The organism is Bradyrhizobium sp. GW821-FHT13H06, from assembly GCF_058803975.1.
This window is the reverse complement of the sequence record NZ_JBXAPN010000004.1, coordinates 684,579-741,838: the sequence shown is the minus strand read 5'-3', so window position 1 is coordinate 741,838 and position 57,260 is coordinate 684,579. Positions and strand designations below refer to the sequence as shown.

Genomic DNA, 57,260 nt, shown 5'->3' with positions numbered 1-57,260 from the left:
GGCCGCCGGTCTTGGCCCGAACTCGGTCACCTTCAATCCCTGGGTCGAGATCAGCCCGGACAAGATCACGCTGATCGCCCAGCACGCCGACATCGGCCAGGGCGTCGGCTCGGTGCAGCCGATCATGATCGCCGAAGAGATGGACCTCGATCCCGGCCAGTTCGAAGTCCGCTTCGCCGGCCCCAGCCCGGCTTATTTCAACACCGGCTTCGCCGACGAGTTCGCGCCGTTCGTGGCCGCGGACCAAAGCCCGGCCGCGGAGGAAGCGCGCGCCAAGTCGCTCGAATGGCTGAGACAATCCGGCTTGCAGATGACCGGCGGGTCGAGCACGCTGCCGGACACCTATGACAAGCTGCGTGTTGCCGGCGCGGTCGCACGAGAAACGCTGAAGGCCGCCGCTGCCAAACGGTCGGGCGTCGCCGTGGCCGACCTGCACACTCAATCGGGCCATGTGATCCTGCCCAACGGGACCAAGATCGCCTACGTCGATCTCTCTGCGGACGCCGCAAAGATTCCGCCCGTGCTCGATGCCAAGCCGCGCAATCCCTCGACATGGCGGATGCTGGGCAAGCCGATGATGCGGCTCGACATCCGCGACAAGGTCATGGGAGAGCTGAAGTTCGGAATCGACCTGAAGATGGAGGGCATGCTGTATGCCTCCGTCAAGCTGAACCCCAGCAAGGGGCAGCCGCTGAAGTCATACGACGCCGGCAAGGCGCGGTCGATGCCGGGTGTCAGGAATATCCTCGAAATCAAGAATGGCGTCGCGGTGATCGCCACGAACAGCTGGTACGCGATGAAGGCGGTCGACGCCATCGCTTGCGAGTGGGCGCCCTCGGCCTATCCCGCCGAGCAGGCCGACCATTGGAAGGTGCTGGAATCCTCTTTCAAGCCGGAATTTCTGGGCAAGGAGTGGCGAAAGATCGGCGACATCGAAGCCGGCCTGAAGGCGGGCAAGCTCGTCGAAGCCGAATATCGCGCACCCTATGTGGCGCATCAGCCGCTCGAGCCGCTGAACGGGATCGGCCTCGTCACCGACAAGGGCATGGAGATCTGGGTTGGCCATCAGAGCCCGCGCTTCGTGCAATACGTCGCTGCGACCGCGATCGGTCTCAAGCCGGAACAGATCACCTTCCATAACCAGTGGACCGGCGGAAGTTTTGGCCACCGTCTCGAATACGAGAACGTCCGCGTTCTCGCCGAGATCGCCAACCAGATGAAGGGCACGCCGATCAAGCTCGTGTTCTCGCGCGAGGAGGATTTCCTTCAGGACATTCCGCGGCAGATTGCGATCGCGCGGCACCGCGGCAGCGTCGACAAGGGCAAGATCGTCGCCGCCGATCTGCAACTGGCCTCGACGACGCCGCTCAAGGGATTGCTCGAGCGTTCGGGCACGCCCTCGAAGGATCCCGACGGGCAATTGGCCGCCGGCCTGTGGAACGTCTACTACGACATCCCCAATTTCCGGGGCACCAGCTACGAGGCGCAGGGACTGTCGCCAAGCACCACGTGGCGGTCGGTCGGCGCCTCCACCTCGGGCTTCTTCACCGAAAGCTTTATCGATGAGCTGATCCACGCGGCCGGTCTGGATCCCATGAAGGCGCGGATTGCGATGTGCACCGTTCCGCACTACCGCAAATTGCTGGAGACGCTCGCGCAAATGTCGGATTGGAAGGGGCCGCTCGGCAACGGCCGCGGGCGCGGCGTCGCGTTCGTCGAATCCTTCGGGACGCCGGCAGCCGAGGTCGTCGAAGTCACGATGACCGACAGAGGCATCAGGATCGACAAGGTCTGGGTTGCCGTCGACGTCGGCAAGGTCGTGGATCCCGTCAATTTCGAGAACCAGGTGCAGGGCGGTGTCATCTGGGGACTCGGCCACGCCATCAACTGCGAACTCACTTACGCGAAGGGCGCGGTGCAGCAGACCAACTACAACCACCATGAAGCGATGCGGATCTATCAGTGCCCCGTCATCGAAGTGCGCGGGCTCGAGAACGATCCGAAGGTGAGGGGCATCGGAGAGCCGCCGGTTCCGCCGGCCGCGCCTGCGCTCGCCAATGCGATCTTCGCGGCCACCGGAAAGCGCATCCGCGAAATGCCCTTCAACAAGTTCATTGATTTCGTGTGAGGCGAGCCATGAGGAGATCTCTGATTGCGGTCGTCTTCGCGGCTTCAGCCGTCGCGGCGCTCACCGGGATCGTTGCGGCCAAGGACGAGGCCGCCAAGGACGTGCTGCCGCCCGGCAGCGTCAGCCGTGTCCAGGGATTGGAAGCCTGGAAGCGGATTGAGGCCGTCGTGACCCATCCACGTTGCGCCAACTGCCATGTCGATGCCAAGGCCATACCCATCTGGACGCCGGCCGGCGAAACCAAGCCGCGCCCGCATGGCATGAACATCCATGGCGGCGAGAGCCGCATCGGCGCGGAGGCGATCCCGTGCTCGACCTGTCACATGACCTCCACCCAGGCGAACGAGCCGGCACCGTCGCCGCCGCGCGCCGGTATCGACTGGCAACTCGCGCCGGTGGCGTTCATCTGGTTCGGCAAGAGCGGTGCCGAGATTTGCGCGCAGATGAAGGACCCGAAGCGCAATGGCGGCCGTGACGCCGCTGGCCTTGTTGAACATTTGCGGCACGATGCGTCCTTGAACGGCTTCATCCCGCGGGGCTGGGCGCCCGGTGCAGGCCGCTCGACGCCGCCGGGCACCTTCGAGGATCACGTCAAGGACATGGCCCTGTGGGGCGCCGCCGGACAGCCCTGTCCGAATTGACGACCGCGCGCCTTGACTGCGCGCGATAGTATCGGCCACACGACCCGCCGGCTCAGATCAACGTGCCCGCGTGCAAGCTCGCATTGGCAAGCAGCGACTGGATCACGACGTTGTCGCCGGGCCCTCCGTCCAGCACGTCGAGGCCGCCGCCGCCGATCAGCACATCGTCGCCGAGCCCGCCGAGCAGCGTGTCGTTGCCCGCGCTGCCGATGAGCACGTCGTCGCCGACGCCGCCATCGAACACGAGATGCGGCCCGCCCGGGCCGACGCCCGACGCCTCGATCACGTCGTCGCCGCCGAGGCCGTTGATGGTGATGGTGTCGTTGAAGTCGAAGTTCTCGATCACGACTTGGCTGGCCAGGCCGTCGATCACCAGCGCGCCGTTGCTGTTGAGCGACAACATGATGACGTCGTCCCCGCCGGTGCCGTTGATTGTGATGTTGTCGACCGCGCCGTCGCCGCCCGGGGTGCCGGGAACGCCGCCGAGGTCGATCTTGACCTCAGTCACGTCGGTGCCGCTCATGTCACCGACGGTGATCTTGTCGTCGCCGCCGCGGGCGTTGAACGCGATCGTCTCGACGCCGCCCGTGTCCATCGTGATGGAGGCGACGTCCCGCGTCAGCTCGGCACGGGCGCCGTTCGCGAAGATGTCGACGGTTTCGGCGATGTTGGCGCCGTTGAACAGCAGGGTGTCGCTTCCGGCCTGGCCCTCGATCGTGTCGTTGTCGTCGCCCGGATTCCAGACGAAGGTGTCGTTGCCTGCGCCCATCAGCGCGACGTCGTTGCCGTCGCCGCCGTTGATCAAATCGTCGCCCTGGCTGCCGCGGATGGTGTCGTTGCCGATGCCGCCGTTGATCGTCAGCTGCAGCACGCCGGCAGCGAGCCCGCTCGCGTCGATGGAGTCGTCGCCAGCGAGGCCATTGAGCGTGAGCTGATCGGTTCCGTCCATGGAGGTGAGGTGGGTCGCCGCATGCAGGCCGGACACCGTCACGCCGCCGGCATTGCCACTGACGCGGATCGTGTCGGCGCTCTGGGTGGCATCGACAAGGACGGTATCGACGACGCCGTCGGGCGTTCCGGCCGGACCGGCGAGGTCGATATTCACCCGCGTCACGTCGGTCCCGGTCAGATCGCCCACCGTGACATGGTCGGCGCCGCCCAACGCGTGGATATCGACGTGCTCGACCCCGTGCAGATCCATCGTGATGCCGGCGACGTCGCGCGTCAGCAGCGCGCGATCGCCGTTCGCCACAACGGCCATGGTTTCCGCAATGTTGGCCCCGAAGAACCGCAGCGTGTCGACGCCGGTGCCGCCCTCGACAATATCGCTGCCGTCGCCGGGATTCCATATGAAGATATCGTTGCCGGCGCCCAGCAGGGCGGTGTCGTTGCCCTGGTTGCCGTCGATGAGATCATTGCCGTCGCCGCCGATCAGCGTGTCGCTGCCGCCGCTGCCGAGGATCGTATCGTTGCCGGCGCCGCCGTCGATCGTCATGTGCACGATCCCGGCGGCAAGCGCTGCGGCCGAGATCGTGTCGTTGCCGCCGAGGCCTTCGATCACGAGCGCATCGTTCGCGCCTTCCGCATTGGTGATGGTGACGGCGGCCGGCAATCCCGCGATCGCAACCGACGTGCCCGAGCCGGATATCTGGATCGTATTGGCGGTGTTCGTGCCCACCAGCGTCACCGTATCGGCCGCACCGTCACCGGCGCCGGCTGATCCGAGATCGATATTGACTTGCTTGACGTCGGTTCCGGCCAGGTTGTTGACGACGATGTTGTCGCCGCCGCCCTGCGCATTGATGGTGACGGTCTCGATGCCATCGAGGTCCATCGTGATGTTGCCGACGTTGCGGGTCAGCAGCGTGTGTCCGCCATTGGCGGCGGACAAAGTGATGTCCTCGCCGATGTTCGAGCCGTTGAACAGCAGGGTGTCGGTTCCGGCCTGTCCGTCGACCTTGTCGCTGCCGTCGCCGGGGTCCCACTGGAAAGTGTCGTTGCCGGCGCCCAAGAGCGCGGTGTCGTTGCCCTGGTTGCCGTCAATGAAATCGTTGCCGTCGCCGCCCAAGAGGCGGTCCGCGCCATTGCCGCCGAGGATCGTGTCGTTGCCGTCGCCGCCGTCGATCGTCAGGGTGACGAGCGCGGCGAGATTGCCGGTGGCGGTTACGACGTCGTCGCCGTCCCCGGCGTCGACCACGAGGTTCTCGGTGCTGCCGATGTCCAGCGAGAACGGTGTCGGGTCGACCCTGTCGAAGCGCACGCGCGCCCCGTTGGCCGTGATGGCGAAGGTCTCGCTGCCGTTGCCGCCGTTCACCTCGGCGGTGTCGATGCCTTGGCCGCCTTCCATCAGGTCGCTGTCGTCACCGGGGTTCCAGATCATGCGGTCGTTGCCGGCTTCGCCGAACATCTGGTCGTTGCCGTCGCCGCCGACCAGCACATCATTGCCGGAACCGCCGAACAGCAGGTCGTTGCCGCCCTTGCCGAACAGAGTGTCGTTGCCGGACTGGCCGAACAGCATGTCGCCGCCCGATCCGCCGGTCAGCGTATCGTTGCCGGCGCCGCCGAACAGATTCGCCGCCGGCATCGCGCCGTTGCTCTCGTCGATCGTGATGATGTCGTTGCCGTCCTGGCCGAAGGCCTGGATCAATTTGGTGTTGGCGACCGTGGCTGGGCCGCCTTTGATCGCGACGGCGCCGCCGTTGACGACGATCGTCCCGGCCGCATTGCGGCCCAACGTGACCGCGTTGTTGTGACCGTTGCCGAGGACGGTGAGAATTCCGGCGGAAAAATTTGCTGTGACAGCCATGGGTGCTTCTCGCTTGACGTGATCGAAATGGGCCGTGCGGCTGGATCGTGACGCTTTGCGCGATGCCGGGACGAACGGCAGACGATCACCTCTGTAGGCCGGGACGCCGGTTCCGGCTTCGCTGAAGTCTTCGGACGGGCTCCTGTTTTGCTTGAGAGCCGCTTGATTTTCGGGAAGGCGAGGCGAAACGGCAGTTCACGCAGCCGTGTTCGCGGCAGCTCGGCCATGCCACCCACAACCTTTTGCGTTGCCCGACGGGCAAAACACGCAAGCGCTGGGTCGAGATCTCTTCGCGAAAATATTCGTATTTACAGAAATTCTGTTTTACCGTACAAGCCGACGCATCCCGCCCGCCACAAGGGGCGTTTCGCGATCGTCACGAAGCGCGGGCCGGGATGCGGTGGCCGCGACGGCGTCGGCGCGCAATGGCGATTGCAGGGCGGGGAAGCCCGTGAGCAGCGACAGGCGCGACACGACACGGCGCTGACAGCGTCTTCGAAGGGCCTCGACGGTGAGCGCACGCCAGCCGTGGAGGACCCAGCGAGGACGTGCGCGGACGGAGAAGTCGTGTGGTCCCGACGCCCGGGGTCTGTGCGTCAAGTCATGCGGTGATGTGGCGGCCGACCGGTGCGCGCATCGATCATGCGCACGGCGACGGGGGCAATAGTGCATCGCTCCCCGAGGAGAGCACGAAGGACACCGTGAAAACCATCGCGCAGGGAAGGCCGGGATGTCCCGGCGTCACCTGTCGTCCACCCCGTGCGCTTTTCTGAAGCACACGCGGGACTTCGGGTGCCAGCCGGCGCCCGGCCTTCCCTGCGCCCTTGCTTTCGAAGAGGGCGGAAGAAGCCAGCAAAGCTCGGGCGAAACGGCCGCGAGGATGAGCAGCCATGTCTATCGCCAAATAACGGTCGTGTGCCCCCGGATGCGGTGCAGCGCCCCCGGCGATGCGAAGCATCGTCCGGCGCGGGGCTCTGTAGCGCCGGGGGCCATGTGTCAGCGGAATGCGCAGCCTTCCGGGTCCCGGCTCTGCGCAGCAGCGTAAGCACGCTGCAGCGCGTCCGGGACACGAGAGACGCGCGCTAAGGCGATGTCATCTCCCCACACTCCGTCATTGCGAGGAGCTCTTGCGACGAAGCAATCCAGAGTCTAACCGCCGAGGGATTCTGGATTGCTTCGCTGCGCTCGCAATGACGGAGTCTGCTGAGACGTCGATGCCTATTACCGCGACCGCTGCCCCGCTACGCCTTCTCCTCCAGCGCGCGGCGCAGCCTTCGGATGATGACGCCGCGGGCGCGGTCGTCGGCGGCGGCTGCGACACGATCGTTGATGTCGAGCATGAGTTCGGACATCTCGTTGTGCCAGTCGAGACGGGTCACGGCCTCCGGCGCGAGCCGCCGGCGATGATCCACGTCGAGCACGCGCGGTTCGGGGGCGGCGAGCTCATAGATATCGTCCAGCATCGGCTGGTAGACCTTGGCCGCGGGAATGATGCGTTCGGCCACGCGCTCGGCGAGCCCTGCAATCGCCCCTTCCTCGCCGTGGACCAGGAACAGCCCGCGGGTGATCGGGCGGCGCGCCGCGATCCAGCTGGCCATGCCGGCCCCGTCGGCATGGCCAGAATATTCGTCGATCATGCGGATCCGGGCCGCGACCTTGATCTCCTCGCCCTGGATCCGCACGGCCCTGGTCCCGTTCTGGAGGAAGCGGCCGAGCGTGCCGTTGGCCTGGAAGCCGGCGAGAAGCACGGTCGCGCGCTCGTTCCAGAGCCAGCGCTTCAGATGATGGCGGATGCGGCCGGCGTCGCACATGCCGCTCGCGGCGATGATGATGTGGAATCCGGTGAGGCGCATGATCGCCTTGCTCTCGTCGGCGGTCTCGGTGAATTTGAGATGCGGCGAGTTGAGCAGGCGGGTGGCGTCGACGGATGGGTCGAGGCTCTCGGAATGCCGGCGGAACACTTCGGTCGCCCGGATCGCGAGCGGCGAGTCGAGGAAGATCGGTGCGGTCGGAATCCCGCCGTGCTCCATCAGGTCGACGAGATCGACGATCAGCTCCTGGGTGCGCTCGACCGCAAAGGCGGGAATCAGCAGCGCACCGCCGGCCGCCGCGGCGTCGCGTACCTCGGCGGCGAGGTGCTTGCGGCGGAGTGCGGGTGTCGTGGCCTCGCGTACCCGGTCACCATAGGTCGATTCCGAGATGACGTAATCGAAATCGGTCGGTGCTTCGGGATCGGGCTGGAGCAGCTTGGCCTCCGGTCCGACGTCGCCGGAGAGCAGCACGCGCAGCGGACGCGGCGAACCTTGCTCGGCGATTTCGAGCTCGATCGAGGCGGAGCCGAGCAGATGGCCGGCGTTCCAGTAGCGCGCGCGGACTCCAGGGATCACGTCGGCCCAGCGTTCATAGTCGACCGGGCGAAACGATTGCAGCGATGCGATCGCATCGGCCTGCGTGTAGATCGGCTGCACCTCCTTGCGCCCGCGCGAGGCGTTGCGCCGGTTGAGCTGGGTGACTTCCGATTCCTGGATGCTGCCGGCGTCGGGCAGCATGTAGGAGCAGAGATCGATCGTGCCGCGCGTCGCCAGGATCGGCCCCTCGAATCCCGCGCGCACGAGTTTCGGCAGCAATCCGCTGTGGTCGATGTGAGCATGCGTGAGCAGCACGGCATCGATATCGGCGGGGCGAAACGGAAAGGCGCCGTAGTTGAGCTCCTTCAGCGTCTTCTGGCCCTGGAACAGCCCGCAATCGACCAGGAAGCGGCCCGTCGCGGTCTGGAACAGATAGCTCGACCCGGTCACGGTGCGGGCGGCGCCGCAAAATCGAACGGTGATGCTCATGTCGTCGTCTCCGGAAGATGTGTCGTGGCCAGTTCGGACCGCAAGGCGTCCGCGAGAATCTCGTCGAGCGAGATCGCATTGGTCGGATGCGGCACGCTGTCGGTCGAGCGGATCGACCGTATGCCGGCCTCGGTAAATACGGCGGTCATCGCGGATGGAAACAGCGCGTGCGTCACGACCGCATCGACGACCGTCGCCCCCATCGCTCTCAGCGCCTTCGCTGCGGCCGTCAACGTCGTCCCGGACGAGACGATGTCGTCCACCATGAGCGCCGGTCGTCCCGAGAGCAGGGCAAGGTCGGCAAAGCTGACAGCGACGGAGCGATCGCCGTGCCGCGTCTTGCGCGCCACCGTATGCTGCAACCCCAAGCGGCTCGCGACATCGCTCACCCAGGGCTCGGACTCCATGTCGGGCCCGATCACGACGGTCGTAGGATCGATGCCGCCGGCCGCCAGCGCCTTCGCGATCGCCGGCATGGCGGACAGGTTCTCGGCTTCGATACCAGGAAACACCGACCTGATGTCGGGAGTGCGATGCAAATGCGCATCGACGGTGACGACGCGGTCCACGGTCGTTGCAAGCAGATTGCCCATGGCGCGCTGGCTGATGGCCTCGCCCACATGAAATGCAGCATCCTGCCGCATGTAGCAGAGATAGGGCGCGACCAGGACGAGCCGCTTCGCGCCGCCACGTCGCAGGGCCTCCGCAGCGAAGAGCAGGGTGACCAGCTTGTCGTTGGGTTGATCGAGCGGGGCATAGAGGATCGTGGTGTCGCTCGCCGGCGCGACTGCAACGCGCAGTTCTCCGTCCGGAAAGCGGTGCACGGCGATCTCTCCGCAGGCAAGCCCAAGCCGCGCGGCGAGCCGCTTCGCCGCATCGGCGCCGGACGGCAATGTCTGGAACGCGATCGTGCTCACGGCGCCGTCGTGCCCTGCAGGGCTTCGTGACCGTTGACGAGGTAACCGGTCTCTTCGGCGGCGGCATCGGCGACCAGATCATGCTCGGGATGGTCGAAAGTGTAGACGCGATAGAGTGGCTCGCCCTGCTCGACGCGATCGCCGATCTTCTTGAACAGGCGGATGCCGGCGCCTTTGTCGAGCGGCGCGCCGGCGGTGCGGGCGAGGCGGTTCAGGCGCAGGCAGTCGATGGCGGACACGATGCCGTCATGCATCGCCTTGACATCGAAGCTGAGCGGTCCCAGCTCGTTGCTGCATGTCGATGGACCCTGTGCGTCGATGATCTTCTGCATCTGCTTCAGCGCCGCGCCGCTGTCGAGCAGTTCGCGCGCCCGGGCATAGCCGGCGCCGCCGCGCAGCTTCGGGTCGTATTCCAGGAGATGGGCGGCGAGCCGGAGCGATTTCTCGCGCAGATCGCGCGGCGCGCCCGGCTCGTTGCCGAGCACCGCCATGACGTCGTTGGCTTCGAGCACGGGGCCGATGCCGTTGCCGATCGGCTGGCTTCCATCGGTCGTGATCACCTCGACCGAGCGGCCGAAGCGGTCGCCGACGAATTCGAACAGCTTGCGCAGCCGCATGGCCTCGACGCCGCCGCTGACCTTCGCGGTCGGCCCGACCGGAATGTCGATCAGCAGATGGGTCGAGCCTGCCGCGATCTTCTTGGACATGATGGAGGCGACCATCTGCTCGCGGGTATCGAGGCTCAGGGGGCGCTCGACCGAGATCAGGACGTCGTCGGCCGGCGACAGGTTCACGTGCCCGCCCCAGATCAGGCAGCCGTTGCAGGCCGAGACGATCGCCTTCATCTCCTCGACGCCGACATTCACCCGTGCCAGCACCTCCATCGTGTCGGCGGTGCCGGCGGGCGAGGTAATGGCGCGCGAGGAGGTCTTCGGGATCGGCAGGCCATGGGCGGCGACGATCGGCACCACGACCATCGATGTGCGATTGCCGGGGATGCCGCCGATGCAATGCTTGTCGACGACGATCGGGTTCGGCCAGACCAATTGCGTGCCGGCCTGCGCCATTGCCCCCGTGAGGGCGAGAAGCTCGTCGCTGGTGATGAAGCTCGCCGAACCGATCAGGAAGGCGGCGATCTCCATGTCGGAGTAGCGGTAATGCGCGAGGTCGCTGATGATCGCGCCGATCTCGGCCTGGCTCAAGGTCCGTCCGCGGATCTTCGCGCGCACCGCTTCCAGGCTCTCCGGAGGCGAGGCGGGCCTGACCGTGACCGGCGTGCCGACGGCTTCCGCAAAGCGCCGGAACGCAGGTTCGGAGAGGCCGATCTCGTCCGAAGCCACCAGCGTATCGTCGTCCGTGATCAGCAGCGTCGCCAGCAGAACCTTGTCGCCACGACGAAGCTCGACGCGGCTGAAGCCGCGGAAGATTTCCGCGCGCAGCGCCTTCGAGTGCCTGGAGACGACGACGACGTTTTCGCGGCCGGTATCGAGGCGGACGCGGCGGATCTTCAGTTGGGAGTGCGGGAGGTCTGGATGCATGGACAGGCCGGCAGCAGGGGAGTTGGGCCTCCATGCTTAACCGTCGCCGTTCTGGCGCTGTTGACCCAGATCATGGCCCGCGGGTCGGGGAGACATGGGGCGAGGGGCGTGGCGCGCCGTTACGCAGGCCAGGGCCGGCCGTTACTTCATCGCCGAGCTGATCGAGTTGAATTTGTTGTTGAGCAGCGCGCCGCCCGTGTTGTTCACGACGGTCACGATTGCCAGAGCGATTCCGGCAGCGATCAGGCAATACTCGATGGCGGTTGCGCCATTCTCATCGGCAAGAAAAGACCTCAGCAGACGCATTGCCAGCTCCTGTTCATCCGATCCAATGCATGGTCGCGTCCTAATCGGACTCGTAAATCGATCGAATATGTCTTTGTGCGTGCCGGAAGAATTGGGCTCGCGCGATCGCGACCCCGCTCATACGATGGCATTCATTAAATTAAGGTTCCGTCGATCCGTCCAAATGGTTTCAAATCGGCAGCCCCGGGGCTGCGCCGGCGCAGGGCCCCGTCAAGGCGTCATCGTGCGGCCGCTTAACCGATTGTTGAGCCTGTTCGTCAACGGACCGGCAAGGACATCTCCATCGCGCCTCATCCGCTCCGGCCGTCCCTATTCAGCGCCCGCAACATGGCGATGCGGGCGAACATCACCCATCCGCCGCCCGTCTCGGCCGCATTGATCAAAGTCTCGATGGCGGTCTGCCAGTGCGCCTCGTGCTGGGCGTCATCGGGCAGCTGCATGATGTAGTCCGCCGCATCCTGAAGCGTGAGCAGCTTGCGCTTGTTGCCCACGCGAACGGGATCGTCGAACGCCGTCGACCAGGGCATGTCAGGCCGGCCGATCGGCGGGGAGAGACATCACGGCGCGATCGCGGGGCGTGATGCTGCTAGCCGGCCTTCTTCGCCCGCGCCGGTGTCCGCACCGGCTTGTCGGCCTTCTTCGAAGCGTCCCTCGACGCTTCCCTGGTCGCTGTCTTCGCCGCGGTGTCCTTGCCGCCCTTGCCGGCGATCGGCAGCAGCATCTCGCGCTGGCCCTCGACGCGCCTCTTCGGCCTCTTGCCCTTGACGGTCTCCTTGGCGACCTTCGCCGCGGGAGCAGCGTCCTTCTCGTTCGCGATGCTCTTCTTCAGCGCGTCCATCAGATTGATGACGTTGCCGCCGGTCTTCGGTGCGGCCTTCGCGGTGATCGGCATGCCGCTGCGCTTCTTGTTGATGAGATCGATCAGGGCGGTCTCGTAATGGTCCTCGAACAGTTCTGGCTCGAACGCGCCGGACTTCTTCTCGACGATGTGTTTTGCGAGGTCGAGCATGTCCTTGGTGAGCTTCACGTCCTGGATGTCGTCGAAATATTCCTTTTCGCTGCGGACCTCGTAGGGGTAGCGCAGCAGCGTGCCCATCAGCCCGCTGTCGAGCGGCTCCAGCGCGATGATATGCTCGCGGTTGGTCAGCACCACGCGGCCGATCGCGACCTTGTCCATGCTGCGGATGGTCTCGCGGATCACCGCATAGGCATCGTGGCCGACCTTGCCGTCCGGCACGAGGTAGTAGGGGCGGATCAGATAGCGGTTGTCGATGTCGGCCTTGGGCACGAACTCGTCGATCTCGATCGTGTGGGTGGAGTCGAGCGCGATCTCGTCCAGCTCGTCCTTGGTGACCTCGATATAGGTGTCGGTGTCGACCTTGTAGCCCTTGACGATGTCCTCGGAGGTCACCTCGTCGCCGGTCTCGGCGTCGACCTTGAGGTATTTGATCCGGTGGCCGGTCTTGCGGTTGATCTGGTTGAACGCGACCTTCTCGGTATCCGAGGTGGCCGGATAGAGCGCGACCGGGCAGGTCACGAGCGACAAACGCAGAAAACCCTTCCAATTGGCGCGGGGGGCCATGGGCTACTCCAGACGCAACAGAGGACAAGCGCCAAGGATAACATCGCCCAGGTGCGAATCATAGCAACCGCCGGCGCGGAATCTTGCAACGGCGTTAACCGCCTGCGCCGTATTGCCGGACGGGCCCTCGGTCCGGAACATCGCCCGAGATCACGCGTTGCCCCGGGCACTTCATAACCGCGAGGAAGTCGCGGTCATCGCAAGCGACAGCCACAGATTGAGGTCACCATGGCAACCACGCGAGAGCAGAACCGCATCGTGGAAACTCCGACCGAGGCGCGCCAGGGCGAGCCCGGGCCCTCGGTGGCGGCGCTGCTTGCCATCTCGACCGGGCTTGCGATCCTGATCCTCGCCGTCGTCTGGTTCGTCTTCTTCCGGACCTGACCGCCGGATCCGGACGCCGGCTCCCCCCCCCCGGCTCGCCGCGCGACGCGGCACATTGCGCCCGCCATGCCCCGGTTCGTCCCGCGGCATGGCGGGCGCAGTCGCATTGGCTTGCAACAGGTTCTATATGACCAAAAAGTAACGTAGGCCGGTTCCCTGCGTTCATATTCAGTTCACGCCGGAATTGCTCATCTCTGGCAGTGTTCATGCAGCCTGTTCTTGCAGCCTTTGGAGAGAAGCGTGCGCCTGCTCGTTGTTGAGGACGACCCCGATCTCAATCGCCAGCTCACCAAGGCGCTGACCGACGCTGGCTATGTCGTCGATCGGGCCTTCGACGGGGAGGAGGGGCACTATCTCGGCGACAACGAGCCCTATGACGCCGTGGTGCTCGACATCGGCCTGCCGAAGAAGGACGGCATCTCGGTGCTGGAGGCCTGGCGCCGCAACGGCCGCACCATGCCGGTCCTGATCCTCACCGCGCGCGACCGCTGGAGCGACAAGGTGCAGGGCTTCGATGCCGGCGCCGACGACTATGTCGCCAAGCCGTTCCACCTGGAGGAGGTGCTGGCGCGCATCCGCGCCCTGCTGCGCCGCTCGACCGGCCACGCCCAGAGCGAGCTCAGCTGCGGTCCCGTCACGCTCGACACCAGGACCGGCCGGGTCAGCGTGTCAGGCAATCCGGTCAAGATGACCTCGCACGAATATCGGCTTCTGGCCTATCTGATGCACCATTCCGGGCGGGTGGTCTCGCGTACCGAGCTGGTCGAGCATCTCTACGACCAGGATTTTGACCGCGACTCCAACACCATCGAGGTCTTTGTCGGCCGTATTCGCAAGAAGCTCGACGTCGACATCATCCAGACCGTCCGCGGCCTCGGCTATCTCCTGACCCCGCCGCCTGCGCCGGGCGCTTGAGGCCCGGCCTTCGAGCGGTCCGGGCTTGACGGCCGCCCTGACACGGGCCTTGGTCGGACCATGACCTCCGACGACCTGACTTCCAGCCCCTGCCGGGACCGTTCCGATGGCCGCTAGCTCGCTTGCGAACCGACTGTTCTTGTCGGCGACCGCCTGGCTCGTGGTGATCCTGGCCATCACCGGCGTGGTGCTGTCGTCGGTGTACAAGAACGCCACCGAGCGCGCCTTCGATCGCCGGCTCAATCTTTATCTGCGCACCCTCATCGCCGAGGTCGCGACCCCCGACGAGCCGCCGGACCGCCAGTTCCAGTCGCTGGGCGAGCCCCTGTTCGAGCTGCCGCTGTCCGGATGGTATTGGCAGATCACGCGCACCGACACCGAAAAGCCGGAGGTGCGCTCCTCGCGCTCGCTCTGGGACAAGAAGCTGCCGAAGCTGGAAGACGAGGGCGCCGAGCTCACCGCCGCCGGTATCCGCCTCGCCTATGTCGACGGCCCGGAGGGGCAGAATCTGCGCATGGTGGAACGGCCGGTCGATCTCGGTGCCGACGGCAAATTTCTCGTCAGCGTCGCCGGCGACGACACCGAGATATTCGATGAAACGCGAAGCTTCGATTACTATCTCGGCGGCACCTTCACTGCGCTCGGCATCGTGCTGCTGCTGACGACCGTGTTCCAGGTCCGCTTCGGTCTCGCACCGCTCAAGCGTATCTCGGAGTCGATCGCCGATATCCGCTCCGGCCGGGCGGAACGGCTCGAGGGTGAATTCCCGGTCGAGATCGCGCCGCTGGCGCGCGAGACCAACGCGCTGATCGATGCCAATCGCGAGATCGTCGAGCGCGCGCGCACCCATGTCGGCAATCTCGCCCACGCGATCAAGACGCCGCTCTCGGTCATCGTCAACGAGGCCGGCGCCCACCTGGCCGATCCGTTCGCGGCCAAGGTGATGGAGCAGGCGGGTCTGATGCGCGACCAGGTCGCCCATCATCTCGAGCGTGCGCGCATTGCGGCGCGGGTCTCGGTGGTTGCGACCGTGACGGAGGTGGCGCCCGCCATCGAGGCGCTGCGGCGGACCATGGAGAAGATCCATCGCGATCGTGGCATCGTCGTCGAGGCCAGGGCTGATCCGTCGGCAAAATTTCGCGGCGAGCGGCAGGATCTGGAAGAGATGGTCGGCAATCTCGTCGACAATGCCTGCAAATGGGCGGCCTCGCGCGTCTTGATCGAGGTGCTGGTCGAGGCGCCGCGCCAGGCGGGTGCGGGTCCGCGCCTGCGGATCATTGTCGATGACGACGGCCGTGGCCTGTCGGAGGCGGAACGCGCGCAGGTCTCCAGGCGCGGCCAGCGGCTCGACGAGTCCAAGCCCGGATCGGGACTGGGCCTCTCCATCGTGGTCGATCTCGCCGCGCTCTATGGCGGCAGCCTTTCGCTCAGTGCCGCGCCGACCGGTGGCCTGCGCGCCGAATTGGTCCTTCCGGGACTCTAGTTCCTTGTTTTGACGTTGTTTTTCGTCTTCGTTGATCTCCGTCTGGTGGAAACCGCGGGCATTCGGACCCACTTCCTAAACGGCTTCTTAAGTGGGGCGTCCTATGATCGCGCCCGGACGCATCCCATGTCCGCCATTTTACCGTGCATTACCCGGGCGCATGAGCCAGACATCGATCGAGCGGCTGAGGGAATATCTCGCGCAGCTCCCGCCGCAGGCGCAGGCCCTGCTGATGCGAGAGTTCGAGCGCGCGCTGGAGCGCGGCCAGGATACGGCCGTCGCGACCCTGGTGCTCGAGCAGCTGCGCAACATCGTCCGCAAGACCGAAGCCGATGAAGCCGCGCCGCCGCGCACGGACGATCTGTCGCGATTGCTGTTCCAGGTGTTGGAACCGTTCCTGGTCGAGGCGGGCACGCCGATCCGGGTTGGCCAGATTCGCCGCTCCTCGCTCCAGCCGATCTGGCAGTGGCTCGGCCGTGACGGCGCACCGGACAAGGTGAACGAATTCGAGGCGCTGCTGTCGCGCTTGCCGGCCGACAATGCAGGGCAGGTCGATGCGCTGGCCTTGAGGCTCCAGGCGGTGGCCGCGGATGCCATCTTCGAGCTGACGGGACCGGGCGGAGGCGACAAGTCGCGCGCTTTGGCCCGTGTCGGTCCGCCGAACGTGATCGAGGATCTCTATTCGATTGGTGCGATACTCCAGGTCCGCGAGGCCATCGCCACCGTGAACGAGCGCCTGCCGCGCTTCCTGCGCACCTTCGGCGATCCCCAGATCGCCTCGGTGACGTCGGCGCTCAACATTCCCGCGCTTCAGACGCCGCAGATGCTGCCCTTCGCGCTCTCGATGGTCGTGCAGCGGATGACCGCCCCCTGGCAGATCATCCGCCTCGCCATCAAGATTGCCGCGTCCGACGACGAGATACGAGTCGCGGCAACCCCTTATGGCGTTGCCGTCACGATCGCGCTGCATGATTTGTCCTGCGTGGCCGCGATCCTTCGCATGGACATCAAGCGCGGCCATTTCGACAACGTCGCCGACAATCTCAAGACGCTGCATGACGGCGTGCGCGGCCTGCGCACCGAGCTCGACCTGCGCAACGATTCCGCCTGGGGCAAGCAGTTGACGTCGATCCGCGCCGACATCTCCAACGCGCTGCAGTCCGAGATCGACAGCGTTCCCGGCCGCGTTCGCCGCATCCTGCGCCAGCGCCCCGAGAAGGACATTCCGCCGGGCGCGCGGGTCGACAGCACAGAGGTAGAGGAAGCGGTGGCGCTGATCGACTTCGTCGCGACCTGCCGCAATTATGCGAGCGAGCTCGCGATCAACGAGGTGACGCTGCGCACCTATTCCGACCTCCAGCAATACGTGGAACGCTCGACCGAGCAGCTGGTGCAGTCGCTGCGCGCCGCCGATCACAAGGTCCGCACCTATCGACAGCAGCAGGTGCAGGCCGCGATCCGCTTCTGCCAGGTCCTGTTCGGCGACGATTACGCCTCGCTGATGAGCCGGGCCGCGGAGAACGCACTCACTGGCGAACGCAAATCGTCGCGCGCGGGCTGATCAAGCGCAAATTTCATCGTCGCAATTTCTGGTTGACCATATCGATGGCGCGCCGTACGGTCCCCGAGCAAGTCCGGGGAATTTCTATCTGTGGGCGCATGAAACCCGTTATCAGCTCGATCGAGATTGAGAACCGCGTCATCGTTGCCAAGTATCAAAGGCTGATGGTTGGCGCCAAGGTGGTGCTGGTCGAGAAGGCGAGCGATCGGCAGCTGCCGGAGACGACCACGACGGTTGCATCTCGGGTTCCGGTCGGAGCGGTGCGCATCAGATTGCCGGAGGCAATCAAGCCGGGAACATACTTCCTGAGGGCCTTCAACGGGCACGGCGAGGACGCGGCGCGAAGCGCGGACTTCGAGATCGGCTAAGCTGTTGGATTTTCAACTCTTCGGGACTGTATGGCGTGCAGCGCTTTGACAATTGTCAATTGCCGCATCGTCCGGCCGTGGTGTAAAGGCACCTATAGGACCTATAGGCGCGGTTCGTGCGCTGCCGGAAGCTTGCCAGATGACTCTATGGTTCGTGTTCGCGCTGATGACGGTCGCGGCGATTTTCGCCGTGCTCTGGCCGCTTGGCCGCAATAGCGGCGCGCAAGATCAGGGCAGCGAGGTCGCGGTCTACAAGGACCAGTTGGCCGAGGTCGAGCGTGACCTCGCCGCAGGACTGATTCCGGCGCCGGAGGCCGAGGCTGCGCGCGTCGAGATCAGCCGCAGGCTGCTCGCGGCGGCAGCCAGTGAGCCCGCAACGGCGCCGAAGTCGAACCTCAAATGGCGCCGTGCAGCGGCCGTGGTGGCGCTGGCCGGCCTGCCGCTCGTTGCCGTCGCCGTCTACATGCCGCTCGGCTCACCCAGGCTTCAGGACTTTCCCCTGGCGCAGCGGGAGCGCGGGCCCGGCATGGCGCAATCGCTCGAGAGCCTCGTCGTTCAGGTCGAGCAACATCTGGAAAAGAATCCGACCGACGGGCGGGGCTGGAACGTGCTCGCGCCGGTTCTGGAGCGGCTCGGCCGCTTCGATGATGCGGTGCGCGCCTATCGCAACTCGCTCACATACAATGGCGAGAGCGCGGAGCGCCGGTCCGATCTCGGCGAAGCGATGTCGGCCGCCGCCGGCGGCGTGGTGACCGCCGAGGCCAAGGCCGAATTCGAGCGAGCACATGCCTTGAACGCCGACGATCCCAAGGCAAATTACTTCCTGGGTCTTGCCGCCGAGCAGGACGGCCGCAAGGACGATGCGGCCACGATCTGGCGCGCGCTGCTCGCAAAGGCGCCCGCGGATGCGCCGTGGCGTGCTCTGGTGCAGTCCTCGCTCGCGCGAGTCGGCGGGGGCGGTACGATGCCCGCGCTGTCCGATGAGACGATTGCTGCTTCCAAGGATATGGACGAAGGCGGTCGCAACGCGATGGTACGCGGCATGGTCGATCGTCTGGCCACGCGGCTGAAGCAGAACGGTGACGATGTCGAGGGCTGGCTGCGCCTGGTGCGCGCCTATCTCGTTATGGGCGAGCGGGACAAGGCCATGGGGGCATCGGCCGATGCCCGGCAGGCGGTTGCCAGCGACGCCGAGCGGCTGCGTCAGCTCAACGACGGCCTGAGGACTCTCGGGCTCGGCGGATGATGATTTCGGGACGCGACGAGCGGAGAACGGATACGCCATGACGCGCAAGCAGCGACGTATGACCATCATCGGCGGCTCGCTCGCCGTGCTCGCGCTCGCGGCCGCGCTGGTGCTCAACGCACTTCGCGACTCCATCGTGTTCTTCTCGACGCCAACCATGGTCGCCGAGAAGCACGTCGAGCCCGGCAAGCGGTTTCGCCTCGGCGGGCTGGTGCAGCCCGGCTCGCTGCAGCGCGGCGACAATCTCGCGGTGACCTTCGAGGTCGCCGACGGCAACGCCAAGCTGCCGGTCGCCTACAAAGGCATCCTGCCCGACCTGTTCCGCGAAGGGCAGGGCGTGGTCGCCGAAGGCGCACTCGACGCCAACGGCGTGTTCAAGGCCGATACCGTCCTTGCCAAGCACGACGAGACTTACATGCCCAAGGAGGTCGCCGATGCCCTGAAGAAGCAGGGGCACTGGAAGGACGATTACGGCGGCAAGGCGTCCGAGGGCACCAAGCCTGCAGCCACGACCGCACAGGGCAACCCGCAAGGAGCGATGCGGTGATCGCAGAATCCGGACATTACGCGCTGGTGCTGGCGCTTGGGCTCGCGCTGATTCAGTCCATCGTGCCCCTGGTCGGCGCGCGCCTGCGCGATGCAGCCCTGATGAATGTCGCGCGCTCCACGGCGCTGGCGCAGCTCCTGTTCGTCGGTGTGTCGTTCGCAGCGCTCGTGATGCTGCACGTGAATTCGGATTTCTCCGTCGCCAACGTGTACGAGAACTCCCACTCGACGAAGCCTCTGCTCTACAAGATCACGGGCGTATGGGGGAACCATGAAGGCTCGATGCTGCTGTGGGTGTCGATCCTCGCGCTGTTCGGCGGATTGGTCGCGAGCTTCGGCAACAATCTGCCGCTGTCGCTGCGCGCGCACGTGCTGGCCGTGCAGGCCTGGGTCGCCAGCGCCTTCTACCTCTTCATCCTGGTGACATCGAATCCGTTCCTGCGCATCGCCAATCCGCCGATCGAGGGGCGCGATCTCAATCCGGTGCTGCAGGACATCGGTCTGGCCGTGCATCCGCCGATGCTTTATCTCGGCTATGTCGGCTTCTCGATCTCGTTCTCCTTTGCCATTGCGGCGCTGATGGAGGGACGGATCGACGCCGCCTGGGCGCGCTGGGTGCGGCCGTGGACACTGGTCGCCTGGATCTTCCTGACGCTCGGCATCGCCATGGGGTCGTACTGGGCCTATTACGAGCTCGGCTGGGGCGGCTGGTGGTTCTGGGATCCGGTCGAGAACGCCTCGCTGATGCCGTGGCTCGCCGGCACCGCGCTGCTGCATTCCGCGCTCGTGATGGAGAAGCGCAATGCGCTGAAGGTTTGGACCATCCTGCTGTCGATCCTGACCTTCTCGCTGTCGCTGCTCGGCACCTTCCTGGTGCGCTCGGGCGTCATCACCTCCGTGCATGCCTTCGCTACCGATCCCACCCGCGGCGTGTTCATTCTGCTGATCCTCTGCCTGTTCATCGGCGGCAGCCTTGCGCTGTTCGCGGGCCGCGCCACCTCGTTGAAGCAGGGCGGCCTGTTCGCGCCGATCTCGCGCGAGGGCGCGCTGGTGCTGAACAATCTCTTGCTCACGGTCGCCTGCGCGGTCGTGCTGTTCGGCACGCTCTATCCGCTGGCAATGGAGATGCTCGCCGATTTCAAGATGTCGGTCGGCGCCCCCTTCTACAATCTCACCTTCGCCCCGCTGTTTACCCTGTTGCTGCTCGCGGTGCCGTTCGGGCCGATGCTGGCGTGGAAGCGCGGCGATCTGCTCGGCGTCATGCAGCGCCTGCTCGCGGCGGGCGTTGCCGGCCTCGTCGCCGTCGCCATCGCCTGGGGCTGGGCAACTGGCGGCAGCACGCTGGCGCCGCTTGCGATCGGGCTCGGCGTCTTCGTCATCGCCGGGGCCGTGACCGACATCGTCGAGCGGACGGGCCTGGTCCGGCTGCCGTTCGCGACGGTGCTGCACCGGGCGCGCGGCCTGCCGCGATCGGCCTGGGGCACGGCGTTTGCGCATGCCGGCCTCGGCGTCGCGCTGATCGGGATCGTCTGCGAGACCACCTGGAACAGCGAATATATCGCGACGATGAAGCCGAACGACGTCGCTCATGTCGCCGGCTACGAGCTGAAGCTCGACGGGCTGTTTCAGCGCCAGGGCCCGAACTACCGCGAGATGATCGCCGAGTTCAAGATCAGCCGCGATGGCGAGGCGCTCACGGTCATGACGCCGTCGAAGCGCAGCTTCACCACGCGCGGCTCGTCGACGACCGAGGCCGCGCTGCTGACGCGCGGTGCGAGCCAGCTCTACGTCTCGCTCGGCGACGCCACCGCCGAAGGCGCGATCGCCGTGCGCATCTATTACAAGCCGATGGTGTTGCTGATCTGGTGGGGGCCGGTGCTGATGGCGTTCGGCGGCGTGCTCTCGCTCTCCGACCGTCGCCTGCGCGTCGGCGCGCCGAAGCCGGCGCGTGCCAAGCAGCGCCTCCAGCCCGCGGAATGATCCTATGCGCCGCATGATGGCCGCGTTCATCGCGTTGATGCTGCTGGCCCTGCCTGCGGCCCACGCCGTCCAGCCCGACGAGATCATGTCGGACCCCGCCAAGGAATCGCGCGCGCGGGAGCTGTCGCGCGAGCTGCGCTGCATGGTCTGCCAGAACCAGTCGATCGACGATTCCGACGCACCGCTGGCACGCGACCTGCGGCTCCTGGTGCGCGAGCGCATCGCCGCCGGCGACAGCAATTCCCAGGTGCTCGACTTCCTGGTGGCGCGCTATGGCGAGTTCGTGCTGCTGAAACCGCGCTTCGAACGGCAGAATCTCCTGCTGTGGCTGCTCGGGCCGGTGCTGCTGATCGGCGGGGCCCTGGCGCTGTGGCTGCAGATCCGGCGCCGCGCGCGAAGCGGTGCAGACGTACCGGCGCCGCCGCTGACGCCCGAGGAGGAGGCACGGCTCGCCGCGTTGATGTCGGACGATGCCAAATCTTCCTGACGTCCGACCACAAAATGGAACGGCGGCTGCGGCCGCTGCCGCGCGCTTCATGCTATTTTGACCTTTGTCTGGAAGCTTGTCGCGAGATCGATTCCAGCCTCCGAGTCCTCCCGATGTTCGCGAACAGCAATCTGACGATCCGCTTCCTGGTCGGCGCCGTCGTCACTGCGTTATTGTTCCTGCTGGGCATCGGCGGCGGCACCGGCTTCATCGCGGTGCTCTATCTCAACAACGAGATCACCAGCCTGTCCTCGGACTTCGCCTCGCTGAGCGGCCCCGTGCGCGACCATGCCATGCAGATCTACCAGCAGGCGCAGACTGCGTTCTCCTGGTTCCTGGTCGCCTGCGGCGTGATCGCTGTCCTCGCCGCCGCGATCTGCCTCGCCACCTGGTTCGCCGTGCGCAACGGCATCCTCACCCCCTTGGCGGCGATCGTGCATGCCATGCGCGAGGTGGCCGACCAGAAATTCGAGACCGCCGTTCCCGGGCTCGGGCTCACCAACGAGATCGGCCTGCTCGCCGGCGCGCTGGAGGTGTTCAAGACCAACGGCCTCGAGCGGCGCCGCCTCTCCGAGCAGCAGCTGCACGAAGCACGGCATCAGGCCGAGCGGTCGAAATTCCTGGACGATCGGATCAGGCGTTTCAACGATCTCGTCGCCAGCGTCGTCGACAGTGTGGCGTCATCGGCCGTGCATCTGAAGACCAATGCCGAGACGCTGTCGCGGACGGCCAACGACACCAGCACCAAGGCCAATGCGGTCGCGAGCGGCGCGAACCAGGCCAGCACCAGCGTGCAGACGGTCGCAGGGTCTGCCGAGGAGATGACGAATTCGATCGGCACGATCAGCCGCCGCGTCACGGACGCGACCCAGCGCGCCGAGGGCGCGGCGTCACAGGCGGAGAAGAGCCGCGACACCATCCACACGCTGTCGGATGCCGCCGACAAGATCGGCGAGGTCGTCCAGCTCGTGCAGGCGATCGCATCGCAGACCAATCTCCTGGCGCTCAATGCCACCATCGAGGCGGCGCGGGCAGGGGAGGCGGGCAAGGGGTTTGCCGTGGTCGCGTCCGAGGTGAAGAATCTGGCGCATCAGACCAGCAAGGCGACGGAGGAGATCACCTCCCATGTCGCCAGCATTCAGGGCATCACCGCGGAGACCCGCGGCGCGATCGACGGCATTTCCAAGACGCTGTCGGAGATTTCGTCCATCATGTCCGGCATCGAGGTCGACACCGCCCAGCAGCGCAACGCCACGCAGGAGATCACGCGCAGTGCCCAGGACGCCGCGCGCGGCACCCTCGACGTTTCCAACCACATCGTCCAGATCACCTCGACCTCCGCGGAGACCGGCCGGATGGCCGCTGAGGCGCGGGATTCGGCGGTTGACCTGTCGCAGCAGGCCGAGACCCTGAAGCGCGAAGTCGACGAGTTCATCGTCAGCGTCAGGGCGAGCTGAGAGCGCCAACGTCGCGCTCAGGCGCGGTTCCAGGAACTCGGTTAAGTTCCTGTAGGACCACGATTTTCGGCGTGCGCTGAACTGCCGCATCCACGCACCCCTTCATTACGAAAGTTTAACCCCGCCGCCAGCGCACGGTAAGGCGCGAGCCCCCATGTTCAGGTTCGTAAGGTGCTGGCATCCCGCACCAAAGGAATTCAAGGCTCCTGGAGATTTCTGCATGACCGAACGTCCCGACCTTTCGAACCTTCCGTCGTACCGGCAGCCGCGCCGGTCGGTGTTCTCTGCGCGCAAGCTCGCGCTGATGGCCTCGGTCGTCGCCGGCCTCGGCGCGGCTGTCTACGGCTTCAGCCCTTCGACCTCGCCGGCGGACCTGTTCTCGAGCCCGGCGCATGCGCAGGTCAACAACGAGGTTCGTCAGGTTGAGCGTCCCGTCGGTTTTGCCGATATCGTCGAGCGCGTGAAGCCGTCGGTGATCTCGGTGAAGGTCAACATCAAGGAGAAGATCGCAAGCAACGATGACGGCGATGATTCCTCCTCGCCGTTCCAGCCGGGCTCGCCGATGGAGCGCTTCTTCCGTCGCTTCGGCGGTCCCGACGGCATCCCGGGCATGAAGGGAGGTCGTGGCCGCGTCGTGCAGGGCCAGGGCTCCGGCTTCTTCATCTCGGCCGACGGCTATGCCGTGACCAACAACCACGTGGTCGACGGCGCCGACAAGGTCGAGGTCACCACCGATGACGGCAAGACCTACACCGCCAAGGTGATCGGCACCGACCAGCGCACCGACCTCGCCTTGATCAAGGTCGAGGGCGGCTCGAACTTCCCGTTCGCCAAGCTCGCCGACAGCAAGCCGCGGATCGGCGACTGGGTGCTTGCGGTCGGCAATCCCTTCGGCCTCGGCGGCACCGTGACCGCGGGCATCGTTTCGGCCAGCGGCCGCGATATCGGCAACGGGCCCTATGACGACTTCATCCAGATCGACGCGCCCGTGAACAAGGGCAATTCCGGCGGTCCCGCCTTCGATACCAACGGCGAGGTGATGGGCGTCAACACCGCGATCTACTCGCCGTCCGGCGGCAGCGTCGGCATCGCGTTCTCGATTCCGGCCAACACCGTCAAGAGCGTGGTCGCGCAGCTGAAGGACAAGGGCTCGGTCAGCCGCGGCTGGATCGGCGTGCAGATCCAGCCCGTGACCTCCGACATCGCCGACAGCCTCGGCATGAAGAAGGCCGAAGGCGCGCTGGTGGCGGAACCGCAGGCCAACGGTCCGGCCGCCAAGGCGGGCATCGAATCCGGCGACGTGATCACGGCGGTCAACGGTGAATCCGTCAAGGACGCCCGTGAGCTCGCCCGCACCATCGGCGGCATGGCGCCCGGCGCGACCGTGAAGCTCAACGTGCTGCACAAGGGCCAGGACAAGGTCGTGAACCTCACCCTCGGCCAGCTGCCGAACACGGTCGAGGCCAAGGCCGACACCGACAAGGACAGCGGCAAGGGTGCCAATCGTGGCACCGACGTGCCCAAGCTCGGCATGACCGTGGCCCCCGCCAATTCGGTGGCCGGCGCCGGCAAGGAAGGCGTCGTGGTCACCGAGGTCGATCCGAAGAGCGCTGCGGCCGAACGCGGCTTCAAGGAAGGCGACGTGATCCTCGAAGTCGGCGGCAAGAGCGTGGCCACCGCGGGCGAAGTCCGTGACGCCATCAACGCGGCGCGGACCGACAACAAGAACAGCGTCCTGATGCGCGTGAAGAGCGGCGGCCAGTCGCGCTTCGTCGCGGTGCCCCTCGCCAAGGGCTAGGCCTTCAGGAGGCTTACGAGATGAAGTGTGTCGCCGGCATCAGTCGCCCCCGCCGACGGCGCCCTTCGGGGAAGCAGCGCAATGTTCGCTTCCCCTGTCTACCTTCCGGTGGAATTACGCCCCCCTCCGTCGGAAGGCCTAGGGCGGTGAGGTCCCCCCAGCTTCACCGCCCGCCTTTTTCCTGCTTCGACACTCTCCCGCTCGGCTTGCATGCCGGTGCCGCTCGCGCCATGTTTAGAGAAGGTTGACCTCCTTGACCGCCGCCGAACGCACGATGCGCCTCCTCATCATCGAAGACGACCGCGAATCCGCCGACTACCTCGCCAAGGCGTTTCGCGAAGTCGGACACATTGCCGACCACGCCGCTGACGGCGAGGAAGGCCTCGCCATGGCCGAGAACGGCGATTACGACGTGCTGGTGGTCGATCGCATGCTGCCCAAGCGCGACGGCCTGTCGCTGATCGGCGCATTGCGCGACAAGGGCAGCACGACGCCGGTGCTGATTCTCTCCGCGCTCGGGCAGGTCGACGACCGCATCAAGGGCCTGCGTGCCGGCGGCGACGATTATTTGCCGAAGCCCTATTCGTTCGCCGAGCTGCTGGCCCGTGTCGAAGTGCTGTCGCGCCGCCGCGGCGGCCCGGCCGAGGACACGCTCTACCGGGTCGGCGACCTCGAGCTCGACCGGCTGTCCCATCGCGTCGCCCGCGGCAAGGACGAGCTGACGCTGCAGCCGCGCGAATTCCGCCTGCTCGAATACCTGATGAAGCATGCCGGCCAGGTGGTGACGCGCACCATGCTGCTCGAGAACGTCTGGGACTATCATTTCGATCCGCAGACCAACGTGATCGACGTGCACATTTCGCGGCTCCGCTCCAAGATCGACAAGGGCTTCGAGCGGCCGCTGCTGCACACGATCCGCGGCGCCGGGTATATGATCCGTGACGGGATCAGATAAGATGCGGAGCCCATTTAGTTTTTTTCAAGCGCCTTGATTTTGATTGCCAAATTCTTGCCACCTCTTTTAGCCGTCGGCTCAAAATAAAAGCCCCGCCTAAGCGGGGCTTTCTACGATCGGCTTCCGGGCGTCAGGCAGCGTTTCGAGCCACACTCTCAAATCGTCTGGCAAGATGATTGTGCGCCTCCCGTGCTTCTTGGCCCCAAGTTTGCCGGCGCTGATCGCCTCGCAAATGGAAGTCAGCCCGATCCCGGTAAGGGCGCTTGCCTCCTCAGGTGACACCGAGAGTTGTTCCGAGAGCGGTATCTCTCCCTTCTGTCCGAACTCGTTCATTTCGCCCGCGGTTTCGCATCCAAGCGGCGTGGACTCATAACGGGCGTGGCAAGCTCCCCGCGCAAGTCGGTGTCATAGCCTCGGTCGGCAGCAGCATTGCCCCGGATTTCGAAGAGACAGCAGTTTTTCGCCAAGTCGAACGTCGTGTACCTTGGCCCGGCTCAACGCCAGGCTTACCGGCAGACCATTGTGCGTGGCGGCTTCTCTTCGCGATGCTGCCACTATGGAAGCGGATGCGTCGCGGCAAGACGGATGTCGCGACTAGCTTCGCTCCATCCGTGCTGATGGCATCGTTCGTAACCTGGGTGGCGCTGCTGTTGATTGATCTCGGCCTCGTATCAGCAGCCCTTGATTGCGGAGGCTTTCTTGTCGGATGGCGACTATCGGACACTGCGGGCCCAGAATGAGATCTTGCAACAATGAGCCGGTTGGCCAAAGCCGCAGGCGGTCGCGAAGATTGAAGTAAGTCCAATATTAGAATTAATGCAGCACAAGGGCGCCGCGATTTGCTTTTTCACTCGATTTTCCTGGCTGACGTCGCACAACACACAGCGATTTTCCGCTTTCTAAGCCACGATTAGACAGCCCTTTATCGAACGCCGCTGGTGCGGTGCCGCCGTCAACGAACGATCATCTAATGACTTGACTAGTTCTAAAAAAGAACTGTAGCTTGTCGCCGACGAGAAGGCCGAGCTCAACGGCCGCAGGGCTCACCACGCCGGCCATTCACATTTGGGCGGCGAGGCGCGCAGTTCGCACGGCACGATGCCGGGTGAACAGCCGGGTGACGCGACAAAACACAATGACGTGCCCGGACGGGTACGCATCAGGGAGGACGAGCCATGTTGGCGAAATGGAAGAGTCTTGCGGCTCTGGCTTTGCTTTTGAGCAGTCCGGCGTTCGCAGCCGACGAGCCTGGAGTGACCGCGACCGAGATCAAGATCGGCGGGGTATATCCATTCAGCGGACCTGCGTCGTCGATCGGTCTCGTAGGCAAGGGTCTGATCGCCTACATCCAATCGATAAACGACCGCGGCGGAATCAACGGCCGCAAGATCAACTACATCGCCTACGACGATGCCTACAGCCCGCCGAAGGCGGTGGAGCACGTCCGCAAGCTCGTCGAGAGCGATGAAGTGGCGTTCATGTTCGGCCAGCTCGGCACGCCCGGCCTTTCCGCAACGACAAAATACCTGCGGGCGAAAGGGGTGCCCAGCATCGCCATCATCAGCGGCTCGTCCAAGTTCACCGACGTCGCCAGCTACCCGCTGACGACGACCGGCCTCGTCAGCTACGACACCGAGGGAAAAATCTACGCCAAGTATCTGACCAAGACGCTGCCGAACGCCAAATACGCGATCCTCTATCAGAACGACGATCTCGGCAAAGATTACGTCAACGCCTTCAAGGCGTTTCTCGGCAAGGACTACGATCGAAAGGTCGTCAGCGCATCCTATGAGGTCACGGAGCCGACCGTCGATTCGCAGATCACAACCCTGAAAAGCTCCGGTGCCGAAGCCCTCATGATCGCGGGAACGCCGAAATTCGCCGCGCAGGCGATCCGGCAAGCTTCCGTGATCGGCTGGAAGGCGACGGTGATCATCAACTTTCCGTCCGGTTCGGTCGGCGGCACGCTCGCGCCGGCTGGCCTCGATAAATCGGTCGGCGTGATCGTCGGGACCATCAACAAGGACGTCGTGGATCCCAACTGGAAAGACGATCCCGCGATGCAGGCCTATCGGGCGTTTCTCGACAAGTACCTGCCCGGCGTCGACATCACCAACGGTAGCTATCTCACCGGCTATCAGCAGGGCATCCTGCTCGAGCAGATCCTGAAACAATGCGGCAATGATCTGTCGCGCAAGAACGTTCTGGCGCAGGCCAAGAACCTCAGGGATTTCGTCGTCCCGACCGCGCTGCCCGGGATCAAGGTGAACACCAGCGAAACCGAGAACATGATCTGGACGCAGATGCGGCTGCAGCGGTGGACCGGCTCGACCTGGGAAGCCTTCAGCGAAGTGTTGGACGCCAGGTCCGAGTGAGTTCGCGAGTCAGGGGAGCGGACGCGGCGCGGGCTGCGTCCGAGCCTGCTCTGCGTCGGCGGGCCGCCGACGGTCACGACAGGAACGCACCGTGTGCGGCCTTTCAGCAATTCGGGAGATCATTTTCGATGTCGACAACGGCGCTGACGTTTGCACCAAGAGAGGTCTCCATCGAGCGTCGAGCAGATGGCACGCTCATCTTGAGCTCGCCCCTTGCGTGGGAGCCGTGCGATTGGCGCATCACGGATTTTCTGCCACGCTGGGCCGAAGCCGTTCCGGACCGGATTGTCCTGGCGCAACGCAACGCGAGGGGCGGATGGGACGAGATCACCTATGGTGATGCCTGGGCGCAGGTTCAGGCGGTCGGCCAAAGCCTGATCGATATGGGCGCAAAGCCGGCCGACAAGCTTGCGGTCCTGTCCGGAAACTCCATCGAGAACGCGGTGATCTCATTTGCGGCAATGTCGATCGGGGTCGTTCTGGCGCCGATATCGCCAAACTACACCCTGATGCCCGGGGGCCTTGCACGCCTCAAGGACATCGCCGAGGTGCTGCGCCCGAGTTTCGTGTTCGTCCAGAGCGGCCGCGACTTTTCCGCTGGCCGCGCCATTCCCGAACTGGCAGCCGCGACCTGGATCAGCGTCGATGGTGCACCGGACACAGTGCCTTTCAAGGTTCTGACCGATCGGACCGGGAGCGAGGGATTCGCGCGCGCCTCGCGTGAGGTGCCCTGCGATTCCGTGGCGAAGATCCTCTTCACTTCCGGCTCGACCGGCTTTCCCAAAGGCGTGCTCAACACCCACCGGATGATGGCAAGCTCCCTGCAGATGGGGAGCCTGCTCGTGTCACCTCCGGCTGCGCCGGTGCAGGTTGAATGGCTGCCCTGGCACCATACGATGGGCAGCAACGTCATCCTTCACGGCATTCTGAAGAATGGCGGAACGCTCTATATCGACGATGGCCGGCCGCTGCCGCAGCTCTTTCACAAGACCATCGCCAATCTCAGGGAGATTTCGCCGACCGCGATGTTCAATGTCCCGGCGGGCTACAATCTCCTATGCGACGCGATCGAGAAAGACCCCGACCTTGGCGCCCGCGTGTTCAAGCGGATGGATCGTTTGAGCTACGCCGGAGCTGCAATTTCGCAAGGTACGCTTGAAAAACTCTACCGGCTGACATCGTCGATCACGGGACGCTCAATTCCTGTCATGTCAGGCTACGGCACCACCGAAACCGCCCCGACGATCAGTACGACCCACTGGGCAACCGATCAGCCGGGGGAGATTGGTCTTCCCGCGCCGGGACTTCAGCTCAAGCTGATTCCCGTCACCGATACTTACGAGGTCAGGGTCAAGGGACCCAACGTCACGCCTGGCTATCTCGGCCAACCGGAGTTGACAGAAAGGGCCTTCGATGAAGAGGGCTTCTATCGCATCGGCGATACCGTCTCGTTTCTGGATCCGCAGAAGCCGGAGCGGGGTCTTCGCTTTACCGGCAGAATCTCCGAGAATTTCAAGCTCTCGAACGGCACCTGGGTCGCGATCGGCAATATGCGCGCGGCAATCCTGGCCGCGACCCGCGGCGTCCTGCTCGACATCGTCGTTGCGGGCGAAAACCGCGAGGCGTGCGCGCTGCTCTGCTGGCTGAATCCGACCGAGGCGGCAAGAATTTCGAGCGGCCGAGCCGGCGATTTGACCTGCGATCCTGGCGTGATTCAATTCCTGAAGGATCGTTTTCAGCAGTATAACGAGACCGTCGGGAGCAGCGAAAGGATCTGTTCGTTCTCGCTGCTGAAGGATCCGCCATCAATGGCCGCGGGAGAAATCACCGACAAGGCCTACGTCAACCAACGTGCCGTGCTGAAAGTTCGCTCCGAACAGGTTGAGCGTCTCTACGCCAACGAACCGTGCCGCGATGTGGTCCTGGTGTGACGGGGAGTTCAGCGTTGCTTGCGGCATGCCGGCGCTGCCGTCTCAAGCGGCGCGTGATCGTGCCTTTGTCTTCCTGGTCTCCGGCGTCTTCCCGGTCTCCGGCGCGCTTTTCTCGAGCAGGCCGCCGCGGGCACCCGGCCCCGGGTGAGTGTGAACCTCCTTGGCCGACAATGGCTCGCCGCATTCGGAGCACACCATGACAGGATCGAAGTCCTTTCCGCATTTGCGGTGCTGGTGCAGCAAGGGGCGGCCGCGCTCGTCGACCATATGAGTATCACCCCAATGCACGATTGCCATCATGATCGGATAGAGGTCGAGGCCCTTCTGAGTCAGGATATATTCGTGGCGCTTGGGCGATTCCTGGTAGGGAATGCGGCGCAGAATGCCCTGTCGAACCAGTTTCTTCAGCCGCTCGGCGAGCAAGTGCCGTGTGATTCCCAGCGCCGACTGGAATCCCTCGAAGCGGCGCGTGCGCAGGAAGCACTCGCGCAGGATCAGAAGCGTCCAGCGGTCGCCGATCACGGCGATGGTCCGGGCCATCGAGCACGGCTCTTCCTCGAGTTCTTTCCACTTCATCCACACACTCCAGTCGTGCCGGCATGGGCCGTTTCGAATCGCCACAAAGGCCGGCGCGGTCTCTTGCATTCTAGATAGGTACTAAATTCCAAACAATACCCCTCCGGGCAAGGGAAACCAGCGGAGTACAGCCGGATTTGACAGTTCTTTTATAGAACTATACTCTAAATGGGGCTGGCGAGTGGATCGCCCGTCATACGATCTCCGGGAGAAGCCGCGATGACCTTGAAGGTTGAATTCCAGTTCGATTTCGGTAGTCCGAACGCCTACCTGGCTGAAGTGGCTATTCCGGGCATTGAGCAGCGGACTGGCGTGAAGTTCGCCTATGTACCGGTTCTCCTAGGCGGAATTTACAAGGCGACCGGCAACATGTCGCCGTTCGACTCGCTTCGCGGGATCAAGAACAAGCCGGAATATCAGGCGCTGGAAACCCAACGGTTCATCCGACGCCAAAACATCACGAAATTTCGCCAGAATCCGTTCTTCCCGGTCAACACGCTGATGCTAATGCGCGGCGCTGTCGCCGCCCAGTTCGAGGGCATGTTCGAGCCGTATTTTCGCGCCGCCTATCACCACATGTGGGAAGAGCCTAAGAAGATGGACGACCTCGAAATCTTCCGCAGCGCGTTTATCTCCTCTGGCATCGATGTCGACCGGTTGATGGCGCGCGCACAGCAGGATGACGTCAAGAAGCGGCTGATCGATCTGACCAACGACGCCGTCAGCCGAGGAGCATTCGGCTCTCCGACCTTCTTCGTTGGCAAGGAGATGTTCTTCGGCAAGGACCAGCTCCGCGACGTCGAGGAGTCCATCGCCGAGCAGACCAGACAGCCCGTTCCCAAATCGGCCTGACGGACGCCGACGGCCCGGACCGATTGGCGAAAGCCACTCTCGGTTCCAGAACAAAAGCAAAATCAGGCAGAATGCCCATACCGGCGTTCGCGTGCTCGATTTGACCGGCGTGGTGTCAGGCCCGTTCGCGACCATGTTTCTGGCGGATCAAGGCGCCGAGGTGCTGAAGATCGAGCCGATCGGCGGCGGAAGGCTGTCGATCGACGTCAAGAGTGCGCCTGGGCGCGAGGTGCTCAGCCGGCTGGTCGCGCAGGCCGATGTCCTGGTGCAGAATTTCCGGCCAGGGACCATGGAACGTCTAGGTCTCGGCGTTCTGGAGTTACGCCAGCGCCATCCGCGCCTGATCTGCATCTCGATCAGTGGGGTCGGCGATACCGGCCAGTACGACAAGAAGCGTGTCTATGATCCGATCGTTCAGGGACTCTCCGGCTTCGCCGATATCCAGTCGCAGCCGGTGACGAATCGGCCACAGATGATCCGCACCATCGTCTGCGACAAGACCACCGCGGTGTTCACAACGCAGGCAGTTGCGGCGGCGCTGTATGCGCGTGAGAAGAGGGGGCAGGGCGACCCCGTCGCGCCGGCAGATGCAAACCGTATAGCCGCCCTTCGCAAAGCGCCGCGCGACGGCTGCGCCGATCGCATCGCCTGCGCCCACCAGGATCGCCACGCCGCGGCTCTCGATCATGCGTCTTCCTTTCAGTATGTTCTTATTTAGAACGTATTGGTCATTGCTCTCTGCAGGATTGTAAAGATCGCGCGAAAGGGTAGGTCAGCTGCCCCATTCTCGGGCCAGAGCCGAAAGCGACAAATTGGCGATTGACGAGTTCTAAAAAAGAACGTTAGATCGAATTCATGAATGCGCTGCGGCAAAGGACATGCGCTCATCATCCGGGAGGTTGGCAATGGCGACCCTTTCAAGCGCGACCGATATAGCAGGCGGCCATATGCTCACGACCGGCGAATGCCGGATTGGGCCAGGCGCTCCGGCCTCGGCGAAATAGCTTCAACAGATCAACCCTACCGGGAGACGAGCCTTGCAAAAGAGAAGCGCAACCGCGGCCGTGATCGGCGCCGGCGATTTCATCGGCGGCGAGATCGCCAAAAAATTCGCGGCAGAGGGATTCACGATCTTCGCCGGCCGCCGTAACGGCGAAAAGCTGGCTCCGCTCGTGAAGGATATCGAGGCTGCCGGAGGAGAGATCCACGCCCGTTCGCTCGACGCTCGCAAGGAAGACGAAATCATCTCCTTCCTGAACGATGCGGACAAGCACGCGCCGCTGGAAGTCTGCATCTTCAACATCGGGGCGAACGTCAATTTCCCGATCCTCGAAACCACAGAACGCGTTTTCCGCAAGGTCTGGGAAATGGCCTGCTATTCCGGCTTTCTGGCCGGTCGCGAGGCGGCCCGCCTCATGCTGCCGCGAGGGGGCGGCAACATCTTCTTTACCGGGGCGACCGCCTCGCTCCGAGGCGGCAGCGGTTATGCAGCTTTCGCAAGCGCCAAGTTTGGCCTTCGCGCGGTCGCGCAAGCCATGGCCCGCGAGCTCGGCCCGAAAAACATTCACGTCGCGCATCTCATCATCGATTCCGGCGTGGATACCGAGTGGGTTCGGCAACGGCGGCTGGAGGCTCTCGGGCCGAACGCTCTGGATGATCCGGACGCCTTGATGCCGCCGTCCTCCGTTGCTGCATCCTACTGGCAGCTCTACCAGCAGCCGAAAAGCGCGTGGACGTTCGAGATGGAGATCCGTCCCTTCGGCGAGAAGTGGTAGCGGAGCCTGCTACGATGGAGCTCAAGCTTTCCCGCGAGGATACCGCGTTTCGCGACGAGGTGCGCACTTTCATTGCGGAGAACTATCCGCCGGAAATGCGCGTTCCCAATCCGGAGACCGAACTGACCAAGGAGCAGTCGCTGCTCTGGCACCGGATTCTCTACAAGAAGGGTTGGATCGCGCCGCTCTGGCCCAAGGAGTATGGCGGCCCGGGCTGGTCCGTCACGCAGCGCTTTATCTTCGAGCAGGAAACCTCTCGCGCCGGCACGCTGCCGCCGCTCGCCTTCAGCGTCACCATGGTCGGGCCGGTGATCTACACGTTCGGCAACGAGGCGCAGAAGAAGAAGTTTCTGCCGCGGATTCTGTCCGGCGAGGATTGGTGGTGCCAAGGTTATTCGGAGCCGGGCTCAGGCTCGGACCTCGCAACCGTCAGAACCAAGGCGGTGCGTGACGGCGACCACTACATCGTCAACGGCCACAAGACCTGGACCACGCTGGCGCAGCATGCCGACTGGATCTTTTGCCTCGTGCGCACCGATCCGAACGCGAAGCCGCAATCCGGCATCTCCTTTCTGCTGATCGACATGAAGTCGCCCGGCGTCACCGTGCGGCCGATCATCACGATCGATGGCAGCCACGAGGTCAACGACGTCTTCCTCGAAAATGTCCGCGTGCCTGTCGAGAACCTGGTTGGCGAGGAGAACAAGGGCTGGACCTACGCCAAGTTCCTGCTCGGCAATGAGCGCACCAGCATGGCCGGCATCGGCCGGTCCACCCGCTACATCAACAAGCTGAAACAGATCGTGAGGGCCGAGATACCGGTCGACGATCCCGCGCATCTCGAATTCCTGCGCGACATTGCCCGCATCGAGCTCGACGTGCTGGCGCTGGAGGCGACGGAGCTGCGCGTCGTCGCCCAGATGGCGCGCGGCATCGATCCCGGTCCGGCGGCCTCGCTGTTCAAGATCCGCGGCACCGAGATATTTCAGAACATCACCGAGCTCACCCATCGCGCGATCGGCAATTACGGCCTTGCCATCCGGGAGCATCCGGTCAGCGCCAACCGCTTCATGCCCGGTCCCGACTTCGGCCATACCGCCTCGGAAAAATATCTGAACGCGCGCAAGCTCAGCATCTACGGCGGATCCAACGAGATCCAGCGCAACATCATCGCCAAGGCCGTGCTCGGGCTCTAGCCACGGCGGATCGGGAGGATCGGATGGATATTCAGTTCACGGAAGAGCAGGAATTGCTGCGATCCAGCGTCCAGCGCCTGTTGCGCGACCAGTACGACTTCGAGGCGCGGCGCAAGATCGTGGCAAGCGAGGAAGGTTTCAGCGGGAAGCAGTGGGCGGCTTTCGCCGAGCTCGGCCTGCTGGCTGCGCCGTTCTCCGAGGGTGCCGGCGGTCTCGGCGGCGGCCCGTTGTCGACCATGATCGTCATGCATGAGTTCGGCCGACACCTCGTGGTCGAGCCTTTTGTCGAGACGGTGGTGCTGGCCGGCGGCCTGATCGAGCACGCCGGCACACCCGAGCAGCAGCAAAGCTTCATCCCGGGTATCATCGACGGCTCGAAGATCTGGGCGCTGGCCTGGACGGAGAAAGCATCGCGTTTCGATTTCGCTCATGTCGCGACCAGGGCGCGGCGCGAGGGGAGCGACTACGTTCTGACCGGCGCGAAGACCATGGTGATCGGCGCGCCCTGGGCCGATCATCTGATCGTCTCGGCGCGGACTTCCGGCGACGACCGAGACCGCGGCGGCGCGAGCCTGTTCGTGGTCGATCGTCGTGCTAGCGGCGTCGATCTCCAGAGCTTCAAGACCATCGACGGTCGCCGGGCCGCCGAGGTCAGCCTGCGCGATGTGCGTGGGCAAATGCTCGGGCGGGAAGGCGAGGCCGTTGCCGCACTGGAAGCCTGCCGCGACCGCGCCATCGGCGCGCTCTGCGCGGAAGCCGTCGGCGCCATCGGTGAGCTGAACTCGGCGACGCTGGAGTATTCCAAGACCCGCAAGCAGTTCGGCACCACCATCGGCTCCTTCCAGGTGCTGCAGCACCGCATGGTCGACATGTTCATCGCCCATCAGGAGGCGCTCTCCTTGATGCAGCATCTCAGCCTCAGCCTCAGCGCCGGCGATTCCGGAGTATCGCGGCTTGCCTCCGGCGCCAAGTCGAAGATCGGCTATGCGAGCAAGTTCGTCGCCGATCAGGCGGTGCAGCTTCACGGCGGCATGGGAATGACCGACGAGCTCAACGTCGGGCACTATTTCAAGCGTATCTCCTCCATCAACATCCAGTTCGGCGATCCCGCGTTCCACGTGCTGCGCTACGCGCAGCTGGACACGGCCGCGTAAGCAGAGAGGCCAGCCAGCATGACGACAGAAGCAGTCATCGTTTCCACCGCAAGGACGGCCGTCGGCAAGGCCTATCGTGGCGCGCTCAACAACACGGACGGCCCGACCATGGCCGGGCATGTGATGGCCGAAGCGGTGAAGCGCGCCGGCATCGCGCCCGGAGAGGTGGAAGACGTGGTCCTGGGCTGCGCGATGCAGCAAGGCACCATGGTGATGAACGTGGCGCGCAAGGGCGCGATCCGCGCCGGCCTGCCGGTGACGGTCGCCGGCACGACCATCGACCGGCAATGCGCCTCCGGCTTGCAGGCCATCGCGGTGGCCGCACGCTCGGTGATGCTCGACGGCGTCGAGGTCGCGATCGGCGGCGGCATCGAGTCGATCAGTCTCGTGCAGAACGAGCATATGAACAAATTCCACGCCGTCGACGCCGAACTGATGGCGATGAAGCCCGAAATGTACATGTCGATGCTGGATACGGCGGAGGTCGTCGCCGAGCGCTACAAGATCGGCCGAGACAAGCAGGACGAATATAGTCTCGAATGCCAACGCCGCGTCGGGGCCGCGTTGCAGGCTGGCCGCTTCAACGACGAGATCGTGCCGTTCACGACCAAGATGGCGCTCGTCAACAAGGACACCAAGGAGGTCAGTTACGAGCAGGTGACGCTCACAAGGGACGAGGGTCCGCGTCCGGAAACCACCGCCGAAGGCCTCGCCAAGATCAAGCCGGTGTTCGAGGGCAAGACGATCAGCGCGGGAAATGCCAGCCAGCTTTCGGACGGTGCCTCGGCCTGCGTGATCATGAGCGACAAGATTGCAGCCAGGAAGGGCCTCAAGCCGCTCGGCATCTTCCGCGGCTTCGTCGCCGCCGGCGTCGAGCCGGACGAGATGGGCGTCGGCCCGGTCGCGGCGATCCCGCGCCTGCTCAAGCGCCATAACCTGAAGATCGACGACATCGACCTCTGGGAGCTGAATGAGGCTTACGCGGTGCAGGTGATCTACTGCCGCGACAAGCTCGGGATCGATCCGGACAAGCTCAACGTCAACGGCGGCTCGATCGCGATCGGCCATCCCTACGGCATGACCGGGTCGCGGCTCACCGGCCATCTCCTGATCGAGGGCCGGCGGCGCAAGGCGAAATACGGCGTGGTGACCATGTGCATCGGTGGCGGCATGGGCGCAGCCGGTCTGTTTGAAATCATCCACTGAGCGGCAACGCGGGGAGATCATTCGTGAAGACAGCGATCACCGAACTGTTCGGCATCGAGCACCCGATCATCCAGGGCGGGATGCACTATGTCGGCTTCGCCGAAATGGCGGCCGCCGTCGCCAACGCCGGCGGGCTCGGCCTGATCACGGGCCTGACGCAGAGAACGCCGGAATTGCTGGCCAAGGAGATCGCGCGCTGCCGCGATATGACGGACAAGCCGTTCGGCGTGAACCTCACGTTCCTGCCAACCTTCACCGCACCGCCCTATTCGGAATACATCGCTGCGATCAGGGACGGCGGCGTCAGGATCGTCGAAACCGCCGGGCGCAGCCCCGAACAGTACATGCCGGCCCTGAAGGCGGGCGGCATCAAGGTGATCCACAAATGCACCTCCGTCCGGCATTCACTGAAGGCCGAGCAGATCGGCTGCGATGCCGTCAGCGTCGACGGCTTCGAGTGCGGCGGCCATCCCGGCGAGGATGACATGCCGAACATGATCCTGTTGCCGCGCGCGGCCGAGGAACTGAAGATCCCGTTCGTTGCCTCGGGCGGCATGGCGGATGCGCGCAGCCTGGTTGCCGCCCTGGCGATGGGCGCTGCGGGCATGAACATGGGCACGCGCTTCATCGCCACCAAGGAAGCGCCGGTGCACGAGAACGTCAAGAAGGCGCTGGTCGCGGCGACGGAACTCGACACCAGGCTCGTGATGCGCGCGCTCCGGAATACAGAGCGGGTCCTGAACAACAAGGGCGTCGAGCAACTGCTCGAGATCGAGCGCGAGAAGGGCAAGAGCCTCAAGATCGAGGACATCCATGACCAGGTGGCGGGTGTCTATCCCAAGGTGATGATCGACGGCGACATGGATGCGGGCGCCTGGAGCTGTGGCATGGTCGTCGGGCTCATTCACGACATTCCGACCGTGAAGGAACTGATCGACCGCATCATGGCGGATGCCGAGCGACTGATCAGGGACAGGCTGACCGGATTTCTCGACGCCGACAGCGGAGCCGCGCGGAAGGTCGCGTGAGGACCACGGGGATCGGCGCTTCAAGCGCCGCTTCCCGCGCATTCGTCTGGTGAGGGGCCCCCGATCTCGGCTCCCTCACCGGGGCCGCTGCTAGGCGGCCATTCGCAGCAGACCGACGATGTCGGATTCGTCTTTGAAGGGGCGCGGATTGGCCTTTACGAAGCGATGATTGATCGCGATCCTGCTGATCTGATCGAACTTGTCTTCACCAATGCCGACGTCGGCCAGCCGCGCAGGCAGTCCAAGCGTCCTGGTGAATTTCGCGAAGGCATCTGCGGCTTCGCCGCCCGGCGCGCCCAGGGCCGTCGCCAAACGCTTCTGCGCATCTTCGGTGAACGGCTTGTTGAAGCGTAGAAGGCTCGGCATGATGACGGGCGTGCAATAGTAGTGGGGAACGTCGAACGTTCCGCCAAGCACGTGGCCAATGCCGTGACTTGCGCCCATGGGGACGCGAGCCTGCAGCCCGTACGACGCAAGCCATGAGCCATATTGCGACAATTGGCGTGCCTCGAGATCGTCAGGCTGTTGCAAGGTCTGGAGCATTCCCTCACGCAGCGTGCGGATGCCCGCCAGGACGACTTCGTCAGCCAAGGGAGTGCCGGCCGGCGAGCACAAAGCCTCGATGCCGTGATCCATCGAGCGGGTGCCCGATCCCATCCAGAGCTTTGTCGGCGTATGAAGGGTGAGGGCGGGATCGAGAATGATGGCCACCGGCATCATCTGGGGGTGAAAGAAGATCTGCTTCAGCTTCTGGCGCTCATCGGTGACGAGCGCTGCGGCATTGTATTCCCCGCCGTTCAGCGTCGACGGCACCGCGATCTGCCGAACTGCCGGCGCGCGGAAGGGAGATTGGCTCACGCCCGGCCCTATCGAAAAGGGATCGAAGCCCGCTTCATCGCGGATGTCGTGCTCCATCGCCATGATGACGATCTTGGCGAGATCGACCGCCGACCCTCCGCCGACAGCCACGACCAGATCGGCTCGCGCCTCTTTTGCATGTAGGGCGACCTCGGCAGCCTGCTTGCGCGTCGTGTGCTGTGAAATTCCGTCGAAGGTCGCTGCATGCTTGTCGCCGAGCGTAAGCCGGATTTTATCGATCTCGTCGGTCTTGGAGTTCAGGGTCCGGCTGGCGAGGAGGAAGACGCGCTTTGCGCCAAGTCGCTCCGCCTCGTCGCGGACAGCTTCGGCGGCGGCTTTGCCATAGATGACCCGATCGATTGCCGGAAAGTTATGGACACCAGTCCTGCGCATGTTTTCCTCCCACGGGACGCCCGACTACCGGGCGTTATATTATGATCATCATGTAAATTAGGAGCGGCCTTTCGGCAAGTTGGAGCTTTGCGATGCGCTGAAGATTAAATGGCGACGGTTGCCGTCGCCGATCAACGGCGTCTTCAACCCCGAGCGTCTTCAGGAGTTCGACGATGTCGTTGGCCATCGTCCTCTTGTCATAGCCGTTCGGCGGCTTGTCGGTCTCGCCGTATCCGCGCAGGTCCGGCGCAATCACCCGGTAGTGGGAGGCAAGCGCCGGAATCTGGAAACGCCAGCGAAGCTGGTCTCCGGGAAGCCGTGCAACAGCACGATCGGGGGGGCCGGCCCCGGCCTCCAGGTAGAATTGGCGGATGCCGTTTGCCCGGCAGGTTGCTCGACGAATGGTGGTCACCGATCTCATGCCCGGGGTGCGAGGTTTCCGGGCGCGATCCTTCGTCAGGTCGGAGGGGACTGATTGCAGGTTTTCACGGCGTTTTGCACGATTGCATCCCTAAAGCTGCGGGAACGCTGGGTTGGGTACCGAATTTTACCCTGGCGGCGGTTCCAAGATCGGGAGAAAGTCCAAGACGCGCGGAGATGTTCGGGGTTGTCTCTCGGGAACGAGCAGCAACCAGAGGGAGAACGAGGACCCGCGCGGCGGAAATGGTGCTCCGAACGGGCGGCCTCGGGACCGAGGATTAGGCAGCAATTGCGTGAACGCACGGGGACTTCATCACGTCACAGCGATCATCGGTGACGTACGCCGCGCCGCCGACTTCTACGCGGGTGTGCTGGGCCTCAAGCGGGTCAAGAAGACCGTCTGCTATGACGATCCCGGCAGTTACCACGTGTACTATGGCGACGACATCGGCAATCCGGGTGCCGTGATTAGTACGCTCGCCTGGAATTGCGTGACGCCGGGGCTGAGCGGCGTCGGCGAGGTCGTGCAGACCGCCTTCCGCGTCGCACCGGATTCGCTCGATGGGTGGGTGGATCGGCTCAACTCTTCGGGGGTCCCCAATCGATTGGACGTGTCGCCCTTCGGCGAGCGCATGCTCTGCTTTGCCGATCCCGATGGCACGGCGCTGTCGCTGGTCGAGACGTGGGAAAAGCTGCCAGCGACAACCGTCCAAAATTCCACGGCCGATCGTGCGCTACGCGGCCTTCATGGCGTCACGCTGAACGTCCGTGAGGAGGATGAGACGATCGACATCCTTCAGAAGGTTTTCGATTTCCAGCTGGTCTCTCAGAGAAACGGCGCCATGCGCTTCGTGGCTCATGACGGTCCGGGTGGCACGATCACCTTGTGCATGATCGGAAAGTCTTCGCGGGGGCGCCTCGGCGGTGGCACCATCCGGCACGTCGCCTTCCGCGCGAGCAATCTGGACGATCGATCGGAGATGGTCGAGAAACTTCAATCTGCGTACGGCATCGTGGTGAGCGATCCGATCGAGCGAACCTACCTGAATGCGGTCGGCTTTCGCGCACCCTGCGGCGTGCTTTTCGAGATCGCGACCGACGGCCCGGGATTCGCGGTCGACGAGGCGCCGGAGCGGCTGGGCCAGCAACTTCAGCTTCCCGCCTCTCTCGAAGAACGCCGCGCCGAACTGGCGGCGATCCTGCCCCCGCTCACGTGAACTGCCTGTCGATCAACGCGAGCCCGACCTTCCATGAAATCGGTCAGCCGTGGGCACATGAAGTCGAGGAATGCTCGCACGCGTAAGGGCAGCCGCGGTCCACCGTGATAAAGCGCATGTATTTGCTCTTCGTCGCCCGCCGTGCCCTCGAGCACTTCGACCAGGCGGCCAGCCGATATGTCGTCGCGGACGTGATAGTCGGCGAGCCTTGCAAGGCCGATGCCCGCGATTGCCATTCGCCGAAGGCTTTGCGCGTTGTTCGCAAGCAGCGAGCCGCTGATCGCCCGGTCGACAATTCGCCCGCTCTCCTTCAGGGGCCAGACCGGGGCAGAGCGCCGGAAATTGAATCCCAGACAGTTGTGACGTGAAAGATCCTCGACCCTCTTCGGCTCACCCAGGCGATCGATGTAGTCTGGAGACGCAACGATCCTTCTCTTGACGACCCCGATGCGTCGGGCGACCATCGCGGAGGCCTGCAAGGGGCCGACGCGGAAGGCGATATCGGTCCGCTCGAGGTACAGATCGACGATCTCGTCCGAGAGTGAGATATCGACCACGATCTCGGGGTGAGCTTGCCAAAAGGCGGGGAGCAGGGGCTCAAGGCCGAGAATGCCGAAGGAAACGGTGGTGTTGACCCGGATCGTTCCGCCCGCTGCCGCTGCACCCCGAGAGATGCCGCGTTCGATGCCATCGAGCTCGGCCAGCAGCGCAACGCTCTTCTCGTGGTACATCCGACCCTCGGACGTCAGCGACAGCCGCCGCGTCGAACGCTCAAACAGTCTGACACCGAGCCGTGTCTCGATCCTTCCGATGAGCTTGCTGACGGTGGACGGCGTCATCAACAGCCGACGAGCCGCCTCCGAATAGCTCTTGGCTTCCACCACACGGAGGAAGACCTGCATTTCGCCGATGCGATTATCCATCGCGTATCCATCTATGAAATCGTTTCACAGATAAAGTGGAATTGGAGCGGATTATCAAGCCCGGTAAATGTCACCTATGGTGGATCATCGTTTCCTTATGCAATCGGTTTTCCGGCCAGCACATCGCTGTCGGATCGGTGACTTGAACGGGGACGACTATCGCTCTATGAGGAAAAATTGATGCGGTGGACGTGATCTGCACGTGGTCCTTCGGATTCACTATGGCGGCATATCCAACGGTGGATAGCTTTGAACACCCCGATGATGGAAGAGTCTGATAGTACGGCGGGCGGCTTCTATGGTCGTCGCCTCAGCCAGCACCTGGGAATGGAGGGCGACTGCCTGCTGCGCATCAAGCGCGAAGGGCAATTGGCGCTAGCGATGACCCGGCTGACATGCTCCCAATTCATTCGGGAGCGGACCGCGGCGATTCCTTCCGAGCCGGCCTACAGCATCCTACAACAGCTCGGCGACCTCGATCGGCATTCCTGCTGGCTCGCCGGACGACCGAGATATTCGGGAGCTTTCGGTGCGGGGAGCGTCAGCGTGATCAACCTGATGGACAACCCCCAATGTGAGTTCAAGGGCCCGTTCGATGCCGTCCAATACTACGTGCCGCAGACGGCCCTCGACGAGTTCGCTCGCGAGCACGGAGCCAAGCCGGTCTCGACGCTCAAATGGAGCAGGAATCAGCGTGATCCGTTCCTGTCGACCCTGTCCAGCGTTCTGCTCAGTGCGGTGGAGCAGGATCCGACGAGCAATCAGCTCTTCGTCGATCAGATCGGGTTGAGTGTCCTGGCCCATTTCGCCCAGACCTACGGCGGAATGCGCCCACAAGAAAAAGCTGCGGGTGGAGGCCTCGCTCCCTGGCAGGAGCGTCGCGCCAAGGAAATCATGCGAGCGCGTCTCGCCAGCAATCTCACGATTGCCGACGTCGCCGCGGAATGCAAGTTGACGCCGAGCCACTTCGCGAGGTCGTTCCGGCGCAGCACAGGCGTTGCCCCGCACGAATTCCTGTCCCAGCTTCGCATCGACGAGGCGAAGCGCCTGATGTTGAGTACGAAGCTTCCGCTCGCCGATATCGCGCTCATCTGCGGCTTTGGCGACCAGAGCTACTTCACGAGGGTGTTTTCCCGCAACGTCGGGGCCAGCCCCGGAGCCTGGCGAAGGGCCCGCTCCGAGGGCTGACGCGAGCATGCCCCTGTCTTAAGCCGGTCGGATCATCTCGCGGGCGTAGGCCAGGCCGATCCCGTAGCCTCCGGCGTGAGATTCGACGATGGCACGTGCGCCATCGTAGGTTTCATGCCTCGTCCAATCGCGCTGCATCTCGAGCAGAACCTGGATCCAGGACGTGAGGCGGGCGCCGGCGGCCTGCATCCGGCCGAGAGCCAGTTCGTGGCTCCCAGTCGTCAGCCCTCCGCAGGCGTCGCCGACGACATAGACCTCGAGGCCGGCTGACAGCGCCGAAAGCACCGCGAACGTCACGCATGCCTCGGTCAGCAGGCCCGAAACGATCAAGCGGTTTCGACCGGTGGCGAGCACGGCCTCGCGCGTCTTGTCGTCCTCCCACACGTTCATGCTGCGCCGGTCGATCGGTTCGACGCTGGGAAGCGCCGACTTGACCGCCGGCATCAGCGGCCCGCTGTACACTTTCGTCGCCGAGGTGGACGCGACGACAGGCAGGCCGAACACCGTCGCGGTCTTCGCGAGCGCGACAACGTTGTTCATGAGAGCCTGCCGGTCGATCGAGCCCACTCCGAAAGCCAGGCCGGCCTGTTGGTCGATCAGGAACAGGGCGCAGTCCTTGGGCTCGAGCAGATGAAGTGGATTCGTGGCCATCGACTTTTTCCGGCTAGGCCTTCAGGAACGCGAGCAGGTCAGCATTGACCTGGTCGGCATGCGTCGTTGCCGTCGCGTGCGGAGCGCCCGGATAGGTCTTCAGCTTGGCGCCCTTGATCATCTCGGCGGCCAGCTTGCCCGTGTAGGGGAACGGCACGACCTGATCGTCCTCGCCGTGGATCACCAAAGTGGGTACGTCGATCTTGGCCATGTTGGGCCGGAAGTCGGTTTCCGAGAACGCGGTCACGCAATCGATCGTCGCCTTGACCGACGCCTGAAGCGCGATCTGGAGGGTCTGCTTGAATACACCTTGCGATACCTTCATGCCGTGGTTCGTGCCGTAGAAGAGGGGGCTGAAGTCGTCGAGGAACTGCGCGCGGTCCTTGACCAAGCCGGCCTTGATGCCGTCGAACACCGACTTGTCGACACCGTCATGGTCCGAGGTCTTGATGAAGAGAGGAGTCACGGCACTGATCAGGACGAACTTGACGACCCGCGACGTTCCGTGGCGCGCCACATAGCGCGCGATGTCTCCGCCGCCCATGGAGAATCCGACGAGTGTCACATCTTTCAGGTCGAGGTGCTTGATAAGATCGGCGATATCATCGGCGAACGTATCGTAGTCATAGCCTGTCCATGGCTGGCTCGACCGGCCGAAACCCCTTCGATCGAATGCCACCGTTCGGTAACCACGCTCGGCGAAGAAAAGCATCTGCGCGTCCCACATGTCCGCGCTGAGCGGCCAGCCATGGCTGAACAGGATCGGCTTTCCGCTTCCCCAGTCCTTGTAATAGAGCTCGGTGCCGTCCCGCAATTCAAGCAAGGCCATCGTTCGCTCCTGTGACGAAATATGACCGAACGTGATCCTGCGAGGCGGTTCGGTCGTCCTGCCCGCAAGTTCACGGATGGAGCGCGGATTGGCTTGCACGATCTGCGCGTCGTTTGGACATGCTGGCGATCTCGGACCAGCGCCGCCGATGTGCGCCCGGCAATTCGTCGCACTTGGATGAGTCATCGGGCCGAAATCCAAGCTACGACGAAATCGTCCAAGCGTTGGCCGGTGTTCAGGGGGCACGATGAAGCCACTTGCTCCATTCCCTTTCGCTCGATCGCCTATGCCGATCGCAAGGAGAACTTCTCGATGTCGAAACTCGATATGCTTACCCCCGACAACAGCGCCATCGCGCTGATCGACTATCAGCCGGCCATGTTCCAGGGCGTTCAATCGCATGACCGCCTGGTCACGGTTAACAACGTCCAGATCCTGGCAAAGGCCGCCAAGCTTTTCAAAATCCCGACCGTGCTGACCACGGTGGCCAGGGATTCCTTCTCCGGGCCCTTCATGCCGGAAGTCACCTCGCTGTTTCCGAAGCACGACGTCATCGACCGCACGTCCATGAATTCCTGGCTCGATGGGAACTTCCGCAAGGCGGTGGCTGCCACCGGTCGCAAGAAATTCGTGCTGGCCGGTCTCTGGACCGAGGCGTGCGTGATCTTTCCGACCTTGGACATGCTCAAGGAAGGTTACGAGATCTACATCGCCGCCGATGCCTGCGGCGACCTCTCCCTCGAAGCCCATAACCGCGCCATGGAGCGCGCCATCCAGGCAGGTGCGGTCCCCATCACCTCGTCGCAATACGCCTACGAGCTTCAGCAGGACTGGGCTCGCAGCGAGACCTACGAAGGCATGATGGACATTCAACGCGCGCATTCGCCTTACGGAATCCAGATCCGCTTCTCGAAATGGGCGCTCGGAGAGCACGCCTCCGAAGGAGGCGCGAAAGCCGGCTGAACGTCCTCCAATCGCGGATCACCGTGATGAAAATCTATCTGTTGTCTCTCGGCGCCGGCCTCTTGGTCGGCGTCGTCTACAGCCTTCTCAACGTGCGCTCACCGGCGCCGCCGCTGGTGGCGCTGGTCGGGCTTCTCGGCATCCTCGCCGGCGAACAGATCGTCCCCGTAGCCCGGCAGCTGCTGTCCGGACACGGGCTGGCGTCGGCGTGGCAGCAGGCCAAGTGCGCTCCGCACATGTTCGGCCTGCTGCCCGGACGTCAAACCGACCAGTCGAAAAATGCCGCCCCGGCAGACGGCCTGGAGAAACATTCATGACCTCCGCACCCGATATCATCCTGCATCGCGGTCTGTTCACGACGCTCGATCGCTCGAACCCGACGGCTTCGGCGGTCGCGATCGCCGACGGCCGCTTCGTCGCGGTCGGGCACGATCATGACGTGATGAAGCTGGCCGGGCCGTCCACGAAGATCGTCGATCTCAGGGGACGGCGCGTTTTGCCCGGCTTGATCGACAACCACCTTCACATCATCCGCGGCGGTCTGAACTTCAACATGGAATTGCGCTGGGACGGGGTACGCTCGCTCGCCACTGCGATGGACATGCTGAAGCGGCAGGTCGCGGTCACGCCGCCGCCGCAGTGGGTGCGGGTCGTCGGCGGATTCACCGAACACCAGTTCGCGGAGAAGCGGCTTCCTGCGATCGACGAGCTCAATGCCGTGGCACCCGATACGCCGGTCTTCCTGCTGCATCTCTACGATCGGGCCATCCTGAACGGCGCGGCCCTGCGTGCAGTTGGTTATACGAAGGACACGCCCGAACCGCCCGGCGGCGAGATTATGCGCGACGTCAAGGGCAACCCGACGGGTTTGCTGCTGGCCAAGCCCAATGCCAACATTCTCTATGCGACCCTCGCCAAGGGGCCCAAGCTGCCCTTCGACTACCAGGTCAACTCGACCCGTCATTTCATGCGGGAGTTGAATCGGCTGGGCGTGACCGGCGCGATCGATGCCGGCGGCGGATTCCAGAACTATCCGGAAGATTACGCTGTTATCCAGAAGCTGAACGACGAAGGTCTCCTGACGATACGGTTGGCCTACAACCTCTTCACCCAGAAGCCCAAGGGCGAGAAGGAGGACTTCCTGAACTGGACGAAGACCTCGAAGTACAAGCAGGGCGACGACTATTTCAGGCACAACGGCGCCGGCGAGATGCTGGTGTTCTCGGCCGCCGACTTCGAGGATTTCCGGGTGGCGCGTCCGGACATGCCTGCGGAGATGGAAGGCGAGCTTGAGGAGGTCGTACGCGTCCTCGTTCAGAACAAGTGGCCGTGGCGGCTCCATGCGACCTACGACGAGACAATTTCGCGGGCCCTGGACGTGTTCGAGCGGGTCGATCAGGACATGCCTCTGGAAGGGCTGCACTGGTTCTTCGATCACGCCGAGACGATCTCGGACCAGTCGATCGATCGCATCGCGGCGCTCGGCGGCGGCATCGCCGTGCAGCACCGGATGGCCTACCAGGGTGAATATTTCGTCGAACGATATGGGCTGGGTGCGGCGGAAGCGACGCCGCCGGTCAAGAAGATCATCGACAAGGGCGTCAAGGTCTCTGCCGGCACTGATGCGACGCGCGTGGCTTCCTATAATCCCTGGGTCTCGTTGTCATGGCTGGTCACCGGCCGGACCGTCGGCGGACTGCGCATCACGCCGCAGCGCAACTGCCTGGATCGCGAGACCGCGCTGCGGATGTGGACCGAAAACGTGACGTGGTTCTCGAACGAAGAGGGTAACAAGGGCCGGATCCAGGTCGGCCAGCTCGCCGACCTCGTCGTCCCCGACCGCGACTACTTCTCCTGTAGCGAGGCAGAGATCGCCGATACGACCGCGCTGCTGACCATGGTCGGGGGAAGGATCGTGTTTGGTGCGGGAGACTTCTCCAGGCTGGAGAGTGTCACTCCGCCGCCCGCGATGCCGGACTGGTCACCGGCCCGCCGCTTCGGCGGGTACGCGGCCTGGGCCGATGACAAGGCACAGACGAAGGATACCAGCCTCGCGATGAAGGCCACGCAAATGTGCGGCTGCGCCAACTCATGTGGCGTCCATGGACACGACCATGCGGCGGCCTGGTCGAGCCGGCTGCCGGTCTCCGATCTCCGAAGCTTCTGGGGCGCATTGGGATGCGCCTGTTGGGCGGTCTGAGATGCAGGCCAGCGCCGCACCTGGCTGGATTTCCACAATCTTGCGCTGGCCGCTGCTGTGGCATGCGACCAGATTGGCCTTGGTGTCCGCCTACATCCTCGGCGGTTTTGCCAAGTTGCTCGATTTCGCAGGCGCGGTGGCTGAGCAGGAACACTTCGGCCTGTATCCGGGCTGGCTGTGGGCCGCCGCCGCCATCGTGGTCGAACTCGGCGGGTCTCTGCTTGTCGTCATGAATCGTTTGGTGTGGTTGGGCGCCGGCGGGATCGGCGTTCTGACGTTCGTCGCGATGCTTACCGCGAACGCCTTCTGGACGATGGGAGGCCACGAGAGATTCATGGCAACAAATGCCTTCTTCGAACATCTCGGGTTGATCGCGGGCCTCGTCATAGTATCCATTCTTTCCGACGAGGCCTCTCTCCGTCCGAACCGCGCTGCGCGACCTCAAACCGTCCAAGGAACGCCTCAATGAAATCAACAAGTGCCATCGCTCTCGCGGCGTTTATCGCGATTGTCGCCGCGAACACGCCGGTCGCCGCAAGGGACGCAACGAAGTCCAAGGAAGCGGCGGTTGCCGTCGCGCCCCAATACGACACGACCCACGTCTACGTGGCGCCTGAGGACGTGGACAAGTTCGCGGCAAGCTTTCTGGCGACCTTTGGCGGCAAGAGCACCAAGCAGGTGGTGGCGACGGTTACGCCCACGCCGAGCAGCACCACGTCACAACTGCTGCAGACGCCCGTCGGCACCGTCTCGCTGTTCGGCTTCAAGACGCCGATTCCATATCCGTTTGGCGCCGAGCGCAACGGCTACCTGGTCGCAGACATGGACGAGGCGATCAAAGCAGCGCGCGGCGCGGGCGCTGACGTGATCGTGTCCACCTTCCCGGATCCGATTGGGCGCGACGCCGTGGTCCAGTGGCCGGGCGGTATCAACTTGCAGCTCTACTGGCATACGACGAAGCCCGACTACGCTGCCTTCGAGCGAATTCCGGAGAACCGCGTGTACGTCTCTCCCGACAGGGCCGCTGCTTTCACCCGGAGTTTTCTTGCATTCTCCCGCGGCAAGGTCGTCTCGGACGACGCGAAGGCGCCCGGCTTGGAGATCGGAAGATCGGATGTGACCTACAGGCGCATCCGGATCGAGTCCCCATTCGGGAAGATGGTTGTATTGGTCACGGACGGTCATCTGCCCTATCCCTACGGTCGGGAGACGACGGGTTATGAAGTGGCCGACCTCTCTTCGACGCTCGGCAAGGCAAAGGACGCCGGCGCAACGGTGCTGGTCGAATCCTACACGTCAAGCGGCCGCTCTGCGGCGTTCGTCATGTTCCCCGGCGGGTACATCGCCGAGATCCACGCGCTTGGCCCGAAGAGTGCATCGCGGTCGGACGGCAAATGAGGTGACGTCTGCCGATGTTGGCACGGGTCGATATGCGTAACTTCCGGATCGTCTTGACGCTTGCGACCCTTGGCGCCGGCATCGGCTTCGCGCGGGCCGAAGACGGGGACGCTGCGGTCCCCAAGAGGCCCGCGATCCAGGCGAACCGCTGGGCAGAGGACTGGTCGGTCCTCGCCGATCCCAGGTTGCGGACCGAACCGTTTGACGGGCTCAAGTACATCCCGCTTTGGGCGAGCGATCCGAAAAGCTACGTCTCGCTGGGGGCCACACTGCGGGAACGCTTCGAGACCAATAGCGCGTCGGCGTTCGGCACCGGCAACACGCCCTCGGACAGCTATCTCATACAGCGTTTGCAGGTGCACGCCGACATTCACTTCAACGAGAACTGGCGAGTCTTCGTTCAACTCGAGGACGATCGGGCCTTCGACAAGCTGAGCGTCTCTCCGGTCGACCAGGACCGTGCCGACCTGCGCCTTGCCTTCCTCGAGTATGTCAACACATTCTCGGGCGGGACCCTGAAGGCGCGCATCGGACGACAGGACTTCGCCTTTGACCTGCAGCGCTTCGTATCGTCGCGGGATGGACCCAACGTGCGACAATCATTCGATGCGATCTGGGCTGACTGGGAAACCGGCGTCTGGCGCTTCATCGGTTTCGTCAGCCGTCCCGTCCAATATTTCGACGTTCGCCCTTTCGACGACACGTCGAACGATAATTTCCGCTTCAGCACGCTCCGGGTCGAGCGGAAGGTCTTGGGTGACAACGAGCTGTCGGGCTACTACTCGCTGTACGAGCGCAAGGCCGCCAGATATATCGATGCCTTGGGCGACGAAAGCCGTCACATTCTGGATGCAAGATTCGCAGGAAAGTCCCAACAGTTCGACTGGGATCTCGAAGCCATGGGGCAGGCGGGGCAGGTGGGTACGAAGGACATTCGTGCCTGGGCCGTCGGTACGCGAATTGGATACACTTTGTCCGGTGTTCCCTGGCTGCCGCGCATCGGCCTCCAGTTCGACGCTGCGTCGGGCGACCATCACTCCGGCGACGGCACGCTGGGAACGTTCAATCCGCTCTTCCCGAACGGCTATTATTTCACGCTGGCCGGCTATACGGGATACGCGAACATCCTTCACTTCAAACCCTCCATAACCGTCAGTCCGGCGGACCGGCTGAAGGTGATGGGAGCGATTGGCTTGCAGTGGCGCGAAACGACGGCCGACGCGATCTACGTCCAGCCCAGCGTGCCGATAGCGGGGACCGCCGGCAAGGGCAGCAACTGGACGGGAGCCTACGGTCAGCTTCGCGTCGACTACGCGTTCAACGACCACCTGACCGGCGCGATCGAGGCGGTGCATTTCGACGTCGGCGACACGATCATCCGCGCTGGTGGACACACCAGCAACTATCTGGGTGTCCAGCTTCAATATGGTTGGTGATATGCCACGCAATATACTTTTGCTTCCGCTCCTCATGAGCCTGAATGCCGGCTTCGTCGACACCGCCGGCTTTCTCGCGCTTCAGGGGCTGTTCACTGCGCATGTCACCGGCAATTTCGTCACCTTCGGTGCGGCCATGGTGCTGGGGACGTCCGGTGGCCTGGCGAAGCTGCTCGCTCTGCCGGTCTTCTGCTTCGTAGTTGTCGTCACCAGAATCTTGAGCTTCTATCTCCCGGCAATGGGACTTCCGATCTTCCGCTCGATGCTGGCCCTCAAGACGATACTTCTGGCGGTGGGCGGTGCGTGCGCCGTCTATTTCGGACCATTCACGCAGGGCGATAGCTGGCAGGCGATCTGTACCGGCATGATTCTGGTCGCGGCCATGGCCATCCAGAATGCCGCGCACCGCATCCATATGGGTACCGAGCCTCCCAGCACGTTGATGACGGGCACCACCACCCAGATCATGATCGACGTCGCCGACGTTTTTCGCGGCGCGCCAGCGTCGGTGCTGACCGTCGCCAAGCCGCGGCTCGGCAAGATGGCAGCGAGCGTCGCTGCCTTCGCATTGGGATGCGCAGCCGGCGCCTGTCTCTATGCGAAGTTCGGAACGTGGTGCTTCATCTTGCCTCCGCTGATCGCGTTACCGGCGGTGTTTCTGGCCGCGGCCGAGCCGAAGTGACGCGGCGTGAGCGATCCGAATTGAAAAACCTTGCGAATAGCTCGGGCCCGGTCGACCCATGTCGATCGGGTACCTGCAGAAAGTCGAGAAGTCGCTGATCAAGAGGCCATCGCATACTGCATCGCTTCGGCCAATCACGAGCGGGCATCGCGACGACGGCCTGCAACGGGTGGTCTAACGGGAACGCGCGATGGTCAACCTTGGCTCCCGCTGTCGAAAGTATGGCCGCCAGCGCATCCGCATTGTCGCCCGGAACGATGGATCCTGCTGTCCGGACATCAAGACCGGCTTCGCGTCGAGAGGTGCGGCAGGCAATGCGCGAGGAAACTGAAATGGCTTCTGAGACTTCCGATCCATCCCCTCGATCCTATCCCCAGTCGGTCACGTTCGTGCGAAGAGCCGGTCCGATCGCGGTCGCCGTGGGCATCGCGGACAATTTCGCCGGGATCGAAAACTGGCTGCTGGAAGAGGCCTCCGCCGAGCGGCAGATGATCGACCTCCTCGTCAAGCTGATCCGTCAGATGAAGGCCGCCGGCTCTTCGGTCGATCGACTTACCCTGCATATCGGCACGCTCCATCCCCAGCTTGTCGGATTCGCATGGGTCTGGAATGCCGACGATGGCTTCTGCGACGAGGTACGGGTCGCCGACGCCGCGGTCGATTCTGACGCCTACAGACTCAATCCGCTGCAACGTATCGTCGAGACCGGCGAGACGATCCGGCGAACGCCCAGCGAGCCGTCGACGCAGGCGGAATTTCCAATCATGATCGAGCTCGCGGCCGCCGGCATGACCGACTACGCCGCGATTCCGTTGTCCGGCCTGGATACACGCAACGTGATCACCATCGCGACGAAAGTGGCCGGTGGCTTCGCCGAGGCGGAGATAGACTGCTTGATCCACCTTTTCAAACTATTCGCCTTGCATGTGCAGCGGCATAGCGAGTTGAAGATTTCCGAAAACGCGTTGGGCGCGTACCTTGGTTACGGCGCCGCCGCCAAGGTGCTTGAGGGCGCGATCAAGCGCGGCGCGGGAGACTCGATACGCGCCGTGATTTGGGTGTCGGACCTCAGAAATTTCACGAAGATGTCGGACGTTCTGGCTCCGGCCGACATGCTGGTCCTGCTCAACGCCTACTTCGAGGCGATGGTAAGTGCCGTAGCCGCTCACGGCGGCGAAATTCTCAAATTCATCGGCGACGGTATGCTTGCCGTCTTTCCGGTGACGGTGGGCGTCGCCGAATCGTCCCGCGCGGCCGTCTCGGCGGCGAGGGACGCGATCGCGCGACTCGAGGTTTTCAATCGGACTATTCGTGTTGCGTTCTACGCCGAAGGCTGCCACCTGCTGCGGGCCGGCATCGTCCTCCACGAAGGTGCAGTCTTTTTTGGTAACGTCGGCGCTCCGGATCGCCTGGACTTCACGGTTATTGGCGCCGCCGTCAACGAGGCCTGCCGCGTGGAAGCGCTCACCAAGACCATAGGCCGGGACCTGCTCATGACGGAAGCCGTCGCTCGGCACGTTCCACGGGACGTCGAGCATCTCGGTGAGCATCAGCTGCGAGGAATCTCCGCTAGGATGTCTATATACGGACTCGCGGGATGACGATCGCCGTCGACCTGTGCGATTGTGTCTGCACTAAGCTCGCGCTGCGGCCTCTCTGCTGACGGTCTCGAGCGTTGGGTAGTCGAGATACCCGGAATCCGAACCGCCGTAGATCCCGAACGGCTTTGGGGAGTTGTAGGGGCCTCCAACTCGAATCCGCGCCGGGAGGTCTGGATTGGCGAGAAAGAGGCGGCCAAAGGCGACTGCATCCGCTTCGCCGGAACTGACGATTTGCTCTGCGTGCTCGGGAGTGATGCCGGTATTGACGATAAGCGGTCCATCGGCAATCGCGGAAACGATTTCCAGAAGCAACCTGGATCGCCCTTCGGCGTCCCCGCCGTAGTCGTCGGTTCGCAGATTAATGGTCGGAGACAGAAACTGGTGGATGAGATAGCCGTTGGCGCCGTGGATCTCCACGCCGTCGAACCCCGCGCGAATGGCGTTGGCGGCCGCCAGTCTGAATTCGTTCACGGCTCCTTGGATCTCCGCGAGCGACATCGCACGCGACGGTGTGGCGGCGATCCGCACGTAAGCGCCGTTTGCGAGCAGCGCCCATACCTGCAGCCGATCCAGATCGTCGTTAACGCCCGACGGAGACAGCGGTTGTTTGTCCGACAGTAGGCCACGCGCGCTGGCGCGTCCGGCGTGCCAGAGCTGCGCGACGATACGCCCCCCTTTTTCGTGGATCCGATCGACGACGGTTCTCCATCCCTCGGTCTGTTCGCCGGTCCAGAGACCGGACGTCCGATCGAAGGCGCAAGAGCTGAGCGGCACCACGGTGATGGTGAAGGCCCCCCATGTCCGGCTCTGTCACAGCCGCATGCTGTTCGTACGGGCCTATCCTCGGGAGACGCAGGAGATGGTGTTCGACGCCCATGACCGGGCGTTCGCCCTGTTCAAGGGCACCTGCAGCCGCGGCATCTACGACAACATGAAGACCGCGGTGGAGACGATCTTCGTCGGCAAAGACCGTCGCTACAATCGCCGCTTCCTGCAGATGTGCAGCCACTACCTGGTCGATCCGGTTGCCTGTACGCCAGCCTCGGGCTGGGAGAAGGGCCAGGTTGAGAACTAGGTCGGACTGGTCCGGGAACGCTTCTTCACGCCGCGGCTGCGGTTCAAAACCGGGACGAGTTAAACGCCTGGCTGCTGGACAAATGCATCGCCCATGCGAAGGCGCATCGCCATCCAGAGCTGGCCGACCAGACAATCTGGGAAGTGTTCGAAGCCGAGCGTCCCAACCTCGTTCCCTATGCCGGTCGGTTCGACGGCTTCCATGCGGTGACGGCGTCGGACTCGAAGACCTGTCTGGTGCGCTTCGACAACAACAAATACTCGGTCGCAGCCAGCGCAGTTGGGCGCCCCGTCGAGGTCCAGCCGATCGCATCGTGATCGGTCAGGACGGGCGCATCCACGATGCTTCGGACGCGGCGAGACCGTCTACGATCCCTGGCACTATGTGCCGGTGCTGGCGCGCAAACCCGGCGCCTTGCGCAACGGTGCACCCTTCAAGGACTGGGTGTTGCCGGCAGCGGTCGAGCGGATCCGGCGCAGGCTCACAAGCACCGACGATGGCAATCGTCAGATGGTCGACATCCTCAACGCGGTGCTGACTGACGGTCTACCCGCGGTGGAAGCCGCCTGTGCCGAAGCTCTCGGTCATGGCGTCCATTCTGCCGATGTCGTGCTCAACATCCTGGCGCGGCAACGTGAACCTGCTCCACCGGCCAACATCATGACGCCGGCCGCACTGACGCTCCGCCATGCGCCGATCGCCGGTTGTGTCCGCTACGACAACCTCCGGATGATCATCTGATGGAACGAACCCAAATCTTCGACCTCATGGGCGAACTCAAGCTCTACGGCATGAAGGCTGCGTTCGACGAGATCATGGCAACTGCCGTCAAGCGTCGCCGAGCATCTGACCCGGATGGACTTCATCGTGCTGGATGAACAGGTGAGGGCAACCGAACTATTTTGACCATCAGAACATTACAACGCTTCCCGTCGCTACACCTTTTCAGGCCAAAAATGTCAACGGGGTGGAGGCCGAAACGTCCCACCGCGATCATGATGTGACTTCGGCTGCTCTGAATGCAGGCAATGCGGCTATTTGCGTAAAGCAGACATCCTGCCGACACGCCAACTGCTTAGGGTCAAATCGGTCCTCGCTTTGCTCAAATTGGACGCAAGTACGTCTCCAATCGTCTGAAAGCAGACGCAGGATTGGAAGGGCTCTGATTGATCCCCAACGATAAGGCCGATCGCTCGTTTGGTTGCAGAATTCATTTGCCGGTACGCTCCACCTGAAAAACGTCGCCATGGCAGATCGCCGCGGCCGCACGCTCGGCGATCAGGATCGTCGGCGTCTGGATGTTGCCGGAGATCATGATCGGGATCACCGAGGCGTCGGCGACGCGGAGGCCTTCGAGGCCATGCACTTTGAAGGTCTGGGGATCGACCACCGCCATCTTGTCGTTGCCCATGCGGCAGGTTGAGGAGGCGTGATACAGCGTGGTGCAATGGCCGCGCACATACTCCGCGATGTCGGCGTCGCTGGTCGCCTCCACGCTCGGCGTGACTTCAGTCTCGATCAGCTCTTTGAGCGGTGACTGCGCGGCGATACGGCGGTTGATGCGCACGCCCTCGACCAGCGTCGCGATGTCGCGGCCACTCGGATCGGACGAGAAGTAGCGCGGGTCGATTGCCGGATATTCCAGCGGATCGGCCGAGCGCAAGGTCAGTTCGCCACGGCTGTTCGGCCGCTGCAATGTCGAGTGCAAGGTGATGCCCGGCTTCGAGGACAGGAAGCGGACGTAGTCACGGTGCGGGCTGATCGCGCCATAGAGCTGCAGATCGGGCTCGACGTCCGGACGGCTACGGACATGCGCGCCAGCCGCGACCCAGGGCGAGGAGCGGGGACCGCTGCGGCTGTCCTGCCATTCCTTCAGGCTGGCCTCGAGGGTCTCGTCGGTCCAGGCGCCGACGCCGATCTTTTCCTTGGTGTAGAAGGTAGTGGGGATGTTGATGTGGTCCTGCAGATCCTTGCCGACGCCGGGCAGGTCGTGCACCGGCGTCACACCGACGTTCTTGAGTTCGTCGGCGGGGCCTATGCCCGACAGCAGCAGTTGCTGCGCGGACCCGATCGCACCTGAGGACATCACGACATCGCTCGATGCCTGCGCAGTCTTGAACTGGCCGTTCTCGAGGTACTCGACGCCGGTAGCGCGCCCCTTCTCTATGGCCACCCGGATCACGCGTACGCCGGTCTTGACGGTGAGATTGGGCCGCGACAGCGCCGGACGCAGATAGGCCTTGCCGGTGCCGAAGCGCTCGCCCTGCTTGATCACGAATTGGAAGAAGCCAGCGCCTTCCTGGCTCTCGCCGTTGAAGTCGCGATTATGCGCATGACCGGCGGCCTTGGCCGCCTCGAGCCAGAGCTGCTCGTTCGGGTCGACGAACGGCACGTGCGCGACATAGAGCGGGCCCTTGGTGCCGTGCATCGGGCTGTCAGTGAAGTCGGCATTGTTCTCAAAGGCGATGAAATCCGGCAGCACTTTGCGCCAGCCCCAGCCGGTGCATCCGGCCTTTTCCCAGCCGTCATAGTCGGAGGGCAGGCCGCGGATATAGATCATCGCATTCATCGCACCGGAGCCGCCGACCATCTTGCCGCGCGGCCAGAACACGCGGCGGCCGCGGCAACCGGCCTGCGGCTCGGTGTAGAAGCCCCAATCGACCGCGGTGTTGAACATCGTCGGCCAGTCTGACGGAATGTCCGACGCCAACGGCGCGGCGCGGCCGGCTTCCAACACCAGCACCTTGCGGGCCGGATCTGCAGACAGCCGGTTGGCCAAGACGCATCCGGCCGAACCGGCGCCCACGATAATCGTATCGTACATCTCTCGCTCCATGGGTCACGCCGGCGTTTCGCCGGACATCTCTGCTGTCATCCCGGGGTTGCGCGTGCGCAAGCGGTCCCAGATGCTCTCAAAGAGGCCGATCAGCCCGTTTGGCATCAGCACCATGACGGCGGCGATGATGATGCCGAGCCCGAGCGACCGGAATTCGCCGATCTCGCGCATCGCCTCGTCGGCGGCCACCAGCACGATGGCGCCGACCAGCGGCCCCCATAGCCGGCCGATGCCGCCCACGACCACCATGGCGATGATGAAGAACAGTTGCGAGAACGACAGCACGCCAGGACCGATCGCGTTGAAATGCGCGGCGTAGAGCCCGCCGGCGAGGCCGGTGAAGAATGCCGACAGCCCGAACACCAGGAGCTGCATCTGGAAGCGGCTGATGCCGCGAGCCATGGCGCAGCCGGGATTGTCGCGCAACGCCCGGAAGGCGAGCCCGATCGGGCCGCGGATGATCGCCCAGGTGAACACCATCGTGATGGCGAACAGCGCCACGACTAGCGCGTAGTTGGCGACCAGGAACTTGGCCTTGAACATCGCGCGCGTGCCGAGATCG

Annotated in this window: 49 protein-coding genes and 4 pseudogenes (2 of these 53 cut by a window edge); 35 read left to right on the top strand and 18 right to left on the bottom strand. The window is 63.9% G+C overall.

The features are described from left to right. Together AC1RQP_RS20810 and AC1RQP_RS20805 are read left to right on the top strand one after the other, a co-directional pair. On the top strand, window positions 1-2,128 hold the 3' portion of the coding sequence (locus AC1RQP_RS20810) for a xanthine dehydrogenase family protein molybdopterin-binding subunit (protein ID WP_492938331.1). It extends 125 nt beyond the left edge of the window; 2,128 of the gene's 2,253 nt are visible here — the last part of the coding sequence; its start codon lies off the left edge, out of view; it ends in the stop codon at window positions 2,126-2,128. A gap of 8 nt (window positions 2,129-2,136) precedes the next feature. Beyond that, on the top strand, window positions 2,137-2,769 hold the full coding sequence (locus tag AC1RQP_RS20805; protein WP_239622426.1) for a hypothetical protein: 633 nt from the start codon (window positions 2,137-2,139) through the stop codon (window positions 2,767-2,769). 52 nt (window positions 2,770-2,821) lie between these two features. Here the strand turns inward: AC1RQP_RS20805 and AC1RQP_RS20800 are convergent, their stop codons facing one another. The 7 genes from AC1RQP_RS20800 to ku form a co-directional block, all read right to left on the bottom strand. Further along, the gene (locus AC1RQP_RS20800; RefSeq protein ID WP_492938330.1) at window positions 2,822-5,575 is read right to left on the bottom strand and encodes a beta strand repeat-containing protein; all 2,754 of its coding nucleotides are present in this window, start codon (window positions 5,573-5,575) and stop codon (window positions 2,822-2,824) included. A gap of 1,241 nt (window positions 5,576-6,816) precedes the next feature. After that, entirely contained in the window at window positions 6,817-8,412 is a 1,596-nt protein-coding gene (locus AC1RQP_RS20795) for an MBL fold metallo-hydrolase (protein ID WP_492938329.1), read from the bottom strand. After that, window positions 8,409-9,329 (bottom strand): ribose-phosphate pyrophosphokinase, encoded by a 921-nt coding sequence (locus tag AC1RQP_RS20790; RefSeq protein WP_492938328.1) that lies wholly within the window; start codon window positions 9,327-9,329, stop codon window positions 8,409-8,411. Before AC1RQP_RS20790 ends, AC1RQP_RS20795 begins: the two co-directional genes overlap by 4 nt. After that, the gene (locus AC1RQP_RS20785; RefSeq protein WP_239622430.1) at window positions 9,326-10,867 is read right to left on the bottom strand and encodes a thymidine phosphorylase family protein; all 1,542 of its coding nucleotides are present in this window, start codon (window positions 10,865-10,867) and stop codon (window positions 9,326-9,328) included. Before AC1RQP_RS20785 ends, AC1RQP_RS20790 begins: the two co-directional genes overlap by 4 nt. A gap of 141 nt (window positions 10,868-11,008) precedes the next feature. Next, window positions 11,009-11,173 (bottom strand): Flp family type IVb pilin, encoded by a 165-nt coding sequence (locus AC1RQP_RS20780; RefSeq protein ID WP_028177856.1) that lies wholly within the window; start codon window positions 11,171-11,173, stop codon window positions 11,009-11,011. A 290-nt stretch (window positions 11,174-11,463) separates the two neighbouring features. Continuing rightward, entirely contained in the window at window positions 11,464-11,700 is a 237-nt protein-coding gene (locus AC1RQP_RS20775) for a hypothetical protein (protein ID WP_492938327.1), read from the bottom strand. Between the two features lie 59 nt (window positions 11,701-11,759). After that, entirely contained in the window at window positions 11,760-12,755 is a 996-nt protein-coding gene (gene ku / locus AC1RQP_RS20770; protein WP_492938326.1) for a non-homologous end joining protein Ku, read from the bottom strand. A gap of 228 nt (window positions 12,756-12,983) precedes the next feature. Between ku and AC1RQP_RS20765 the strand changes: the two genes are divergently transcribed. From AC1RQP_RS20765 to AC1RQP_RS20710, 12 genes are all read left to right on the top strand, one after another. After that, window positions 12,984-13,139, top strand: coding sequence for a hypothetical protein (locus AC1RQP_RS20765; protein WP_162832009.1), 156 nt, complete (start codon window positions 12,984-12,986; stop codon window positions 13,137-13,139). A gap of 240 nt (window positions 13,140-13,379) precedes the next feature. Then, a complete protein-coding gene (locus AC1RQP_RS20760) occupies window positions 13,380-14,054 on the top strand; it encodes a response regulator transcription factor (protein ID WP_011085905.1) in 675 nt (224 codons plus the stop codon). A gap of 106 nt (window positions 14,055-14,160) precedes the next feature. Further along, window positions 14,161-15,537 (top strand): sensor histidine kinase, encoded by a 1,377-nt coding sequence (locus AC1RQP_RS20755; protein ID WP_239622433.1) that lies wholly within the window; start codon window positions 14,161-14,163, stop codon window positions 15,535-15,537. Window positions 15,538-15,697: 160 nt separating this feature from the next. Next, window positions 15,698-17,098 carry a hypothetical protein gene (locus AC1RQP_RS20750; protein WP_492938325.1) on the top strand — a complete coding sequence of 467 codons (1,401 nt, stop codon included), beginning with the start codon at window positions 15,698-15,700 and terminating at the stop codon, window positions 17,096-17,098. Window positions 17,099-17,196: 98 nt separating this feature from the next. Next, entirely contained in the window at window positions 17,197-17,466 is a 270-nt protein-coding gene (locus AC1RQP_RS20745; protein WP_239629656.1) for a hypothetical protein, read from the top strand. 139 nt (window positions 17,467-17,605) lie between these two features. After that, window positions 17,606-18,712: a c-type cytochrome biogenesis protein CcmI gene (ccmI, locus tag AC1RQP_RS20740; protein WP_239622435.1), complete on the top strand. Its 1,107-nt coding sequence runs from the start codon at window positions 17,606-17,608 to the stop codon at window positions 18,710-18,712. 37 nt (window positions 18,713-18,749) lie between these two features. Beyond that, window positions 18,750-19,259 (top strand): cytochrome c maturation protein CcmE, encoded by a 510-nt coding sequence (ccmE, locus tag AC1RQP_RS20735; RefSeq protein WP_239622436.1) that lies wholly within the window; start codon window positions 18,750-18,752, stop codon window positions 19,257-19,259. Further along, window positions 19,256-21,238, top strand: coding sequence for a heme lyase CcmF/NrfE family subunit (locus AC1RQP_RS20730; protein WP_239622437.1), 1,983 nt, complete (start codon window positions 19,256-19,258; stop codon window positions 21,236-21,238). Before ccmE ends, AC1RQP_RS20730 begins: the two co-directional genes overlap by 4 nt. A 4-nt stretch (window positions 21,239-21,242) precedes the next feature. Beyond that, window positions 21,243-21,725 carry a cytochrome c-type biogenesis protein gene (locus AC1RQP_RS20725; protein WP_239622438.1) on the top strand — a complete coding sequence of 161 codons (483 nt, stop codon included), beginning with the start codon at window positions 21,243-21,245 and terminating at the stop codon, window positions 21,723-21,725. Window positions 21,726-21,838: 113 nt separating this feature from the next. Beyond that, entirely contained in the window at window positions 21,839-23,182 is a 1,344-nt protein-coding gene (locus tag AC1RQP_RS20720; RefSeq protein WP_492938324.1) for a methyl-accepting chemotaxis protein, read from the top strand. Window positions 23,183-23,402: 220 nt separating this feature from the next. Then, a complete protein-coding gene (locus AC1RQP_RS20715) occupies window positions 23,403-24,980 on the top strand; it encodes a Do family serine endopeptidase (RefSeq protein WP_239622440.1) in 1,578 nt (525 codons plus the stop codon). A 274-nt stretch (window positions 24,981-25,254) separates the two neighbouring features. Further along, window positions 25,255-25,935 carry a response regulator transcription factor gene (locus AC1RQP_RS20710; RefSeq protein ID WP_239622441.1) on the top strand — a complete coding sequence of 227 codons (681 nt, stop codon included), beginning with the start codon at window positions 25,255-25,257 and terminating at the stop codon, window positions 25,933-25,935. Between the two features lie 96 nt (window positions 25,936-26,031). Here the strand turns inward: AC1RQP_RS20710 and AC1RQP_RS20705 are convergent, their stop codons facing one another. Together AC1RQP_RS20705 and AC1RQP_RS20700 are read right to left on the bottom strand one after the other, a co-directional pair. Next, a complete protein-coding gene (locus AC1RQP_RS20705; protein WP_492938323.1) occupies window positions 26,032-26,268 on the bottom strand; it encodes a helix-turn-helix domain-containing protein in 237 nt (78 codons plus the stop codon). A 47-nt stretch (window positions 26,269-26,315) separates the two neighbouring features. Continuing rightward, window positions 26,316-26,457: pseudogene (locus tag AC1RQP_RS20700) on the bottom strand (IS5/IS1182 family transposase); the annotation flags it as partial. Between the two features lie 653 nt (window positions 26,458-27,110). Between AC1RQP_RS20700 and AC1RQP_RS20695 the strand changes: the two are divergent. Both AC1RQP_RS20695 and AC1RQP_RS20690 read left to right on the top strand, forming a co-directional pair. Next, window positions 27,111-28,310 carry an ABC transporter substrate-binding protein gene (locus AC1RQP_RS20695; RefSeq protein WP_239622442.1) on the top strand — a complete coding sequence of 400 codons (1,200 nt, stop codon included), beginning with the start codon at window positions 27,111-27,113 and terminating at the stop codon, window positions 28,308-28,310. After that, entirely contained in the window at window positions 28,253-30,241 is a 1,989-nt protein-coding gene (locus AC1RQP_RS20690) for an AMP-binding protein (protein ID WP_492938322.1), read from the top strand. The genes AC1RQP_RS20695 and AC1RQP_RS20690 overlap by 58 nt, the downstream gene beginning before the upstream one ends. 42 nt (window positions 30,242-30,283) lie before the next feature. Here AC1RQP_RS20690 and AC1RQP_RS20685 read toward each other — a convergent pair whose 3' ends face one another. Continuing rightward, on the bottom strand, window positions 30,284-30,817 hold the full coding sequence (locus AC1RQP_RS20685) for a winged helix-turn-helix transcriptional regulator (protein WP_239622444.1): 534 nt from the start codon (window positions 30,815-30,817) through the stop codon (window positions 30,284-30,286). 219 nt (window positions 30,818-31,036) lie between these two features. Between AC1RQP_RS20685 and AC1RQP_RS20680 the strand changes: the two genes are divergently transcribed. From AC1RQP_RS20680 to AC1RQP_RS20650, 7 genes and pseudogenes are all read left to right on the top strand, one after another. Further along, window positions 31,037-31,669, top strand: a complete 633-nt coding sequence (locus tag AC1RQP_RS20680; RefSeq protein WP_492938431.1) for a 2-hydroxychromene-2-carboxylate isomerase — start codon at window positions 31,037-31,039, stop codon at window positions 31,667-31,669. A 61-nt stretch (window positions 31,670-31,730) separates the two neighbouring features. Then, window positions 31,731-32,255, top strand: a pseudogene (locus AC1RQP_RS20675) (CoA transferase); the annotation flags it as partial. Window positions 32,256-32,706: 451 nt separating this feature from the next. Beyond that, window positions 32,707-33,444 (top strand): SDR family oxidoreductase, encoded by a 738-nt coding sequence (locus AC1RQP_RS20670; protein WP_492938321.1) that lies wholly within the window; start codon window positions 32,707-32,709, stop codon window positions 33,442-33,444. A 14-nt stretch (window positions 33,445-33,458) separates the two neighbouring features. Then, entirely contained in the window at window positions 33,459-34,640 is a 1,182-nt protein-coding gene (locus AC1RQP_RS20665; protein ID WP_492938320.1) for an acyl-CoA dehydrogenase family protein, read from the top strand. 23 nt (window positions 34,641-34,663) lie between these two features. Beyond that, window positions 34,664-35,794, top strand: coding sequence for an acyl-CoA dehydrogenase family protein (locus AC1RQP_RS20660; RefSeq protein WP_492938319.1), 1,131 nt, complete (start codon window positions 34,664-34,666; stop codon window positions 35,792-35,794). A gap of 18 nt (window positions 35,795-35,812) precedes the next feature. Further along, the gene (locus AC1RQP_RS20655) at window positions 35,813-37,000 is read left to right on the top strand and encodes an acetyl-CoA C-acyltransferase (protein ID WP_492938318.1); all 1,188 of its coding nucleotides are present in this window, start codon (window positions 35,813-35,815) and stop codon (window positions 36,998-37,000) included. A 23-nt stretch (window positions 37,001-37,023) separates the two neighbouring features. Continuing rightward, the gene (locus tag AC1RQP_RS20650) at window positions 37,024-38,028 is read left to right on the top strand and encodes an NAD(P)H-dependent flavin oxidoreductase (RefSeq protein ID WP_492938317.1); all 1,005 of its coding nucleotides are present in this window, start codon (window positions 37,024-37,026) and stop codon (window positions 38,026-38,028) included. Window positions 38,029-38,118: 90 nt separating this feature from the next. On the opposite strand, the gene AC1RQP_RS20645 is transcribed toward AC1RQP_RS20650, so the two are convergent. Next, window positions 38,119-39,279 carry an iron-containing alcohol dehydrogenase gene (locus AC1RQP_RS20645; protein ID WP_492938316.1) on the bottom strand — a complete coding sequence of 387 codons (1,161 nt, stop codon included), beginning with the start codon at window positions 39,277-39,279 and terminating at the stop codon, window positions 38,119-38,121. A gap of 34 nt (window positions 39,280-39,313) precedes the next feature. After that, entirely contained in the window at window positions 39,314-39,691 is a 378-nt protein-coding gene (locus tag AC1RQP_RS20640) for an alpha/beta fold hydrolase (protein WP_492938315.1), read from the bottom strand. A gap of 301 nt (window positions 39,692-39,992) precedes the next feature. On the opposite strand from AC1RQP_RS20640, the gene AC1RQP_RS20635 reads away from it, so the two are divergent. Then, the gene (locus tag AC1RQP_RS20635; RefSeq protein WP_492938314.1) at window positions 39,993-40,916 is read left to right on the top strand and encodes a ring-cleaving dioxygenase; all 924 of its coding nucleotides are present in this window, start codon (window positions 39,993-39,995) and stop codon (window positions 40,914-40,916) included. On the opposite strand, the gene AC1RQP_RS20630 is transcribed toward AC1RQP_RS20635, so the two are convergent. Next, the gene (locus tag AC1RQP_RS20630; RefSeq protein WP_239622454.1) at window positions 40,850-41,839 is read right to left on the bottom strand and encodes a LysR family transcriptional regulator; all 990 of its coding nucleotides are present in this window, start codon (window positions 41,837-41,839) and stop codon (window positions 40,850-40,852) included. The two genes, AC1RQP_RS20635 and AC1RQP_RS20630, sit on opposite strands and share 67 nt — an antisense overlap. Before the next feature lie 249 nt (window positions 41,840-42,088). Between AC1RQP_RS20630 and AC1RQP_RS20625 the strand changes: the two genes are divergently transcribed. Beyond that, window positions 42,089-43,027 carry a helix-turn-helix domain-containing protein gene (locus AC1RQP_RS20625; protein ID WP_492938313.1) on the top strand — a complete coding sequence of 313 codons (939 nt, stop codon included), beginning with the start codon at window positions 42,089-42,091 and terminating at the stop codon, window positions 43,025-43,027. Between the two features lie 18 nt (window positions 43,028-43,045). Here AC1RQP_RS20625 and AC1RQP_RS20620 read toward each other — a convergent pair whose 3' ends face one another. Continuing rightward, window positions 43,046-43,678 carry a hydrolase gene (locus AC1RQP_RS20620; RefSeq protein WP_492938312.1) on the bottom strand — a complete coding sequence of 211 codons (633 nt, stop codon included), beginning with the start codon at window positions 43,676-43,678 and terminating at the stop codon, window positions 43,046-43,048. Window positions 43,679-43,691: 13 nt separating this feature from the next. Then, the gene (locus AC1RQP_RS20615; RefSeq protein WP_492938311.1) at window positions 43,692-44,507 is read right to left on the bottom strand and encodes an alpha/beta fold hydrolase; all 816 of its coding nucleotides are present in this window, start codon (window positions 44,505-44,507) and stop codon (window positions 43,692-43,694) included. A 312-nt stretch (window positions 44,508-44,819) separates the two neighbouring features. Here AC1RQP_RS20615 and AC1RQP_RS20610 point away from each other — a divergent pair, with 312 nt between their 5' ends. The 8 genes from AC1RQP_RS20610 (at window position 44,820) to AC1RQP_RS20575 (ending at window position 52,787) form a co-directional block, all read left to right on the top strand. Continuing rightward, window positions 44,820-45,470: a hydrolase gene (locus tag AC1RQP_RS20610; RefSeq protein WP_239622458.1), complete on the top strand. Its 651-nt coding sequence runs from the start codon at window positions 44,820-44,822 to the stop codon at window positions 45,468-45,470. A gap of 26 nt (window positions 45,471-45,496) precedes the next feature. Beyond that, window positions 45,497-45,787, top strand: a complete 291-nt coding sequence (locus tag AC1RQP_RS20605; RefSeq protein ID WP_239622459.1) for a XapX domain-containing protein — start codon at window positions 45,497-45,499, stop codon at window positions 45,785-45,787. Next, complete coding sequence (locus AC1RQP_RS20600) at window positions 45,784-47,670, top strand: amidohydrolase (protein ID WP_492938310.1); 1,887 nt, start codon at window positions 45,784-45,786, stop codon at window positions 47,668-47,670. Before AC1RQP_RS20605 ends, AC1RQP_RS20600 begins: the two co-directional genes overlap by 4 nt. Before the next feature lies 1 nt (window position 47,671). After that, window positions 47,672-48,139 (top strand): DoxX family protein, encoded by a 468-nt coding sequence (locus AC1RQP_RS20595; protein WP_492938309.1) that lies wholly within the window; start codon window positions 47,672-47,674, stop codon window positions 48,137-48,139. Beyond that, the gene (locus AC1RQP_RS20590) at window positions 48,136-49,068 is read left to right on the top strand and encodes a glyoxalase (RefSeq protein ID WP_492938308.1); all 933 of its coding nucleotides are present in this window, start codon (window positions 48,136-48,138) and stop codon (window positions 49,066-49,068) included. The genes AC1RQP_RS20595 and AC1RQP_RS20590 overlap by 4 nt, the downstream gene beginning before the upstream one ends. Before the next feature lie 14 nt (window positions 49,069-49,082). Then, entirely contained in the window at window positions 49,083-50,504 is a 1,422-nt protein-coding gene (locus AC1RQP_RS20585; protein WP_239622463.1) for an alginate export family protein, read from the top strand. A 1-nt stretch (window position 50,505) separates the two neighbouring features. Then, on the top strand, window positions 50,506-51,186 hold the full coding sequence (locus AC1RQP_RS20580; protein ID WP_492938430.1) for a YoaK family protein: 681 nt from the start codon (window positions 50,506-50,508) through the stop codon (window positions 51,184-51,186). A gap of 332 nt (window positions 51,187-51,518) precedes the next feature. Further along, a complete protein-coding gene (locus tag AC1RQP_RS20575; protein WP_492938307.1) occupies window positions 51,519-52,787 on the top strand; it encodes an adenylate/guanylate cyclase domain-containing protein in 1,269 nt (422 codons plus the stop codon). A 33-nt stretch (window positions 52,788-52,820) separates the two neighbouring features. Here the strand turns inward: AC1RQP_RS20575 and AC1RQP_RS20570 are convergent, their stop codons facing one another. Beyond that, entirely contained in the window at window positions 52,821-53,561 is a 741-nt protein-coding gene (locus AC1RQP_RS20570) for an oxidoreductase (protein ID WP_492938429.1), read from the bottom strand. Window position 53,562: 1 nt separating this feature from the next. Between AC1RQP_RS20570 and istA the strand changes: the two are divergent. Next, window positions 53,563-54,591, top strand: a pseudogene (istA, locus tag AC1RQP_RS20565) (IS21 family transposase); the annotation flags it as partial. Window positions 54,592-54,602: 11 nt separating this feature from the next. After that, window positions 54,603-54,698: pseudogene (locus tag AC1RQP_RS20560) on the top strand (IS21-like element helper ATPase IstB); the annotation flags it as partial. Between the two features lie 374 nt (window positions 54,699-55,072). Here AC1RQP_RS20560 and AC1RQP_RS20555 read toward each other — a convergent pair. Then, the gene (locus AC1RQP_RS20555) at window positions 55,073-56,686 is read right to left on the bottom strand and encodes a GMC family oxidoreductase (RefSeq protein WP_492938306.1); all 1,614 of its coding nucleotides are present in this window, start codon (window positions 56,684-56,686) and stop codon (window positions 55,073-55,075) included. A 15-nt stretch (window positions 56,687-56,701) separates the two neighbouring features. Then, window positions 56,702-57,260 carry the 3' portion of a branched-chain amino acid ABC transporter permease gene (locus AC1RQP_RS20550; RefSeq protein ID WP_239622466.1) on the bottom strand. Its footprint extends 470 nt past the window's final position, so 559 of the gene's 1,029 nt are visible here — the last part of the coding sequence; its start codon lies beyond the right edge, outside the window; the stop codon is at window positions 56,702-56,704.

What these genes read in the sequence shown, in the direction of transcription:
- AC1RQP_RS20600 (WP_492938310.1), top strand. Translation starts at nt 45,784, where the DNA reads ATGACCTCCGCACCCGATATCATCCTGCATCGCGGTCTGTTCACGACG.
- AC1RQP_RS20750 (WP_492938325.1), top strand. Translation starts at nt 15,698, where the DNA reads ATGAGCCAGACATCGATCGAGCGGCTGAGGGAATATCTCGCGCAGCTC.
- AC1RQP_RS20595 (WP_492938309.1), top strand. Translation starts at nt 47,672, where the DNA reads ATGCAGGCCAGCGCCGCACCTGGCTGGATTTCCACAATCTTGCGCTGG.
- AC1RQP_RS20710 (WP_239622441.1), top strand. Translation starts at nt 25,255, where the DNA reads ATGCGCCTCCTCATCATCGAAGACGACCGCGAATCCGCCGACTACCTC.
- AC1RQP_RS20590 (WP_492938308.1), top strand. Translation starts at nt 48,136, where the DNA reads ATGAAATCAACAAGTGCCATCGCTCTCGCGGCGTTTATCGCGATTGTC.
- AC1RQP_RS20585 (WP_239622463.1), top strand. Translation starts at nt 49,083, where the DNA reads ATGTTGGCACGGGTCGATATGCGTAACTTCCGGATCGTCTTGACGCTT.
- AC1RQP_RS20655 (WP_492938318.1), top strand. Translation starts at nt 35,813, where the DNA reads ATGACGACAGAAGCAGTCATCGTTTCCACCGCAAGGACGGCCGTCGGC.
- AC1RQP_RS20785 (WP_239622430.1), bottom strand. Translation starts at nt 10,867, where the DNA reads ATGCATCCAGACCTCCCGCACTCCCAACTGAAGATCCGCCGCGTCCGC.
- AC1RQP_RS20775 (WP_492938327.1), bottom strand. Translation starts at nt 11,700, where the DNA reads ATGCCCTGGTCGACGGCGTTCGACGATCCCGTTCGCGTGGGCAACAAG.
- AC1RQP_RS20685 (WP_239622444.1), bottom strand. Translation starts at nt 30,817, where the DNA reads ATGAAGTGGAAAGAACTCGAGGAAGAGCCGTGCTCGATGGCCCGGACC.
- AC1RQP_RS20615 (WP_492938311.1), bottom strand. Translation starts at nt 44,507, where the DNA reads ATGGCCTTGCTTGAATTGCGGGACGGCACCGAGCTCTATTACAAGGAC.
- AC1RQP_RS20575 (WP_492938307.1), top strand. Translation starts at nt 51,519, where the DNA reads ATGGCTTCTGAGACTTCCGATCCATCCCCTCGATCCTATCCCCAGTCG.
- AC1RQP_RS20715 (WP_239622440.1), top strand. Translation starts at nt 23,403, where the DNA reads ATGACCGAACGTCCCGACCTTTCGAACCTTCCGTCGTACCGGCAGCCG.
- AC1RQP_RS20605 (WP_239622459.1), top strand. Translation starts at nt 45,497, where the DNA reads ATGAAAATCTATCTGTTGTCTCTCGGCGCCGGCCTCTTGGTCGGCGTC.
- AC1RQP_RS20725 (WP_239622438.1), top strand. Translation starts at nt 21,243, where the DNA reads ATGCGCCGCATGATGGCCGCGTTCATCGCGTTGATGCTGCTGGCCCTG.
- AC1RQP_RS20795 (WP_492938329.1), bottom strand. Translation starts at nt 8,412, where the DNA reads ATGAGCATCACCGTTCGATTTTGCGGCGCCGCCCGCACCGTGACCGGG.
- AC1RQP_RS20765 (WP_162832009.1), top strand. Translation starts at nt 12,984, where the DNA reads ATGGCAACCACGCGAGAGCAGAACCGCATCGTGGAAACTCCGACCGAG.
- AC1RQP_RS20755 (WP_239622433.1), top strand. Translation starts at nt 14,161, where the DNA reads ATGGCCGCTAGCTCGCTTGCGAACCGACTGTTCTTGTCGGCGACCGCC.
- AC1RQP_RS20555 (WP_492938306.1), bottom strand. Translation starts at nt 56,686, where the DNA reads ATGTACGATACGATTATCGTGGGCGCCGGTTCGGCCGGATGCGTCTTG.
- AC1RQP_RS20660 (WP_492938319.1), top strand. Translation starts at nt 34,664, where the DNA reads ATGGATATTCAGTTCACGGAAGAGCAGGAATTGCTGCGATCCAGCGTC.
- AC1RQP_RS20610 (WP_239622458.1), top strand. Translation starts at nt 44,820, where the DNA reads ATGTCGAAACTCGATATGCTTACCCCCGACAACAGCGCCATCGCGCTG.
- AC1RQP_RS20695 (WP_239622442.1), top strand. Translation starts at nt 27,111, where the DNA reads ATGTTGGCGAAATGGAAGAGTCTTGCGGCTCTGGCTTTGCTTTTGAGC.
- AC1RQP_RS20620 (WP_492938312.1), bottom strand. Translation starts at nt 43,678, where the DNA reads ATGGCCACGAATCCACTTCATCTGCTCGAGCCCAAGGACTGCGCCCTG.
- AC1RQP_RS20800 (WP_492938330.1), bottom strand. Translation starts at nt 5,575, where the DNA reads ATGGCTGTCACAGCAAATTTTTCCGCCGGAATTCTCACCGTCCTCGGC.
- ku (WP_492938326.1), bottom strand. Translation starts at nt 12,755, where the DNA reads ATGGCCCCCCGCGCCAATTGGAAGGGTTTTCTGCGTTTGTCGCTCGTG.
- AC1RQP_RS20745 (WP_239629656.1), top strand. Translation starts at nt 17,197, where the DNA reads ATGAAACCCGTTATCAGCTCGATCGAGATTGAGAACCGCGTCATCGTT.
- AC1RQP_RS20780 (WP_028177856.1), bottom strand. Translation starts at nt 11,173, where the DNA reads ATGCGTCTGCTGAGGTCTTTTCTTGCCGATGAGAATGGCGCAACCGCC.
- AC1RQP_RS20645 (WP_492938316.1), bottom strand. Translation starts at nt 39,279, where the DNA reads ATGCGCAGGACTGGTGTCCATAACTTTCCGGCAATCGATCGGGTCATC.
- AC1RQP_RS20630 (WP_239622454.1), bottom strand. Translation starts at nt 41,839, where the DNA reads ATGGATAATCGCATCGGCGAAATGCAGGTCTTCCTCCGTGTGGTGGAA.
- AC1RQP_RS20705 (WP_492938323.1), bottom strand. Translation starts at nt 26,268, where the DNA reads ATGAACGAGTTCGGACAGAAGGGAGAGATACCGCTCTCGGAACAACTC.
- AC1RQP_RS20580 (WP_492938430.1), top strand. Translation starts at nt 50,506, where the DNA reads ATGCCACGCAATATACTTTTGCTTCCGCTCCTCATGAGCCTGAATGCC.
- AC1RQP_RS20680 (WP_492938431.1), top strand. Translation starts at nt 31,037, where the DNA reads ATGACCTTGAAGGTTGAATTCCAGTTCGATTTCGGTAGTCCGAACGCC.
- AC1RQP_RS20665 (WP_492938320.1), top strand. Translation starts at nt 33,459, where the DNA reads ATGGAGCTCAAGCTTTCCCGCGAGGATACCGCGTTTCGCGACGAGGTG.
- ccmE (WP_239622436.1), top strand. Translation starts at nt 18,750, where the DNA reads ATGACGCGCAAGCAGCGACGTATGACCATCATCGGCGGCTCGCTCGCC.
- AC1RQP_RS20720 (WP_492938324.1), top strand. Translation starts at nt 21,839, where the DNA reads ATGTTCGCGAACAGCAATCTGACGATCCGCTTCCTGGTCGGCGCCGTC.
- ccmI (WP_239622435.1), top strand. Translation starts at nt 17,606, where the DNA reads ATGACTCTATGGTTCGTGTTCGCGCTGATGACGGTCGCGGCGATTTTC.
- AC1RQP_RS20805 (WP_239622426.1), top strand. Translation starts at nt 2,137, where the DNA reads ATGAGGAGATCTCTGATTGCGGTCGTCTTCGCGGCTTCAGCCGTCGCG.